This is a genomic window from Pseudomonas kielensis, from assembly GCF_014236655.1.
GTDB classification, from domain to species: Bacteria; Pseudomonadota; Gammaproteobacteria; order Pseudomonadales; family Pseudomonadaceae; genus Aquipseudomonas; species Aquipseudomonas kielensis.
The window spans coordinates 1-57,466 of the sequence record NZ_JACMYG010000012.1 but is presented as its reverse complement, the minus strand read 5'-3'; the positions used below and the strand labels follow the sequence as shown (position 1 = coordinate 57,466).

General features: G+C 61.3%; 54 protein-coding genes and 1 pseudogene (1 of these 55 cut by a window edge). 26 read left to right on the top strand and 29 right to left on the bottom strand.

What is annotated here, in order from left to right; all coding sequences use genetic code 11:
* From H7995_RS13910 to H7995_RS13900, 3 genes are all read left to right on the top strand, one after another.
* On the top strand, positions 1-241 hold the 3' portion of the coding sequence (locus H7995_RS13910; protein ID WP_185818499.1) for a TetR/AcrR family transcriptional regulator. Its footprint begins 341 nt before the window's first position; 241 of the gene's 582 nt are visible here — the last part of the coding sequence; its start codon lies beyond the left edge, outside the window; the stop codon is at positions 239-241.
* Positions 242-390: 149 nt separating this feature from the next.
* Positions 391-1,614 (top strand): MFS transporter, encoded by a 1,224-nt coding sequence (locus tag H7995_RS13905; protein ID WP_166590641.1) that lies wholly within the window; start codon positions 391-393, stop codon positions 1,612-1,614.
* 45 nt (positions 1,615-1,659) lie between these two features.
* Complete coding sequence (locus tag H7995_RS13900; RefSeq protein ID WP_182340776.1) at positions 1,660-2,106, top strand: NUDIX hydrolase; 447 nt, start codon at positions 1,660-1,662, stop codon at positions 2,104-2,106.
* A gap of 104 nt (positions 2,107-2,210) precedes the next feature.
* Here the strand turns inward: H7995_RS13900 and H7995_RS13895 are convergent, their stop codons facing one another.
* A complete protein-coding gene (locus H7995_RS13895; RefSeq protein WP_206684601.1) occupies positions 2,211-4,367 on the bottom strand; it encodes an LTA synthase family protein in 2,157 nt (718 codons plus the stop codon).
* A 397-nt stretch (positions 4,368-4,764) separates the two neighbouring features.
* Between H7995_RS13895 and H7995_RS13890 the strand changes: the two genes are divergently transcribed.
* The 7 genes from H7995_RS13890 (at position 4,765) to H7995_RS13860 (ending at position 11,145) form a co-directional block, all read left to right on the top strand.
* Complete coding sequence (locus H7995_RS13890) at positions 4,765-5,307, top strand: DUF3455 domain-containing protein (protein ID WP_166590644.1); 543 nt, start codon at positions 4,765-4,767, stop codon at positions 5,305-5,307.
* Positions 5,308-5,419: 112 nt separating this feature from the next.
* Positions 5,420-5,950, top strand: coding sequence for a sigma-70 family RNA polymerase sigma factor (locus tag H7995_RS13885; protein ID WP_166590645.1), 531 nt, complete (start codon positions 5,420-5,422; stop codon positions 5,948-5,950).
* Positions 5,947-6,663, top strand: a complete 717-nt coding sequence (locus H7995_RS13880) for an anti-sigma factor (RefSeq protein ID WP_166590646.1) — start codon at positions 5,947-5,949, stop codon at positions 6,661-6,663. The genes H7995_RS13885 and H7995_RS13880 overlap by 4 nt, the downstream gene beginning before the upstream one ends.
* A 115-nt stretch (positions 6,664-6,778) precedes the next feature.
* Positions 6,779-7,174, top strand: coding sequence for a YajG family lipoprotein (locus H7995_RS13875; RefSeq protein WP_166590647.1), 396 nt, complete (start codon positions 6,779-6,781; stop codon positions 7,172-7,174).
* A 333-nt stretch (positions 7,175-7,507) separates the two neighbouring features.
* Positions 7,508-9,082, top strand: a complete 1,575-nt coding sequence (locus H7995_RS13870) for an arylsulfatase (protein WP_232534639.1) — start codon at positions 7,508-7,510, stop codon at positions 9,080-9,082.
* A gap of 70 nt (positions 9,083-9,152) precedes the next feature.
* A complete protein-coding gene (locus H7995_RS13865) occupies positions 9,153-10,430 on the top strand; it encodes an OmpP1/FadL family transporter (protein ID WP_185818498.1) in 1,278 nt (425 codons plus the stop codon).
* 40 nt (positions 10,431-10,470) lie between these two features.
* Positions 10,471-11,145, top strand: coding sequence for a DUF3313 domain-containing protein (locus H7995_RS13860; RefSeq protein WP_166590650.1), 675 nt, complete (start codon positions 10,471-10,473; stop codon positions 11,143-11,145).
* 47 nt (positions 11,146-11,192) lie between these two features.
* Here H7995_RS13860 and H7995_RS13855 read toward each other — a convergent pair whose 3' ends face one another.
* Both H7995_RS13855 and H7995_RS13850 read right to left on the bottom strand, forming a co-directional pair.
* Positions 11,193-12,098 (bottom strand): alpha/beta fold hydrolase, encoded by a 906-nt coding sequence (locus H7995_RS13855; RefSeq protein WP_166590688.1) that lies wholly within the window; start codon positions 12,096-12,098, stop codon positions 11,193-11,195.
* Positions 12,099-12,100: 2 nt separating this feature from the next.
* The gene (locus tag H7995_RS13850; protein WP_166590651.1) at positions 12,101-13,180 is read right to left on the bottom strand and encodes a sugar phosphate isomerase/epimerase family protein; all 1,080 of its coding nucleotides are present in this window, start codon (positions 13,178-13,180) and stop codon (positions 12,101-12,103) included.
* 139 nt (positions 13,181-13,319) lie between these two features.
* On the opposite strand from H7995_RS13850, the gene H7995_RS13845 reads away from it, so the two are divergent.
* The 3 genes from H7995_RS13845 to H7995_RS13835 all read left to right on the top strand — a co-directional run bounded on the left by H7995_RS13845 (position 13,320) and on the right by H7995_RS13835 (position 15,144).
* Positions 13,320-13,928: a TetR/AcrR family transcriptional regulator gene (locus H7995_RS13845; RefSeq protein ID WP_182340794.1), complete on the top strand. Its 609-nt coding sequence runs from the start codon at positions 13,320-13,322 to the stop codon at positions 13,926-13,928.
* A 220-nt stretch (positions 13,929-14,148) separates the two neighbouring features.
* Positions 14,149-14,673, top strand: coding sequence for a cysteine hydrolase family protein (locus H7995_RS13840; protein ID WP_185818497.1), 525 nt, complete (start codon positions 14,149-14,151; stop codon positions 14,671-14,673).
* Between the two features lie 18 nt (positions 14,674-14,691).
* Positions 14,692-15,144, top strand: a complete 453-nt coding sequence (locus H7995_RS13835) for a GNAT family N-acetyltransferase (RefSeq protein ID WP_166590654.1) — start codon at positions 14,692-14,694, stop codon at positions 15,142-15,144.
* A gap of 265 nt (positions 15,145-15,409) precedes the next feature.
* Here the strand turns inward: H7995_RS13835 and H7995_RS13830 are convergent, their stop codons facing one another.
* Complete coding sequence (locus H7995_RS13830) at positions 15,410-16,006, bottom strand: DJ-1/PfpI family protein (protein ID WP_166590655.1); 597 nt, start codon at positions 16,004-16,006, stop codon at positions 15,410-15,412.
* 111 nt (positions 16,007-16,117) lie between these two features.
* Between H7995_RS13830 and H7995_RS13825 the strand changes: the two genes are divergently transcribed.
* On the top strand, positions 16,118-17,452 hold the full coding sequence (locus H7995_RS13825) for an aminotransferase-like domain-containing protein (protein WP_185818496.1): 1,335 nt from the start codon (positions 16,118-16,120) through the stop codon (positions 17,450-17,452).
* Here H7995_RS13825 and ptrR read toward each other — a convergent pair.
* Positions 17,449-18,345, bottom strand: a complete 897-nt coding sequence (gene ptrR, locus H7995_RS13820) for a putrescine utilization regulator PtrR (RefSeq protein ID WP_166590657.1) — start codon at positions 18,343-18,345, stop codon at positions 17,449-17,451. The genes H7995_RS13825 and ptrR overlap by 4 nt on opposite strands.
* Positions 18,346-18,445: 100 nt before the next feature.
* Between ptrR and H7995_RS13815 the strand changes: the two genes are divergently transcribed.
* On the top strand, positions 18,446-19,837 hold the full coding sequence (locus H7995_RS13815; protein ID WP_166590658.1) for an aldehyde dehydrogenase family protein: 1,392 nt from the start codon (positions 18,446-18,448) through the stop codon (positions 19,835-19,837).
* Positions 19,838-19,898: 61 nt separating this feature from the next.
* On the opposite strand, the gene H7995_RS13810 is transcribed toward H7995_RS13815, so the two are convergent.
* The 15 genes from H7995_RS13810 to H7995_RS13740 all read right to left on the bottom strand — a co-directional run bounded on the left by H7995_RS13810 (position 19,899) and on the right by H7995_RS13740 (position 38,264).
* Positions 19,899-22,250 carry a trypsin-like serine peptidase gene (locus tag H7995_RS13810; protein WP_185818495.1) on the bottom strand — a complete coding sequence of 784 codons (2,352 nt, stop codon included), beginning with the start codon at positions 22,248-22,250 and terminating at the stop codon, positions 19,899-19,901.
* Positions 22,251-22,400: 150 nt separating this feature from the next.
* Positions 22,401-22,724 (bottom strand): helix-turn-helix domain-containing protein, encoded by a 324-nt coding sequence (locus tag H7995_RS13805; protein ID WP_166590660.1) that lies wholly within the window; start codon positions 22,722-22,724, stop codon positions 22,401-22,403.
* A gap of 308 nt (positions 22,725-23,032) precedes the next feature.
* On the bottom strand, positions 23,033-23,761 hold the full coding sequence (locus H7995_RS13800) for an amino acid ABC transporter ATP-binding protein (RefSeq protein WP_185818494.1): 729 nt from the start codon (positions 23,759-23,761) through the stop codon (positions 23,033-23,035).
* Positions 23,758-24,444, bottom strand: a complete 687-nt coding sequence (locus H7995_RS13795) for an amino acid ABC transporter permease (RefSeq protein ID WP_182340809.1) — start codon at positions 24,442-24,444, stop codon at positions 23,758-23,760. The genes H7995_RS13800 and H7995_RS13795 overlap by 4 nt, the downstream gene beginning before the upstream one ends.
* A gap of 2 nt (positions 24,445-24,446) precedes the next feature.
* Positions 24,447-25,175, bottom strand: coding sequence for an amino acid ABC transporter permease (locus tag H7995_RS13790; protein WP_185818493.1), 729 nt, complete (start codon positions 25,173-25,175; stop codon positions 24,447-24,449).
* Positions 25,176-25,297: 122 nt separating this feature from the next.
* On the bottom strand, positions 25,298-26,197 hold the full coding sequence (locus H7995_RS13785; protein WP_166590663.1) for a transporter substrate-binding domain-containing protein: 900 nt from the start codon (positions 26,195-26,197) through the stop codon (positions 25,298-25,300).
* Between the two features lie 55 nt (positions 26,198-26,252).
* Positions 26,253-27,455 (bottom strand): pyridoxal phosphate-dependent aminotransferase, encoded by a 1,203-nt coding sequence (locus H7995_RS13780; protein ID WP_185818492.1) that lies wholly within the window; start codon positions 27,453-27,455, stop codon positions 26,253-26,255.
* A gap of 317 nt (positions 27,456-27,772) precedes the next feature.
* Positions 27,773-29,185 (bottom strand): aldehyde dehydrogenase family protein, encoded by a 1,413-nt coding sequence (locus H7995_RS13775; RefSeq protein WP_185818491.1) that lies wholly within the window; start codon positions 29,183-29,185, stop codon positions 27,773-27,775.
* A gap of 10 nt (positions 29,186-29,195) precedes the next feature.
* Entirely contained in the window at positions 29,196-30,239 is a 1,044-nt protein-coding gene (locus H7995_RS13770; protein ID WP_166590666.1) for a homoserine dehydrogenase, read from the bottom strand.
* A 344-nt stretch (positions 30,240-30,583) separates the two neighbouring features.
* Entirely contained in the window at positions 30,584-31,021 is a 438-nt protein-coding gene (locus tag H7995_RS13765) for an Lrp/AsnC family transcriptional regulator (protein ID WP_166590667.1), read from the bottom strand.
* A complete protein-coding gene (gene thrC / locus H7995_RS13760) occupies positions 31,018-32,412 on the bottom strand; it encodes a threonine synthase (RefSeq protein ID WP_185818490.1) in 1,395 nt (464 codons plus the stop codon). Before thrC ends, H7995_RS13765 begins: the two co-directional genes overlap by 4 nt.
* Before the next feature lie 16 nt (positions 32,413-32,428).
* Positions 32,429-33,319 (bottom strand): LysR substrate-binding domain-containing protein, encoded by an 891-nt coding sequence (locus H7995_RS13755; RefSeq protein WP_166590669.1) that lies wholly within the window; start codon positions 33,317-33,319, stop codon positions 32,429-32,431.
* A gap of 59 nt (positions 33,320-33,378) precedes the next feature.
* The gene (locus H7995_RS13750) at positions 33,379-34,809 is read right to left on the bottom strand and encodes an amino acid permease (RefSeq protein ID WP_166590670.1); all 1,431 of its coding nucleotides are present in this window, start codon (positions 34,807-34,809) and stop codon (positions 33,379-33,381) included.
* A gap of 143 nt (positions 34,810-34,952) precedes the next feature.
* Entirely contained in the window at positions 34,953-36,230 is a 1,278-nt protein-coding gene (locus H7995_RS13745) for a cystathionine gamma-synthase family protein (protein WP_185818489.1), read from the bottom strand.
* Positions 36,231-36,404: 174 nt separating this feature from the next.
* Complete coding sequence (locus H7995_RS13740) at positions 36,405-38,264, bottom strand: ABC transporter ATP-binding protein (protein WP_182340829.1); 1,860 nt, start codon at positions 38,262-38,264, stop codon at positions 36,405-36,407.
* A 298-nt stretch (positions 38,265-38,562) separates the two neighbouring features.
* Between H7995_RS13740 and H7995_RS13735 the strand changes: the two genes are divergently transcribed.
* On the top strand, positions 38,563-38,940 hold the full coding sequence (locus H7995_RS13735) for a c-type cytochrome (protein WP_185818488.1): 378 nt from the start codon (positions 38,563-38,565) through the stop codon (positions 38,938-38,940).
* 521 nt (positions 38,941-39,461) lie between these two features.
* On the opposite strand, the gene H7995_RS13730 is transcribed toward H7995_RS13735, so the two are convergent.
* Positions 39,462-40,601 (bottom strand): GNAT family N-acetyltransferase/peptidase C39 family protein, encoded by a 1,140-nt coding sequence (locus H7995_RS13730; protein WP_185818487.1) that lies wholly within the window; start codon positions 40,599-40,601, stop codon positions 39,462-39,464.
* Between the two features lie 92 nt (positions 40,602-40,693).
* Here H7995_RS13730 and H7995_RS13725 point away from each other — a divergent pair, with 92 nt between their 5' ends.
* Positions 40,694-42,280: a RimK family protein gene (locus H7995_RS13725; protein WP_244647711.1), complete on the top strand. Its 1,587-nt coding sequence runs from the start codon at positions 40,694-40,696 to the stop codon at positions 42,278-42,280.
* A 64-nt stretch (positions 42,281-42,344) separates the two neighbouring features.
* Positions 42,345-43,295, top strand: coding sequence for a CorA family divalent cation transporter (locus tag H7995_RS13720; protein WP_182340835.1), 951 nt, complete (start codon positions 42,345-42,347; stop codon positions 43,293-43,295).
* Positions 43,296-43,332: 37 nt separating this feature from the next.
* Here the strand turns inward: H7995_RS13720 and H7995_RS13715 are convergent, their stop codons facing one another.
* The 3 genes from H7995_RS13715 to H7995_RS28840 form a co-directional block, all read right to left on the bottom strand.
* Complete coding sequence (locus tag H7995_RS13715; RefSeq protein ID WP_185818486.1) at positions 43,333-45,234, bottom strand: potassium transporter Kup; 1,902 nt, start codon at positions 45,232-45,234, stop codon at positions 43,333-43,335.
* A 487-nt stretch (positions 45,235-45,721) separates the two neighbouring features.
* Positions 45,722-45,940 carry an NAD(P)-dependent oxidoreductase gene (locus tag H7995_RS28310; protein ID WP_342345331.1) on the bottom strand — a complete coding sequence of 73 codons (219 nt, stop codon included), beginning with the start codon at positions 45,938-45,940 and terminating at the stop codon, positions 45,722-45,724.
* Positions 45,885-46,196, bottom strand: coding sequence for a Rossmann-fold NAD(P)-binding domain-containing protein (locus tag H7995_RS28840; protein WP_206684590.1), 312 nt, complete (start codon positions 46,194-46,196; stop codon positions 45,885-45,887). Before H7995_RS28840 ends, H7995_RS28310 begins: the two co-directional genes overlap by 56 nt.
* A gap of 68 nt (positions 46,197-46,264) precedes the next feature.
* Between H7995_RS28840 and H7995_RS13705 the strand changes: the two genes are divergently transcribed.
* Entirely contained in the window at positions 46,265-46,543 is a 279-nt protein-coding gene (locus H7995_RS13705) for a hypothetical protein (RefSeq protein WP_244647710.1), read from the top strand.
* A gap of 155 nt (positions 46,544-46,698) precedes the next feature.
* Here H7995_RS13705 and H7995_RS13700 read toward each other — a convergent pair whose 3' ends face one another.
* Positions 46,699-48,150: an L-lactate permease gene (locus tag H7995_RS13700; RefSeq protein WP_185818485.1), complete on the bottom strand. Its 1,452-nt coding sequence runs from the start codon at positions 48,148-48,150 to the stop codon at positions 46,699-46,701.
* 132 nt (positions 48,151-48,282) lie between these two features.
* On the opposite strand from H7995_RS13700, the gene H7995_RS13695 reads away from it, so the two are divergent.
* Positions 48,283-48,771, top strand: coding sequence for an Lrp/AsnC family transcriptional regulator (locus tag H7995_RS13695; protein ID WP_166590679.1), 489 nt, complete (start codon positions 48,283-48,285; stop codon positions 48,769-48,771).
* A gap of 303 nt (positions 48,772-49,074) precedes the next feature.
* Entirely contained in the window at positions 49,075-49,707 is a 633-nt protein-coding gene (locus H7995_RS13690; RefSeq protein WP_185818484.1) for a hypothetical protein, read from the top strand.
* A 301-nt stretch (positions 49,708-50,008) separates the two neighbouring features.
* On the opposite strand, the gene H7995_RS13685 is transcribed toward H7995_RS13690, so the two are convergent.
* Positions 50,009-51,082 carry an NAD(P)/FAD-dependent oxidoreductase gene (locus H7995_RS13685; RefSeq protein ID WP_182340843.1) on the bottom strand — a complete coding sequence of 358 codons (1,074 nt, stop codon included), beginning with the start codon at positions 51,080-51,082 and terminating at the stop codon, positions 50,009-50,011.
* Between the two features lie 124 nt (positions 51,083-51,206).
* Here H7995_RS13685 and H7995_RS13680 point away from each other — a divergent pair, with 124 nt between their 5' ends.
* A complete protein-coding gene (locus H7995_RS13680) occupies positions 51,207-51,749 on the top strand; it encodes a DinB family protein (protein WP_166590689.1) in 543 nt (180 codons plus the stop codon).
* Positions 51,750-51,791: 42 nt separating this feature from the next.
* Entirely contained in the window at positions 51,792-52,616 is an 825-nt protein-coding gene (locus tag H7995_RS13675) for an alpha/beta hydrolase family protein (RefSeq protein WP_182340846.1), read from the top strand.
* 48 nt (positions 52,617-52,664) lie between these two features.
* Here H7995_RS13675 and H7995_RS28710 read toward each other — a convergent pair.
* The 3 genes and pseudogenes from H7995_RS28710 to H7995_RS13665 all read right to left on the bottom strand — a co-directional run.
* A pseudogene (locus H7995_RS28710) lies at positions 52,665-52,745 on the bottom strand (dihydrofolate reductase family protein); the annotation flags it as partial.
* Between the two features lie 91 nt (positions 52,746-52,836).
* Entirely contained in the window at positions 52,837-53,274 is a 438-nt protein-coding gene (locus tag H7995_RS13670) for an NUDIX hydrolase (protein ID WP_166590683.1), read from the bottom strand.
* Between the two features lie 87 nt (positions 53,275-53,361).
* Complete coding sequence (locus H7995_RS13665; RefSeq protein ID WP_166590684.1) at positions 53,362-54,579, bottom strand: M24 family metallopeptidase; 1,218 nt, start codon at positions 54,577-54,579, stop codon at positions 53,362-53,364.
* A gap of 160 nt (positions 54,580-54,739) precedes the next feature.
* On the opposite strand from H7995_RS13665, the gene H7995_RS13660 reads away from it, so the two are divergent.
* From H7995_RS13660 to H7995_RS28305, 3 genes are all read left to right on the top strand, one after another.
* Positions 54,740-55,306, top strand: coding sequence for a helix-turn-helix domain-containing protein (locus H7995_RS13660; RefSeq protein WP_182340856.1), 567 nt, complete (start codon positions 54,740-54,742; stop codon positions 55,304-55,306).
* Positions 55,307-55,567: 261 nt separating this feature from the next.
* On the top strand, positions 55,568-57,169 hold the full coding sequence (locus tag H7995_RS13655; RefSeq protein ID WP_166590686.1) for an ABC transporter substrate-binding protein: 1,602 nt from the start codon (positions 55,568-55,570) through the stop codon (positions 57,167-57,169).
* A gap of 204 nt (positions 57,170-57,373) precedes the next feature.
* On the top strand, positions 57,374-57,466 hold a 93-nt coding region (locus tag H7995_RS28305; RefSeq protein ID WP_206684596.1), incomplete at its 3' end, for a peptide ABC transporter permease.

Here is a 57,466-nt window from a genome sequence, read left to right as displayed (position 1 = left end):
GGACGACCGCATCACCGAGCTGCTGGCAGGCAACTTCCTGCGCCTGGAAAAGGCCCTGGAGCAGGCGCTGCTGCGCGGCCAGGCCGAAGGGGAAATCGCCTCGCAGAAAAACCCCCGGGCATTGGCACGGTTTATCGTCAACACCATTCAAGGCCTACGGGTCTTGAGCAAAGGCAGCGCCCGGCACCAACGCCGGCAACGCTTGCTGGATGTGCTCGACATCACGCTGGACGCCTTGTAACCCCAACATAACCCTGTAGAAACCCAACACAGATTGCGTCGCGCCAGCGCTACAAAGACTGGCGCAGGGCTTATGGCTGCTTTTTATTTGCCCGTTTCTGGAATGATCATTCCAGAATAAATCATGGATTTTTCCTCAAGGACTTGCCGATGAACCTACCCAGCCCCCCTCCCTCGCTGTGCGCAAAGGTCGATGCCAGCCATACGTCACGACTGCCCCTGTGGCAATTGCTGGCCTTTACCCTGGCCGGCTTCATCACGATCATGACCGAAACCATGCCCGCCGGCCTGCTACCGCTGATCAGCCAGGGGCTGGGGGTGTCCCAGGCCATGGCTGGACAGTTGGTGACCCTCTACGCCCTGGGTTCGGTGCTGGCCGCCATTCCGCTGGTGGCGGCGACCCGGACATGGCGCCGACGCCCCTTGTTCCTCCTGGCGATCGGCGGTTTGCTGCTGTTCAACAGCGTCACCGCCCTGTCCAGCCACTACGGCCTGACCCTGGTCGCGCGGTTCCTTGCCGGTATGGCGGCGGGCGTGATCTGGGGGCTACTGGCCGGTTATGCCCGGCGCCTGGTGCCCCATGAACTGCAGGGCCGGGCCCTGGCGGTGGTCGGTGTCGGCCAACCCATTGCCCTGTGCCTCGGTGTGCCTCTGGGCACCTGGCTGGGCAGCCTGTTCGACTGGCGTGGGGTGTTCTGGATCATGTCGGCCCTGGCCCTGCTGCTGTTGGCCTGGGTGCGGTTGGCGGTGCCGGACTTTGCCGGGCAAGCCCACCGTCAGCGCCAGCCGATCCGCAGTATTGTGCGGCTGCCGGGCCTGCGTCCGATCCTGCTGGTGATTTTCCTGTGGATCCTGGCGCACAACATTCTCTACACCTACATCGCCCCTTTCCTGGCGTCCGTAGGGCTGGGCCAACGGACCGACCTGGTGCTGCTGCTGTTCGGCGTCGCCTCCATCGTGGGCCTCAGCGTTACCGGTTTGTGGGTGGATCGCAGCCTGCGCGTGCTGGCGTTGCTGAGCCTGGCGCTGTTCGCCCTGGCGGCGCTTGGGTTGGCCATCGTCAACGCCGACGCCGACTGGGTGTTGATCAGTGTGGTGGTCTGGGGCCTGACGTTTGGCGGGGCGCCCACCTTGCTGCAAACGGCGATAGCCGATACCGCCGGTGACGAAGCCGATGTCGCCCAGTCGATGCTGGTCACTCTGTTCAACCTGGCCGTGGCCACAGGCGGAATCGTCGGCGGCCTGTTGCTGGAACAGATCGGCGCCCAGGCGTTTGCTCCGACGGTGCTGGTCCTCGCGCTGCTGGCTCTGGCCGTTGTGTGGCGAGCCAGGGCCCGTGGTTTCACGCCCGGTCGCCGCGTTATCATGCCCTAGGACTTGGTGCTATCTCGGGCATCACCTGCAAAAGGACTTCAGCTCATGACAACACCCCGCATCCGCGCGCTCGCGCTCTGCGTGTTCCATCACCAGGGCAGAATCCTGGTCCATCGCTTCGACGATCCCGTCACCGGACAGACCCTGTTCCGGCCGGTTGGCGGTGGCATCGAATTCGGTGAAACCAGTGCCCAGGCGATCGTGCGCGAAGTCCAGGAAGAGCTCGACCAGACGGTCGACCACCTGCGCCTGGTCGGCACGCTGGAAAGCCTGTTCACATACAACAACACGCCAGGGCATGAAATCGTCCAGGTCTACGATGGGCAATTTCGTGATCAGCGCCTGTACCAGATGGCCTGCCTCACCGGTCACGAAAGCGACGGCATGGCCTTTCAGGTCACCTGGCAAGACAGCTCGGCGTTCACCGACAGCGCCCCCCTGGTGCCCGAAGGCCTCTACCCGCTGCTGAAGAACGCCGGCCTGCTTGACTGAGCGAATTGCAAACCCTGCGGTTCCCCGCCCCGGCGCAGGCGAGTTCGGCATCTACTTCATTGGCTATGCGCAACTGGCAACAAAACCTGGGCGAGCTGAGGGCTTCAGCTCGAATGCACAATCGCCTCGTCCGGGATATCGTCCAACGACTCCGGTTGCCCCGGATCTTCGGTGATCACCGTGAAATCGCTGACCTCGATCGCCCCCACCCCGTACCCCAGCAGGTGGAAAGAAAAGGCCTTGCGTGACTCGGGGTTGTCGAAGCTGAAGTTCATTTCCAGCGGTTGATCGCCGGTCACCAGCATTTCTTCCGGCAGGCCCAGCGGCACGTCCTGTTCCAGCTCCTTGGCCTTGAGCAGGATGTAGACCTTCTCTTGCGGGTCCAGCGAGCGCACTGTCAGGCGCACGCGGGTCTGGGAGCCCTTGGGCATTTCCAGGTACTGCGCGCCGATCAGGTTGTCGGCCCAGTCGTCCTTGATCTGTGCCTGCAGCGGGATGATCGCCGGGCTGCCGAACTGGTAGCGCTGGTTCAGCGGGGTGCGCAGCAGTGTGCGGTCCAGGGCCTCGGCGCGGGCGCTGATCTGACGGGCCCGCAGGCCGCCGTACTGGCCGGCGAAGGTCGCACGGTCGGCAATGAACCCCGCGCTGCTGTAGTAGCGGCAGCGTTGCTGGAAATCGCACTCGGTGAGGGTGCCCTGGCCATCGTGGTAACGCAGCTTGCCGTTGGTGTACGACATGATTTCCCGGCCGCTGGCATAGTCGCGAAACAGCGAGCGACCACTCAGGCTCGGTGGCACCGGCAAGGAGAAATAGTCGAGGATCGAGGTGCTCAGGTCGACGTGCCCATAGACCCCTTGCTTGACCCGTGGCAGTTGATCCTGCTCGGGGGCCAGTGTCAGGTTGAAGCCCCAGGACGAGGCCAGGCGGACACCATCGATGCCGTGGGATTCGTCGGAAGTGATCACCACCAGGGTGTCCTTGAGAATGCCCTGGCGTTCCAGGCCATCGAGGAACTGCCCAAGGGCGTCGTCCAGGTAACCGACGGCGGCCTGCTTGGCCGTGTCGTAGCGCTGCAGGTACTCCTCCGGAGCCGAGTACGGCTGGTGCGTGCCCACGGTCAGCAGGGTCAGCATCCACGGCTGCTTCTGCTTTTTCAGTTGACCGACGTAATCCAGCGCGCCTTCGAAGAAGGCCTTGTCGTCCTTGCCCCAGGGGAATTCCAGGTAATTGCTGTTGCTGAACCACTCCAGGCCATGGGTCGCATCAAAGCCGATGTGCGGCATGATCTTGTCCTTGGCCATGAAGCGCAGGCCGGCACCCTGCAGGTAATGGGTGGCGAAGCCGTGCTGGCGCAGTTGGGCCGGCAGGCAGGCCTGGTTGCGTTCGGTCTGGGTGAGCATCTCCACGCCCTTGGGCGTGCCGTTGTCGAGTTTGTCGTAGTCACCGCAGAGCATGGCGTACAGGCCACGAATGGTCTGGTGGCTGTGCAACACATAGTCCGGGGTGTTCATGCCGCGCTCGGCCCAGCGGCTGAGGTTGGGCATCAGGTTTTCCTGATAACTGCTGTGCAAGGCCTGACGATTGACCCCGACATAGGCCCCGGGAATGCCTTCCAGGGTGATGATCAGCACATTGCGCGCACGACCCGGTGCGCCCAGCAGTTGCTGCCCGTCCAGGTCCAGTTGAGTGAGGCCGGCCATCTGCGGCGGCACATCGACCACATCCCCTTCCAGCCATTCTTCGGCGCGCATCTGCACATCGCCAACACCGGCGGCCAGCAACTGGTGCGGCAGGTTGAACAGTTGCCATTGATCGGCATCCGTCGGGTGCAGGTACTGCGCCCCCCAGTGCGTGACCAGCAGCAACACCGGGGCGGCCCAGGCACTGTGAGGCAGGCGCGGCGCAGGCTGGCCGCGACCTGCCCATTGGCACAGCAACCACACCAGCAGCCCCGACAGCAGGCTGGCGGCCAGCCACGGCTGGGCAAAACTGCCGCTGGTGGATTTGTCGAGAAACTGCGGGTCGATTAGGTAGTTAAGGTCAGCCGCATTGGGCAACCGGCCGACCGCGCTGACCAATTCGGCCGTCGCCACGGTAAACAGGCCCCAGACCAGCAGCACCGGCAGCGCCAGCCACCAGGGACGGCGATGCAGCAGCACCACCAGCAGGCTGCCGATGCCCAGGTCCGACAGGTAGCCCAGCGGGTCCGACCAGCCCATGGCCGCCCGCAGGCACAGGGGCGCCACCAGGACCAGGCCCATCAGGGCAATCAGACGCGCGCGCGGGTGCTGCAACCAGTGACGAATGATGTTCACAAAAATATGCTTCCAGACATTAAATCTTCATATAGATGTGCTCGATGGTACCAAGGGACGCGCAGGATGTGCCGCCATATTCCCAATCGACGCCGCGATTAAACAGTCGTCGGACTGCGACCACCGCGCCCAGACCCCGCGAGATGGGCCATAAACCCTGCACCAGAGCGCTGTGCCAGCTCGGTGAAACGGCGTCCTGGGGCCCCGCAACAAGTTGTTTCAGACTGTTTAATCGGGTCACCGTTTATTTTTTCCGGCGCCTGCATCCAAAACCCTCCCTGGCGGGTAGTACAGGTAGCAGCCCCTGCGCTGCCGAGCTGTTCAACCTGCTGGAGAGACCTCAATGAACACCCGTCAATTGCTCTGCCACCTCGGTACTGCGTTATCCGCGACCTGCCTGATGAGTGCGATGTCGCTCGCCCATGGGCAAACAAACCTGCCGGACCCGATCAAAGTGCCGTCGGGACACAAGCTGGTGCTGGAAAGCGTGGGGGTTGGCGAGATCACCTACGAGTGCCGCGACAAGGCCAACGCCCCCGGCCAAACCGAGTGGTTTTTTGTCGGCCCCAAAGCCACCCTCAATGACCGCGACGGGAAAATGCTGGGCAGCTACTTTGGCCCGCCCGCCACCTGGCAGGCCAAGGACGGTTCGACCATCACCGGCACCCAACTGGCGGTCGCGCCATCGTCCAGCGGCAACCTGCCCTATCAATTGGTCAAGGCCAATCCGGCGCAAGGCAAAGGTGCCATGACCGGTGTCAGCTACATCCAGCGCGTGGCAACTCGCGGCGGCGTCGCACCCGGCCTCGCCTGCACGGCCGCCAACAAGGGGCAGCGCGAGGTCGTGAACTATCAGGCCGATTACCTGTTCTGGGCGGCCAACTGACGGCGCGGGGTAAAAACACGAGCCGTCGCGAAAACTCGTCTACCCTGCTGCAATGGCACCCCAGCCTTAGGGCTGGGGCGGTTTCACCTTGTCGATGGCGGATCCATTGTCCTTGCCCGAACCCTGTTTTGATTATGAAGCGTGCCTGACGGCGTGCGCGCAAGGCGACCACCAGGCCCTGCGCGCCCTGTATACGCAGGAGAGCGCCCGCCTGTTGGGAGTGGCCCGGCGCATCGCCGGGGACAATGCCCTGGCCGAAGACATCGTGCACGACGCGTTTATCCGGATCTGGACCAAGGCCGCCAGTTTCGATCCGGCGCTGGGGACCGCCCGCGGCTGGATCTTCAGCGTCACCCGGCATCTGGCCCTCAACTTCATGCGTAACAACGCCAGGCTGGTGCCGATCAACCAGGACCACGAAGACGCCTCGCACACTCCGTCCGGCTTCGACCTGCACGGCCATTCGGGACGGATTTACGACTGCCTGGAGCAACTGCAGCCGGCCCGCCGCGATTGCCTGCTGCATGCCTATGTCGATGGTTACTCCCATGGGCAGATTGCCGAAAAGCTGGGCACGCCCCTGGGCACCGTCAAAGCCTGGATCAAACGCAGCCTGGCGGCCTTACGCGAGTGCATGGGATGAACACGAGCCCCAACGACAATGACGATCTGGCCAGTGAATACGTGCTGGGCACCCTGGAGACCGAACAACGGCGCGAGGTCGAGCAACGCCTGGCCGTGGACGCGGACCTGCGCCTGGCAGTCGCCAGTTGGGAGCGGCGCCTGCTGGAGTTGACCGACCTGGCCCCTCCCCACGCACCAAGCACACACCTGTGGGGGCGCATCGAACGCAGCCTCGAGGCCCTCGATCGGCCTGTGGCAGCAGCGCCTGCCCCGGCCACAGCTCCGACCTGGTGGGACCGCCTGGCACTGTGGCGTGGCCTCGCCGGTGCAGGACTTGCCGCGACCCTGGTGCTGGGCAGCATGCTGCTGACCCGGACCACGCCCCTGCCCGTGACCTCCTATCTGGTGGTACTGGTGGCCCCGCAGAGCCAGGCCCCAGGCTGGGTCATCCAGGCCAGCAACCCCCGGGAGATTCAACTGATTCCGCTGGGCGTTGCCCAGGTACCTGCCGACAAGGCCCTGCAGTTCTGGACCAAGGCCGAGGGTTGGCAGGCGCCGGTGTCCCTGGGCCTGGTCAAGCCCGGGCAGCGCCTGCAGGTGCCCCTGGACCAACTGCCGCCCCTGACCCCCGATCAGTTGTTCGAGCTGACCCTGGAAAACCCGGGTGGCTCGCCGACCGGCAAACCCACCGGGCCGATCCAGTTCATCGGCCGGGCGGTCAAGGTTCTGTGATCGCGCTCGCCGGTCAGCCTTTCGCCGATCGCCGCGGTGTGCGCAAAACCTTGTGCTAGGCTTTTTCTCAGCTAATGAGCGGCGATCCCCCCTTCCTGGATGTCGGAGTTGCGCAATGAAAAACACGGTTTCCTGGCTGACAATTACCCTGGTCAGCCTGCTACTCAGTGCTTGTGCCAGCATCGATGCCCAGACCACCGCCTACGTCGGCGCACCTCATCCCGGCCCGACCCTGGCGGCCAACGTCCAGGTACTGCGGGTCGAGCCGATGCGCCCCCACGTGCGCCTGGGTGAAATACTGGTCGATGCCAGCGTCGACCCGGCCCCGCCGATCACCGACGTCGAACAGAAGCTCAAGGATGAAGCGGCGAAAATCGGCGGAGACGCCGTGGTGGTGGTCTACGACCGTATCCAGCCGGTGGCCGCCTACGTCAGCGGACCGCTGTGGAGCCGCGATATCGAAACCATCCAGGGCCGCAAACTCAAAGGCATCGTGATCCAGTACCAGTAACTGTCCCGCTCACGCCGCCTGGCGCCTGAATCTGCAAGCCCTTCCTGATCGCCATGACCTTGCTGGTGTGTGCTTGAAGCACGCACCGGCAGCTCGCTCGGGCACTTAGGATGACGCCCGCCATATACAAATCCCAAGTAAATGAACCTGTTAGCGGCATTTGAGCCTGGGGCGAAGAAGTTTTACTGGATATTTCAGGACTGCCCCCTACGCTCCTTCCTGGGGAATACAACTTTCAGGGGCGGTGGGGCTCCTCTTCCGGCACTCAAGCATCCCGACAGGAGCTCCACCATGCACCAGCGATTTGTGTATACGGCACTGTTCGTCGCAGCGATGGCGTCTGCGACGATCGTGCCGCTCAACTCTCAGGCGGCGGACAGCAAACAACCGAACATTATCGTGATCATGGGCGACGATATCGGCTGGTCGAATATCGGCGTGTACAACCAGGGCATGATGGCTGGCCGGACACCGCACCTCGATACCCTGGCCAATGAAGGCATGCGCTTCACCGACTATTACGCCGAGGCCAGTTGCACCGCCGGGCGCGCCAACTTCATTACCGGTGAACTGCCGATCCGCACCGGCATGACCACAGTCGGCCAGGCAGGCTCGCCGATCGGCATTCCAGCCGAAGCGGTCACCATCGCCACCACGCTCAAGTCCATGGGGTATGCCACTGGCCAGTTCGGCAAGAACCACCTGGGCGACCTCAACCAATTCCTGCCGACCGTGCACGGCTTCGACGAGTTCTTCGGTTACCTCTACCACCTCGACGCCATGGAAGACCCGGCGCACCCCAACTATCCGCAGGAGCTTCTGGCAACCGTGGGGCCACGCAACATGGTCCATAGCTGGGCCACCAGCACCGATGACGCCACCGTGATGCCGCGCTGGGGCAAGGTCGGCAAGCAAAAGATCGAAGACGCCGGCACCCTCTATCCGGAACGGATGAAGACGGTCGACGACGAAATCCGCGACAAGGCCTTCACCTTCATCGACAAGGCCAAGCAGGACAACAAACCGTTTTTCCTGTGGCTCAACCCGACCCGCATGCACATCGTCACTCACCTCTCCGACAAGTACGAAGGCATGCGTAATGCGCAGAACGGCTGGTCGGAACAGGAAGCCGGCATGGCTCAGCTCGACGACATCGTCGGCGAAGTCATGGCCAAGCTGAAAAACGACGGCATGGACGACAACACCATCGTGGTCTTCACCACCGATAACGGCGCGGAAAACTTCACCTGGCCTGACGGCGGCACTACCCCGTTCGCGATGGGCAAGGGCACGGTGATGGAGGGTGGCTTTCGGGTCCCGGCAATCGTCCGTTGGCCCGGCAAGGTACCGGCGGGCAAGATCTCTGATGGCCTGATGTCCGGCATGGACTGGTTCCCGACCTTTGTTGCAGCCGCTGGCAATCCCAACATTGCCCAAGAGCTGCTCAAGGGCAAGCAGCTGGGCGATACCACCTACAAAGTGCACCTGGACGGTTATGACCAGACGCCGTTGATCACGGGTAAAGGGCCGTCGAACCGTCATGAGGTTTTCTACTTCGGCGAGAGTGCCTTGGGGGCTGTCCGGGTCGATGACTACAAATATCGCTTCATTGACCAGCCAGGCGGCTGGATGGGCGCCAAGGTAGCGGTTGACGTGCCGATCCTGACCAACCTGCGCCTGGATCCTTTCGAGCGTATGGGTTGGCCCGAAAACCAGGCGGCACAAGGTTCGCAACAGTACTTCGACTGGTTCAAGTACCAGTTCTGGCGCTTCGTGTTTGTCCAGCAGCAGGTCGCCAAACTGGCGGAAACGGCGATTGAATTCCCACCCATGCAAAAAGGCGCGAGCTTCAACCTTGATTCGGTCAAGGCGAAGATCGAGGCCGCTCGCGCCGCCATGGCCAAGTAAGCCAAATGATCACGGGTGGTCACGGGTGACCACCCGTTTGCTGCTGATTCTCGATAGATAAGGACTTTCCATGCAGTCAAACATCCCGGTCCTGTCGGCAATCACCTTGGCCCTGCTTACGTTGAGCGGTACCCAGCAGGCGAGCGCCGGCGGCATCATGCTCTATGAAATCGGCACCGATAACGTCGGCCTGGCCAACGCCGGCGCCGCCGCTCGCGCCCAGGGCCCCTCCACCATCGCCAGCAATCCGGCCGGCATGAGCTACTTGCAGGGTACCCAGATCACCGGTGGCCTGCAGGTGCTGTATGGCGACCTGAGCTTCAATCGCGACAGCGCCACCAATGTGTCGGGCACCGGCAGTGGCAATGCCCTGGACCCGATCCCCGGTGGCAGCTTTTTTATCAGCCAGCAACTCGATGACCACTGGAGCATCGGGTTTGGCGCCTACGGCGACTTCGGCCTGGCGGCCAACTACGACAATGACTGGGCCGGACGTTATTTCGCGCAGAACGCCAGCATTGCCGGTCTGTCGCTAGTGCCCAGTGTGGCCTATCGGTTTGATGAGCAGTGGTCGCTCGGGGTCGGCTTCAAGGCCATGTACGGCATGCTGCAATCCCAGACGGCCATTGATCGTTCGCCCCTGGGGTTGCTCGATCGCGGTGACGGCCAGTTCAAGTACCAGGACAACACCTGGGGTTATGGCGCCAACCTGGGGCTGATCTACGCACCCCAAGCCGGTACCCGGATCGGCCTGGCGTACACCAGCAAAGTCGACCTCGACTTTGAGGATCGGCTCAACGTCAAAGGCAACGGTCCGGCGCTGGAGCGCCTCAACGGCCTGAGCACCGACCTGTCGATGCAGGTGCCGCAAACCGTGACCCTCAGCCTGTTCCAGCAACTCGATCCGCGCTGGGCGCTGCTGGCCTCGGTCAACTGGCAGGACTGGTCGGAGTTTGGCGAGATCGCCGTGCAGGTCGACACCTCCGCTGCCGGCGCCCGGTCAAGCACTATCGATGCCCATTACCAGGACACCTGGCAACTGGCACTGGGCGCGCAATACCAGGCCACGCCGCAGCTGTTGTGGAACGTCGGGCTGGCCTACGACAGCAGCGCGGTCTCCGACAACCACCGCACAGTGAGCGTACCGATGGCAGAATCCTGGCGCATTGCCACAGGAGCCACCTATGCTGTAAACGACAGCACCGATGTCAACCTCAGCTGGGCCCTGGTCTGGCTAGGGGACATGCCGGTGGATCAGAGCAAATCACTCTCAGGCGAGCGAATTTCGGGGCAATTCGATAACGCCTGGATACAAGCCGTGACTGGCAACATGACCTGGCGGTTTTGAGGCCCTGCAACCCGAACTTAAATACATGGAGTCACACCTTATGAGCTTGACGCGAAACATGATCTTCGGCGCCGCATTGGCCAGCCTGTTATTGGGTGGTTGCACCTCGAAAGTCACGGAGCGGGAGCAGTACTCCGGCTTCCTGTCCAACTACAACAACATGGAAGAAGTCACCACCACCAGCGGCGAGAAAGCCATGCGCTGGGTCAGCCCGTCCTGGAACGCCAACGCCTACGACACCGTGGCGTTCAACAAGCTGGAACTGTATCCGGCGCCCAAGCCTGATGAGCGAGTCAACCGCCAGACCCTGGATGAGTTGCAGCGCTACATGACCAGCGGGGCCAAAGCCAGCCTGGGCATGAAGTACCGCATTGTGCCGACCCCGCAAGCGGCGCCTGCCGGTTCCCGCGTGTTGATTCTGCGTGCGGCGATCACCGGCGTCAGCGCCTCCAACGAAGGCATGAAATGGTATGAAGTGGTGCCCATCGCCGCTGTCGTCGGCGGGGTCAGCGCGGCCACCGGCCACCGCGACCAGGACACCGAACTGTTCATCGAGGCCGAACTGGTAGACGCCCGCACCAACCAGACCGTGGCCAGGGTCGTGCGCAAACTCTTCGGCAAGACCCTGGAGAACTCCAGCCAGAAGATCACCACCAACGACTTCAAGGCGGCGATCGCCAAACTCAACAGCGACTTGCAAGCCTTCATCCGTTAATCCGCCAAGCCTGCCAGCGCCTGTCACAGGGCGCTGGCAGCAGCCCATCAGTGCCGCGCAGTAACCCGCGATGCTGGCGATGCCAGCAGAAACGGCAACAGAAGCGCGACAAACGCCTCGGGCGCCTCCTCCGTAATGAAGTGACCACAACCTGGCACCATCGCGCCTTGCAGATTCAAGGCGTTGCCTTGCATCGTCAGCAGCGGCGCATCGTTGGTTGCATGTTCGGCACCGATAGCCAACACCGGCATTTCCAGCGGCCTGGCGGCTCGCCGCTGGTTCTGTGCGAGGGTCTCAGGGATCGCCCGGTAGTAGCCGAACCCACCCCGTAGCCCTCCCGGTGCCGAATAGGCGTTGATGTAGCTCTGCACCGCGACTCGATCCTGGCGCACCGACCATTGTGCAAACATGTAGGCCAGGTACTGGGCTTCCCGCCCCGCGATCAACACCTCGGGCAAGTCGAGCAACTGGTTGAACATGAAATGCCAGAGAAAGATGTTCTGCCCCGCTGGCGCAAAAATCGACGGCGCCGGCGCCAATCCGGGTATCACGGCCTCTGTCAGTACCAGGCATTCAACCGCTTGCGGATAATCGCTCGCCAGGGCGTACGCCACCCACATGCCGACATCATGGCCCACCACCGCGTAATGCTCGTAGCCCAGGACCTGCATCAAGCCGTGCAAGCGGCTGGCCGTGGTCCCGGTGTCATAACCGTCTTGCGGTTTATCGGAGAGCCCGGTGCCCGGCAGATCCACCGCGATCGCCTGGAATCCATTCGCCGCCAGTGCCTGCATCACATGCCGCCAGGTCAACCAGGTTTGCGGCCAACCGGGAATCAACAGTACCGGCACCCCCTGCCCCTCGGTCACATAATGAATGCGGCTACCGTCGACCTCGGCGTAGCCATGCTCGTGCGTGCGCCCGGCGAACGCCTGCTGTTCGAAGAGATCCATGCTCATGCCCGCCCTTGAAGTGAAGGTCGGGCCAGGCCGAGCATGGCGTCCAGTTGAGCCTGGTCGACAGCGGCGCCGGCAAAGTCGTCGAACACCTTGTCCGTGACCCGGATGATGTGTTCATTGATGAACGCCACGCCTTGCCTGGCGCCGTCATCCTGGTCCTTCAGGCAGCACTCCCACTCCAGCGTCGCCCAGCCGGCATAGTCATGGAGCGCCAGCTTGGAAAAGATCCCCTTGAAATCGACCTGGCCATCGCCCACGGAACGAAACCGCCCCGCGCGATCGGCCCATCCCTGATACCCACCGTAGAGACCCTGGCGCCCGGTCGGATTGAACTCGGCGTCCTTGACGTGAAACATGCGAATGAAATCGCGGTAGATGTCCAGATAGTCCAGGTAGTCGAGTTGCTGCAGCACGAAGTGGCTGGGGTCGAAGAGGATCCTGCAGCGCGGATGATTGTCCACCCGCTGCAAGAACATCTCGAATGTCACACCGTCGTGCAGGTCTTCGCCGGGGTGGATTTCATAGCACAGGTTCACGCCCTCCTCGTCACAGGCATTGAGGATCGGCAGCCAGCGCTTGGCCAACTCGTCGAACGCCGAGTCGATCAGGCCCGCAGGGCGCTGCGGGAACGGGAACAGATAGGGCCAGGCAAACGAGCCGGAGAACGTGCCCATGTCCGTCAGCCCCAAGCGCCGGGAAGCCTTGGCCGACAACCGCAAGCGCTCGAGCGCCCACTCGGTCTTGGCGGCTGCATTACCCTGCAGCGCAGGCGGGGCGAACCCGTCGCACAAGCGGTCATAGGCCGGATGCACCGCCACCAGTTGCCCGAACAGGTGGGTGGTCAACTCGCTGATCACCAGGCCATGCTCTGCCAAGGTTCCGCTGACCTCCTCACAATAATCCTGGCTGTGCGCCGCCAGGCTCACATCGAACAGGCGCTCATCCCAGGCTGGAATCTGCAGCGCCTTGAATCCACGGTCCGCAGCCCAGGCCGCGATGGCCGGCAGACTGTTGAACGGCGGTGCAACGTCACTGAATTGCGCCAGGTGCAGGCTCGGTCCCTTGAGGGTTTTCATCGTTCACTCCATTTGTTTGTCGATCGACAAAGAATAGAGACACTGAGCAAAGTCCGTCAATACGCCGACTTGCTTTTTTTGTCGATCGACCAATAATAGCGACAGGCCACACGCCCCTTCCCCCAAGAGACCCCAACCCATGGCTGGCAGACCCCGAGAGTTCGACCGCGATCAAGCCTTGCGCAACGCCCGCGATGTATTTTGGCGGCGCGGCTTCGAAGCCACGTCCATGTCCGACCTGGTCGAGGCGATGGGCATCGCATCGGCGCGGATCTACGCCGCGTTCGGCTCCAAGGAAGCACTGTTTCGCGAAGCCGTCGCCCTCTACGAAGCCGCCGATGGGGCCTTTGCCGACGTCGCCCTGGCCGGGGAAAGCAGTGCGCGCGATGCCATCGAGCGCATGCTCAGGGACGCCGTCGAGCTGTACACCCTGCCCGGCCGGCCACAAGGCTGCATGGTGGTGTCATCCGCCACCAACTGCTCGCCCGACAACGACGGCATCCGCGAGTGGCTGGCCGGGCACCGACGCAACAGGACCCAGTCGATCATCGAACGCCTGGAGCAGGCAGTCCGCTGCGGCGAGTTGCCGGCCCGCACCGACGTCACGTCCCTGGGCGACTGCTACGCAACCCTGCTGCACGGGTTGTCGGTCCAGGCGCGAGACGGGATCGCCAAGGCCCGCCTGCTGGCGATGATTCCCATGGCGTTGGCGGCCCTGGATGCGGCGGTCGATAAAGCGCAGCGCTGATGTCGGCACAACTCACTTGCCAACCCGCCACGGTGACGCTAGTGTCTGGACCATGAATCAGCCCCGCACGACCTCAACCACCTTTACCACGACCGCCCAGGGCGGGTCGTCTGAGGTGCCGTGAGCGGCTAAGCACACGTTATCCCAAAGGCCCCGCCAGCAATGGACGGGGCCTTTTTATTGCGCCGCTGTCGCTGGTTTTACGACAAGGAAATGCAGCATGCACGCACTGTTGATTCTCGATATGCAAGTGGGCCTGTTCCACGGCCCGGACCCGCTTTGGCGCAGCGCCGCGCTGCTGGACGCGGTCAATCTGTTGCTGGACAAGGCGCACCAGGCCGGCGCGCCGGTGTTCCTGGCCCGGCATGTCGGCCCGCCGGGGTCGCCGATCGAACCGGGCAGCCCATTGACACGCTTGATCGATGAACTGCGGCTACACGGCGATGAAGTGGTCTTCGAAAAAAGCCGCCCCAGCGCCTTTGCCGCCACGCCTCTGGTCGCCTGGCTCCGGGAGCGTGGCGCGGAGGGCGTGGTGATCGCCGGACTGAAGAGCCAGTACTGCGTCGACAGCACCTGCCGTGCCGCCCGCGACCTGGGCCTGGACGCCGTGCTGGTCGAGGACGCCCACAGTTGCAGCGACACCGAGGTCTTGAGCGCCGAGCAGATAGTCGCCCACCACAATGCAACGCTGGCGGGGCCCTTCTGCCGCCTGGTAAGCGCCGCGGACTGGAACTTCCAGCCATAAGAAAAGGACAGCTGCCCGATGAACAGCCAGGTACGCCGCGCCCGCGCCGAGGACGCAACCGCTATCAGCCAAGTGGTGATCGCGGCGCTGCGCCACTCCAATGCCCAGGACTATCCGCCCACGGTCATTGCCCAGGTGGTGCAGCACTTTTCCCCGGCGGCGATCCTGCAATTTCTGGCGCAGCGCCAGGTTTACGTGGCGACCCTGCAACAGCGGGTCGTCGCCACGGCCAGCCTTGACCAGGACGTGGTGCGCAGCGTGTTCGTCGACCCGGATCACCAGGGCCGTGGCATTGGCCAGCAATTGATGGAAGTGATTCACACAGCGGCCGCCGATGCCGGCGTCGAGCAGTTGCGCGTGCCCTCCTCGCTCACCGCCGAGGGTTTTTATCGCCGACTCGGCTATGAAAAGGTTCGCGACCAGCAGCATGGCGCCGAACGCACCATCATCATGGGCAAGCGGCTGATGTGAACCCGAGGCCCCTCTGAATCTCTACAGCCGCTAAAACTTCCAGGGCTACCTCGACAAGCTGACGCTCGGCGGTGGTGCGCGCGGGCAAGGAAAAGGCTGGCAGGTCCTGACCCACCGGGCCAAAGCCATCGGCTTCTATAACGCCTCGGACTACGGCGACCCGCGCAATGTGCTGGTGACCCGCCCCACGACTTTCAAGCCATGGCCCACACGCCGAGCGGACACGGGGTGTCAGCTCGGCTCAAGCACCGGGCACCGGGCACCGCTACAAATACGGCTGGATATTGGCCATGGCGCGCTCGACATACCACTGTTTTTCTCCCACCGGGGCCACGTAGTGCACCGCATGGCTGGCCGCCTCCAGACCTTGCAGGCGGGCGATGATCCAGGCCGCCAGGTAGGTTGACGCCAGGCAGCCGCCGGCGGTCGCCACGTTGCCCCTGGCGAAGAACGCCTGGTTCAACACCTCCACCCCTGCGGCCTGGACCCAGGGTTTGGTGGTCAGGTCGGTGCAGGCCGGCACCCCTTCCAGCAACCCCAGCTTGGCCAGCACCAGGGTCCCGGAGCACTGCGCCGCCAGCAGTTGCCGCGTCGGGTCCAGGTGCAATTGGCCCATCAGTTGACTGTCCTCGACCACTTCCCGGGTCAGCGCACCGCTGCCGACAATCACCGCATCCGCCTCGTTCGCCTCCTGCAGCGTGGCCTGGGACTCGATCACCAGCCCGTTCATCGAGCGTACGCGCGGCGTCGGACTGGCAATCGACACACGCCAGCCCGGGGTCTTGATCCGGTTGAGCAGCCCGAGGGCAATCAGGGAGTCGAGTTCGTTGAAACCTTCAAACGTCAGAATCGCGATATGCATGGCCGGGTCGTCCGCTGAGTGGGCTGGGGTGCGCCTGTTGGGGGCGGTTGTGGGGTCTCAGGCTATGGCCAATAATCAGTACAATCAAATTATTGTACTGGATACAAGTCCATGGCCCGTTCCCGCTACAAGTCCCTGGTGGACGCCTTCGCCGCTGACATCCGCGCCGGCCGCCTGACGCCCGGCACCCGCCTGCCCACCCATCGCCAACTGGCCACCCGCGAAGGCCTGGCCCTGGCCACCGCGACCCGGGTGTATGGCGAACTCGAAGCCATGGGCCTGGTCAGCGGCGAGGCCGGCCGCGGTACTTTTGTGCGCGAGACCGCGCTGCCCGCCGGGCTGGGAGTCGACCAGCACGCCGTCGCCGCGGGCCTGCTCGACCTCAACTTCAACTATCCCGCGCTTCCCGGCCAGGCCGAACTGCTGCGCGGCGCCTTGCGGCAACTGGCGAACTGCGGTGACCTGGAAGCCCTGCTGCGGTATCAGCCCCACGGTGGTCGCCCCCATGAGCGGGCCAGTGTCGCCCGGCACCTGCGTTGTCGCGGCCTTGCGGTCAGTGAGGAGCAGGTGCTGATCGTCAGCGGCGCCCAGCACGGCCTGGCCGTCACCCTGATGGGGCTATTGCGGGCCGGCGATGTGGTTGCCACCGACGCCCTCACCTACCCCGGGTTCAAGGTCCTCGCCGAAAACCAGCGCCTGGAACTGGCGCCGATTGCCGCCGCCCATCAGCACCCGGACCTCGACGCCCTGGCGCGCCTGTGCCAGCAACGTAAGGTGCGCGCCGTGTATTGCATGCCGACCCTGCACAATCCGCTGGGCTGGGTCGCCAGTGCCGACTGGCGCCAGCGCCTGGTGCAGATCGCCCGACAGCACGACCTGCTGATCATCGAAGACGCCGCCTACGCCTTTCTTGCCGAAGACCCGCCACCGCCCCTGGCCGCGCTGGCACCGGAGCGCACTGTCTACGTCTCGGGGCTGTCAAAAAATGTCGCCACCGGCCTGCGGGTTGGTTTTGTCGCGGCGCCCCTGCCGTGGATCCCGGCCCTGGAACGCAGCATCCGGGCCACCGTCTGGAACACTCCAGGCGTGATGACCTCGATCGCCTGCAACTGGCTCGACGACGGCACCGTGCTGCGCCTGGAACAGCAAAAACGCGAGGATGCCCGCCACCGCCAAGCCCTGGCCCGCGCCACCTTGCGCGGCCTGCCGTTCACCAGCCACCCCAACGCCTACTTCCTGTGGTTGCCCCTGGGTGAAGAAGTGCGCGCCGACCAGATCGCCATGGCCCTGCTGCGCGAGAACGTCTCGGTGTCGACCGCCGAACCCTTTGCCACCTCCAGCCACGTGCCCCACGCCATCCGCCTGGCACTGGGCTCTCTGGCGCTTGATAGCCTGCAGACTGCCCTGGAAACGGTGAAGCGGGTGGTGGACGAGCATTCGTATTAAGCCGGCTTGAGCCCGCAAGCCTGCGGCTCCACCACCCCGCGCGCCTCCAGCATCCGCACAAACATACTCAGGCTTTGCGACACCGTGCCCCGGCGCCACACCAGCCAGGTGCGCAAGTAGCGGAACGACTCCGACAGCGGCCAGATGCTCACCGTGCTGCAACCGGGCATGCTCTCGAGCATGCTGCGGGGCATCAGGGCCAGGCCGGCGCCGGCGCTGACGCAGGCGAGCATGCCGTGGTAGGACTCCATCTCATGGATCCGCCCGGGCACAGCCGCGTCCTTGGCGAACCAGCTTTCGAAGTGGTGCCGGTAGGAACAGTTGGCGCGAAACGCGTAAATGCTCTCGCCATTGACCTCCCGCGCACGGTGGATCGGCGGGTGATTGAGGGGCGCGATCAGCACCATCTCCTCCTCGAACGCCGGCACCCCCTCCAGTGCCGGATGCAGCACCGGCCCGTCGACGAAGGCCGCCGCCAGGCGCCCGGACAGTACGCCGTCGATCATGGTCCCGGAAGGGCCGGTAGACAGGTCCAGCGCTACCTTGGCGTACTGTTGGTTGTAAGCCGCCAGCAATCCGGGAATGCGCACCGCCGCCGTGCTTTCCAGCGAGCCCAGGGAGAACGAGCCCTGGGGCTCTTCCCCGGCAACCGTGGCCCGTGCTTCCCCGACCAGGTCGAGAATCCGCCGCGCGTAGTCGAGAAAACTCCAGCCGGCCGGCGACAGGCGCAAGCGACTTTTCTCGCGGATAAACAGATCCACCCCCAGGTCCTGCTCCAGTTGCTTGATCCGCGTCGTCAGGTTCGAGGGCACCCGATGGATGTGCTGCGCAGCGGCACTGATGCTGCCGTGCTCGGCCACGGCCTTGAAAATCTCCAGCTGAACCAGATCCAAGTCATTCTCCATTCGTGAACGATAGACTCAGCATTATTCAGTTTTCAGCAGCCAAGTGCCAGCGTAGCCTGCATCCATTCCCACCCAGCAGGACGGTGCCATGACCCAGATTTCCAGCCTCACCCATGCCCTCTCGATCAACCCCGCCACCGCCGAACAGATCGGCCACTACCCTTATCAGTCCCCGGCCGAGCTGGATGCCGCGTTGGCCCGGGCCAGTGCCGGGTTCGCCACCTGGCGCCGTACCCCGTTGGCCCAGCGTGCCCAGGCCTTGATCGCCCTGGCCCAGGCCCTGCGCGACAACGCCACGAACATGGCCCGGATGATCACCCTGGAAATGGGCAAGCCGCTGACCCAGGCCCGTGGTGAAATCGAAAAATGCGCCCAGCTCTGCCTGTGGTACGCCGAACACGGCCCGGCCATGCTCGCTGCCGAGCCGACCCAGGTGGAAGGCGGCAAGGCGCGCATCGAGTACCGTCCACTGGGGCCGATTCTCGCCGTGATGCCGTGGAACTTCCCGATCTGGCAGGTGCTGCGCGGCGCGGTGCCGGCCTTGATCGCCGGCAACACCTACGTGCTCAAGCATGCACCGAACGTGATGGGCAGCGCCTACCTGCTGCGTGATGCCGTGCGCCAGGCCGGGTTTGCCGAGGGCGTGTTCGACGTTATCAACGTCACGCCCGACGGCGTCTCCAGTGCGATTGCCGACCCACGGATCGCCGCCGTGACCCTGACCGGCAGCGTGCGTGCCGGCATGGCCATCGGCGCCCAGGCCGGTGCGGCCTTGAAGAAATGCGTGCTGGAACTGGGGGGCAGTGATCCGTTCATCGTGCTCAACGACGCCGACCTCGATGAAGCGGTCAAGGCGGCGGTGATCGGTCGCTACCAGAACACCGGGCAAGTCTGCGCCGCAGCCAAGCGCCTGATCATCGAACAGGGCGTGGTCGAGGCGTTCACCCGCAAGTTTGTCGAGCTGACCCGCCAACTGGTGGTCGGCGACCCCTTGGCCGCCGAAACCTACATCGGCCCGATGGCGCGTTTCGACCTGCGCGACGAGCTGCACGAGCAGGTGCGCGAGACCCTGGAACAAGGCGCGACCCTGCTGTTGGGGGGCACCAAGGCCGAAGGCCCGGGCAACTACTACCCGCCGACGATTCTGGCCGACGTCACCGACCAGATGACCGCCTTCCGCCAGGAACTGTTTGGCCCGGTGGCGTCGATCATCACCGCCCGCGATCCCGCCCATGCGCTGGCGCTGGCCAACGACAGCGAGTTCGGGCTGACGGCGACGGTCTTCAGCCGCGACCTCGAACGGGCCCGGCAACTGGCGGACGAGCTGGAGACCGGTGGCGTGTTCATCAACGGCTACAGCGCCTCCGACCCCCGCGTGAGCTTCGGCGGGGTGAAGAAAAGCGGTTTTGGCCGGGAACTGTCGCACTTCGGCGTCCGCGAGTTCTGCAACGCCCAGACCGTGTGGCTGGATCGCCGCTGAGGGCAACAAAAACCCGGGAGCACCAGGCTCCCGGGTTTTTAGCGGTGCAAGGGGCTAACGATCAGTCCTTATCCTGGTTCAAGGCTGAGCCAAACACCCCGTGGTAAAACTCCCCGACCCAGGGACCAAACTCCGGTCCGTGGTTCTGCTGCAGGTCGATGTTGTACTGGCTGAACACACCGTTGACCAACTGCGGTTCATTGATCATGAACCAGGGTCCGCCGCTGCCGCCCGCCGTCAACTCATCGTGTTTGACCACGATGGACGGCGCGGCACTGGGCACCTGACTGCCAATGCTCTGCCATGGCACCTGGCCGTCGAACGGGAACAGCACCGTGGCTTGCGCCGGATAACCGGTGTTCCTCCAGCAACCGGCAACCATGCCCCACTGCACGCCCACCCAGCCGACCACATCCCCTACTCCGCGGCCATCTGGGCCGGGTTTGACCTTGCACAAACCCAGGTCCCAGGCCGGGCTCTGGGTGTGCTCCCAGGCTGTCGGCCAATTCCAGTTCTCCACTTGCCAGCCACCATAGGGGGCGTTGCCGTTGTCATAGGCAGGGACGAAATAGAGATTGCTGGCGTGATGCCCATCGAGCAGCAGGCAGTGGGCCGCCGTCAAGATCCCGGATCGATGCACCACCACCGCCGACGCGGTGCACGGCCTGCCATTCATGTCGAAGAACAGCTTGCCGACGGTACGCTGCGGGAACTCATGCAGATGCTGGACCCGCGAAGTGTCTGGTCCCAGGTGCACACTCAAGCTGCCCGTGGACGGCGTTGTCCCCCCGGCCAACAGACTGTTGGCGTCGCCGCCAACGATCGACCGGCCCGCCTCCGGCAGCGGGTATTCATCCAGCGCGTGAGTGGAGCGATCCAGTGGCTGTGCGCTGGCCATGCGTTCGGTGGTCCAGAGCGCGGCAAGGTCTTCGAGCGAGGCGGCAACGCTCGCGGTAAAGTCCTGGGCATGCACGGCGGTAGCCAGCCATGGGCCCACCGGGTAGAGATTGGCGTCCACCAGGTACCAGACGATGTTCCAACTGTAGCCTCGGTCGTAGTCGCTCTTGACGAACACATCGCCAGTGCTGCGACCAATGACCTGCTCACTGACTTTATGCCAGTCGCCGCCCGTGCCATCGTCCCAGTTGCAGATGATGTCCCAGCCGACAATCACCTTGGTCGAGTCACGAAAGGAGAACACATGTTTGTTCCAGCCGATCCGCCACTTCGCCTCGACATGGTCCGAGACGCTCTGGATATTGACCCCCGGCATGTCGCACTTCTGGAACCCGAAGCTCCAGCGCACCGTGCCCTTGTCGGCGTCGAAGTTCTGGTCCTTCTGTGGCTCGCTTTTACCCGCCGCGACCACCTGGGTGTAGAACACCTGGCGGTTGTTGATCTCGCGCAGGCCGTTGAGCAGGCGATTGGTTTCCTCGGTCAACAGCTCGATCATTTTCGAGTCTTTGGGCAAGGAGGCTTGCTGCGCCTGGATTTTTGATTCCAGCCGGTGGTACGGCTCCTCGACCAGCCGCCGACCGAAGTCCGGACAGCTACTGAACAAGGCGCGCGCCAGCCAGAAACGGTTGTAGAGAAAGCTCAGCTCGGAAAACACCGCCGGGCTGACCGGCACTTCGCCGGAAATCGACGGGTCGATCACTCGATAGTGCTGCAGGTAGGTTTCCAGCTGGTTGGCTTGCAGCGACTGGTTGAACCACGGCAGCAACTCAGTGACGATGGTCTCGGCGGTCCAGCCCGTTTTCGGTGGCGAGGGGATCGCGCTGTTCACCCCGGTGGCCTTGATCCGCACGGAGACGCTGGCGTTGTGTTCCTTGGAGATTCGCTCGAAGCTGGAACTGCCCTCGACGCTGAACACCTGGGGCACATCGGCGGCCATCGCGGCGGTGAACTTGCTGCGTTGCTCGGCGCTGGAGAAACGGCACTGGTAGATCGCATACAAGGATGAACCGGCCCGGTAGCCAGCGACAAAGTAGTCGCCGTACTTGCTGCGAAAATCCTCGCCCGGGGTGACGTTCAGTTCGTTCTTCTGCGCCAGCGCGTACTGGCTCTCCTCGATCGATACCTGGGCCACCAGTGTCACGCTCAGCTCGGAAACCGCCATCTCGTTGAGGAACGAGGTACTGGCCGAGACATTCACCCCTTCCAGGTTGTAGGCGGCCTTCACCGAGCCGGAAATTATGCTCTGCAAGTCGCTCTCGGACTGCACCAGCGAATAGATGAATTCCGTCGACTTCTGCCCCGCCGGGGTCACCGTGAACGGCTTGACCGCCGAGGCACGCAATTGACCGGTGATGGCATCGACACCCAAGCCGAGCTGGTAGCTCTTTTGCCACGGCTGGCCCACCACCGTGGTGTTGAGCAGGGAGGTCACTGGGTTGCTTGAGATCTGTTTCATGGGTCGTTCTCCTTAACAGTTTGAACCACAGAATCGTCACTGGCGCCCCGACACCCTTGCGGTGCACGTAGCGCGTCACCACCCTGGCAAGCTTGCGCCAGGCCTACAAGCAATGGCGCATGAGCACTGCGCACTTCGCGTGCGTGGCGCTCAGTAGCCGCTGGCAGGGTCCTGCAGAACACGCATCAGGTGCGCGCGCGCCCGATCGCACAGGTCGGGAAACGGCAGCTCGGCCGGCCATGGCGTCGGTTGTCGGTGCTGCTCCATGCCACCACGCCCCAGCAGCAGCCAGTCCGCTGATACGTCCAGGTACTCGCACAGGGTGATGACATTGGCCAGGGTCATGGGCCCGCCCTGGCACCAGCGCGATACCGCGCTCTCGCTGACCCCCATGGCGGCAGCCAGCGCGTAATGCTTGTTGATGTGGCGCTGCCCCATCGCTTTACGGATACGTCGTCCTCGATTCAGTGACATGTCAGCCTCGCAGCAGTGAATATCCTGTAGCCGCCCACAGCCTTTGGGCAGGAGCGGTCCGGGCTCCTGGCACGACGGCGAAGACCCTGTCGGGAAATCTGGCACGAAATCCGATCGCCAGTGAGCGATCACGAGGAGAAATGTGCGGCAGCTGGCAAAGCGCGGGGGGAGAGACAGCAAAAACAGAGGGGCAACGACTCATGCTGATCCGTTGGGCGATCAGCATCTGCTACAAGAGCGGCGCAAATCGCTTGAGTGATCGGTATGGCGGCCAGGCCGGGAATGGCTCCCGGCCCGCGCGCAACGCCTTAGTGCTGGAGGATTTTCGACAGGAAGCTGCGGGCCCGGTCCGAGCGTGGGGCGCCGAAGAACTCTTCGGACTTCACGTCCTCGATGATCTGGCCACCATCCATGAACACAATGCGGTCGGCCACTTTGCGGGCAAAGCCCATTTCATGGGTGACGCACATCATGGTCATGCCCTCGCGGGCCAACTGGACCATGACGTCCAGCACTTCGTTGACCATTTCCGGGTCGAGCGCCGAGGTTGGTTCATCGAACAGCATGGCGATCGGGTCCATGGCCAGGGCCCGGGCAATGGCGACCCGCTGTTGCTGGCCGCCGGACAACTGGATCGGGTACTTGTGCGCATGGCTCTTGAGCCCGACGCGTTCCAGCAAGGCCATGCCCTTTTTGGTCGCGGTGTCGCGGTCGCGGCCCAGCACCTTGATCTGCGCCAGGTTGAGGTTGTCGATGATACTCAAGTGCGGGAACAGTTCGAAATGCTGGAACACCATGCCAACCCGCGCACGCAGTTTCGGCAGGTCCACCCCCTGGCCCGTGACAGGCTGGTTCTCGATAAAGATCTCGCCTTCCTGCACCGGCTCCAGGCCGTTGACGCATTTGATCAGGGTGCTCTTGCCGGAACCGGACGGCCCGCACACCACCATCACTTCACCTCGCGAGAGCTCGGTGGTGCAGTTCTTCAGGACCTGGAAGTTGCCGTACCATTTGCTCAGGTTTTTCATCTGGATCATGCGGTTCTCCCTACATTTCTTTTCAGGCGTTTGGTCAGGCTGGAGAGCAGGTAGCAGATCACCAGGTAGACCAGGGCCACGAACAGGTACAGCTCCACCAGGCGCCCGTCTCGCTGGGCGAACTTGCTGGCCGCGCCGGTGAAGTCGGCGATGGACAGCACGTACACCAGTGAGGTGTCCTGGAACAGGATGATGGTCTGGGTCAACAACAACGGGGTCATGCGGCGCAGCGCCTGGGGCAGGATCACGTAGATCATCGATTGCGCCGGACGCAGGCCCAGGGCCGCCGCGGCCTGTCGCTGGCCGCCACTGACGCTTTGGATACCCCCCCGAATGATCTCGCTGTAATAGGCCGCCTCGAACATGCAGAAGGTCACGAAGGCGGTGACCACCGGGCCGATCTGCACCGGGCGTTCGGTGCCGAAGGCCATCTGCAGAAGCAGGGGCATCAGGAAGTAGAACCAGAAAATCACCAGCACCAGCGGGATGCTGCGCATCACCGTCACATAGCCCAGGGCAAAGCCGCGCAGCACGCGGTTGTGCGACAGGCGCATGAGCGCCAGGAAGGTGCCGGCGACGATGCCGACCGACATGGCCACCAGGGTCAGCAGCAGGGTGAATTTCAGGCCATTCCACAGGGCCGGCATGGCCCGGACAATGACGCTTGGGTCTAGATCAAACATGACTACCTCGTCGCGCCGCGAATGGCCAGGGAACGTTCGATATGACCCATGACAAAGGTCACCAGCAGCGAAATCACCACGTAGATCACGGTGGCGGCGGTGAACGCCTCAAAGGTGTTGAACGAGTATTCACTGACGTTGCGCGCCTGCGCGGTCAACTCCATCAAGCCGATGGTCAGGGCCACCGATGAGTTCTTCAGGGTGTTCAGGGCCTCGGAGGTCAGCGGCGGGAATACCACGCGGATCGCCTGGGGCAACAACACCTGCAGGTACATCTGGGTCGGGCGCAGGCCCAGCGCCAGGGCCGCGCCCCGCTGCCCACCGGCAACCGACTCGATACCGGCCTTGAACAGCTCCGACAACTTGGCCGAGGTGAACAGGGTCAGCGCCACCACGGCACTGAAGAACGAGGGATAGGACAAGTCCTGCTTGAGATAGTCCCCCATCGACACCGGCAGCAACTCGGGCACCACGAAGAAGCAGATGAACATTTGCACCAGCAGCGGGATGTTGCGAAACACCTCGGTGTACAGGTTGCACAGCCACACCAGTGGCCGCAGCGTACTGGTGCGCAGGGTGCCGACCAGGCCACCGATCAACAGCGCGAGAATGAACGCGACCAAGGTGGTCGCCAGGGTCCAGCTGGTGCCGGTGACCAGCCAGTGCAGATACGACGAAGTTTCTCCGGGAGCGAAATCCCAGAACACGCTCCAGTTCCAGTTGTAATCCATCAACCACCAACCTTTCAGAAAAAGCACAACGCTTGCACGCTGAACACGCTCTCCCCTGCGCAGGAGCTGGCAAGCCAGCACCCACGCCTTAAAAAGCGCATCAGTTCATTGGCAAACCGGCATCAGACCCCGGTGTCGTTCGGGTGCGCGATAGCTTGTTTCAGCGCTTCGCTCATCGGCAGGTTGATCACGGCATTTTTCGGCGGGATCGGCTGCTCGAACCATTTCGGGTACTGGGCATCGATCACCCCGGTGCTGTAGAGATTGCGCAGCACGTCATCGGCAAAGGACTTGAACTGCGGGTCGTTCTTGCGGATGCCGATGGCATAGGGTTCGGCGGACATCGGCTCGGGCAGCAAGGTGTAGGCGTCCGGGCTGCGGCTTTGGGCGATGGTTGCCATCAACTGCACGTCGTCGTTGATGTAGGCCACGGCGCGCCCGGTTTCCAGCATCAGGAAGGCTTCGCCACCGTCCTTGGCATTGAGGATTTTCAGGCCCAGCTGTTTTTCCCGATTCAGGTTCTTGGTGATCCACTCGCCGCTGCCCCCGGTAATCACCACCACCGCCTTGCCCTTGAGGTCGGCCACGCTGTTGATGCCGGCGGTCTTCTTGACCGCGTACTTGGCGCTGGCCACATAGCTGGTGAGCAGGAAGCCAATCTGTTTCTGGCGCTCGACGGTGTTGGTGGTCACCCCACATTCCAGGTCGATGGTGCCGTTGATCAACAGGGGGGTGCGGGTCGCCGCGACGACCGAGACGTACTCGGTCTTGAGGCCCGGCTCGCCGACCTTGACCTTGATCTGGTCAACGATTTTCTGACACAGCTCGATGCTGTAGCCGATCGGTTGCTGGGCATCGTTGAGGTAGGAAAACGGCAACGAGGCGTCGCGGTAACCGAGGGTGACGGTGCCCGATTCCTTGATTTTCTTCAGGGTTCCGGTGAGGTCATCAGCCTGTGCAACGCTGGTGCCCAGACAAGCAGCGACGACGAGGGCAAGCAGCTGTTTCTTTTTATCGAGCATGGGGATCTCCGACTTTTGTTATGGCAGCTTTGGCACAGCGAAAGGGCGAAGCGTTTCAGCGCAAGGCATCCAGCGCTTCGCGGATACGAACGACCGCTTTTTGTAGGTTTTCCCGGGAGGTGGCGAACGACAGCCGGAAGTACCCCGGCAGCCCGAACGCCAACCCCGGCACGACGGCGACACCGGCATGGTCGAGCAGGTAGGCCGACAACTCGACGTCATCGATGATCACCCGTCCGTCCGGGCTGACCCGACCGAGCAACTGACTGCACTCGGGGAAGGCGTAAAAGGCCCCGGCCGGTGCGCTCAGACGCAAGCCGGCGCACTGGCTCAGGCCCTCGACCAACAGGCGGCCGCGCGCGGCGTACTCGGTGGCGCTGTGCTTGACGAAATCCTGCGGGCCTTGCAGCGCGGCGCGCGACGCCTCCTGGGAAATCGCGCTGGCGCCTGAGGTGCTTTGCGACTGGATCTTGCTGATCGCGGCGATCAGCGCCTTGGGGCCGGCGGCGTAACCGATGCGCCAGCCCGTCATGGCATAGGCCTTGGCCACGCCATTGATCAGCAGGGTGCGCTCACGCAGGTGCGGGCAGGCATTGGCGAAGGACACGAATGGCTGGTCGGCGAGCAGCACGTGCTCGTAGATTTCGTCGGACATCACCAGCACGTTGGGGAAGTCTTCCAGCACCTTGCCCAGCGCTTGCAGGTCGGCGAGGGAATAGATGGCACCGCTAGGGTTGGACGGCGAGTTGAGGACCAGCCAGCGGCTCTTCTCGGTCAGTGCGGCCTGCAGCACCTGGGCAGTCAGCTTGAAGCCGACCTCGATGCCACAGGCAATCACCTGCGGGCTGCCGCCATTCAAGGTGACGATGTCGGAATAGGAGACCCAGTACGGCGCGGGGATGATCACCTCGTCACCGGCCTCCAGGGTGGCCATGAAGGTGTTGAAAATCACCTGTTTGGCGCCGTTGCCCACGGTGATCTCGTCGACGCTGTAGTCCAGGCCGTTCTCGCGCTGGAACTTGCTGACGATCGCCTGGCGCAAGGCCAAGGTGCCCTGGGGCGCGGTGTAGCGGGTATGGCCGTCACGCATGGCCTGGCTGGCGGCGTCGATGATGTGGGCCGGGGTATCGAAATCCGGTTCGCCCAGGCTCATGTCGACAATGTCGCGACCCTGGCTGGCCAGCTCCTTGGCACGCATGGAAATGATCATGCTCGGAGAAGAAGAGATCTGCTTGACGCGTTGACTTTCAAAACTCATGAAATGCCCGCCTTCCTTGGAGGTCCGCTGAAGATCATGGAGGATCGTCAAGCGCCTCGCTGTTGTTGTACGACGTAGTATGACATGCGTTTTTCTGATTTCGCAATCGCCAAGTGCCAGTGTTTTTTTTCCACGCAAAAAGGCCCGTCGCACCTCGATAACCAGTGGTTAGCGAGGTATGACAGGCCTGATGGGGCTAGATGAGGGGGTTGGGAAAGTCAGCCTCAAGCAGAAAAGAATCGCTGCCTGGGCTGATTAACTCCGAAAGAGGTACGATGACCTACCAGCTTCTACCGGTAACAGCGGCCTTCAAACACCTAGGTCGGCGTATTGAGGCACACCACCTTGGGCTGGGTCATTTCTTCATAGGCAAAACGCACCCCTTCGCGCCCCAGGCTGCCGTACTTGGAGCCGCCGAAGGGCATCGCATCGAAACGGTAATCGGAGGAGTCGTTGATCATCACCCCCCCCGCCTCGATCCGCCGGGCGGCGCTCATGGCCGTGGCCAGGTTACCGGTGAAGATCCCTGCGTGCAGGCTGTACTCCGGCTCGTTGGCCAGGGCGATCGCCTCATCGAAGGTGTCGAAGGGTTGCAGGACCACCACCGGGGCGAACACTTCTTCGCGCCACAACCGGCTGGCGTGATCGACATTCTCCAGCACCGTCGCCCCATAGCAGGAGCCCTGGCGGCGATGGCCGCAGAGCAGCCTGGCGCCGTCTCGCAAGGCGTCGTTGACCACCTGTTCGGCATTCTGCGCCGCCTGCGGGGTGATCATCGGCCCGATATCGGTGCTCGCCAAGGCAGGGTCACCGGCGACCAGCGCCTCGGCCCGGCGCACGAACCCTTCGCAAAAGGCTTCATAGACCGACGCCTGGACCAACAGGCGCTGGGTGCCGATGCAGTTCTGCCCGGCAGCCCAGAATGCCCCGGACACACAGCTGTCGATCGCCGCCGGCAAGTCGCAGTCGCCCATCACGATCACCGGCGCATTGCCGCCCAGGTCCATGGCCAGCTTCTTCAGGCCGGCGGTGCGGGCAATCTGCTCGCCGGTGACAAAGCCGCCCGTGAAGGAAATCATCCGCACCTCGCGGGCGGCCACCAGCGCCCTGCCCAGCTCTGCCCCGCCCGTGGCGACCGTGACGACCGCCTCCGGCAGCCCGGCCTGCACCAGGTAATCCACCAGGCGCAGGGCCGACAAGGGCGCCAGCTCCGACGGCTTGAGGATCACCGCATTGCCGCCGGCAATGGCCGGACCAAGCTTGTGCGCCACCAGGTTCAGCGGGTCGTTGTACGGAGTGATCGCGACGATCAGGCCCAACGGCTCGCGGGTGAACCAGCCCTGGCGTGACTCGGAGCCTTCGTAGGCATCGAACGGCACCACTTCGCCGGCGTTGCGCTTGGCCTCCTCGGCCGACAACTTGAGGGTGTTGACGCAGCGCTTGACCTCCTTTTGCGCCTGCACCAGGGTCTTGCCGGCTTCGTCGACAATCAGCCGGGCAAAGCCATGGGCATCGCGCTCGATGGCCAGTGCGGCCTGTTCAAGAATCCGCGCGCGACGATGGCGCGGCAGCGCGGCGCAGAGGCGCGCACCCTGCCGGCCCTGTTCCAGCAGTTGCGGGACCTGGGCCGCACCCACCTTGGCAACCGTGCCGACGAGGCTGCCGTCAAACGGGTTCAACACATCGATAGGCGGCTCGACAACCGCCAGGGCCAGACGCGATAGGTTCACAGGCTTTCTCCTAGTGGGTGGCAACGGTTGAGTGCAGGCTGATGATGTCCGACAACAAGGCGTACGCGGTTTCCATACGCCCGGCGCCGGGCCCCGAGACCGTCACGGCGCCGAGCAATGGGCTGGTGAACGACACCGCGTTGGTGGCGCCGCTGATCGCGGCCAAGGGGTGGTCGTTGCGCAGCAGGCGCGGTTCGACCCGGGCACTGACCGAGCCGTCGGCCTGACGCGTGGCGGCGCCAATCAGCTTCCAGCGCGCACCCTCCTGGCGGGCCTTGGCGATGTCATCCAGGGTCAGGGCGCTGATGCCCTGGCAGCTGACATCACTGACCTGCAGTTTGGCGTCCAGTAATTCATTGGCCAGGATCACCACCTTGAGGCGCACGTCGTAACCTTCGACATCGGCGCTCGGGTCGGCTTCGGCGTAGCCCAGTTCCTGCGCCTGGCGCACCGCCTCGGCAAACCCCAGGCCGCCTTCCATGCAGGTCAGGACGAAGTTGGAGGTGCCGTTGAGAATGCCCTCGAATCCGTTGATCGCACTGCCGGCCAGGGTCTGTTTGGCCAGGCGGATCACCGGTGTGCCGCTCATCACCGAACCTTCGTATTCAAAGGCCACCTTGTTGCGCAGGGCCAGGGCCTTGAGCTCGGCACCGTGCAGGGCAATCGGTCCCTTGTTGGTGGTCACCACGTGCTTGCCCGCCTCCAGGGCCCAACGGCAGAACGAGGTGGCAGGCTCGCCGTCCACCGGATTGGTGAAGGTCGCCTCGGCAATGATGTCAGCCCCCGAGTCCTTGATCACCGCTTCGTTCAAGGCTTCGACCGTGCCGCCAGGAAGCTGGGCCAACGCCCCCTTGACCGACGGCAGCCGAGCCAGCACTCCAGCGTCCAGGCCTTCACGGCCCACCAGCGAGCCCAGGAACAAGTCGGTCACCCCGACGATCTTGAGGCTGAAACCCAGCTCGGTTTTCCAGCCTTCATTACGCTCGGCAATCAGTTGGGCCAACGCCCGGTTGACACCACCGAAGCCGACCAGCGCCAGTTTGTATTCAGTCATTTTGTTATTGCCCTTGATCCGGGGGATGGGTTGTTGGGCACTAGATTAGGCGGCGGGCCTGGGCAGTGAAATAGGCCAATTTGCTCTATTTCCTGGGCGTTTTGCCCAGGGTTTGCGCAATTGCACGGACCGGTGTGGGGGGCTCCCAGAGTGTGGTTTTGGGTGTTCGCAGATTTTGTGTACAGCCACAAAATTTGTGTGGGAGCGGGCTTGCCCGCGATGGCGGTGGGTCAGGCAACATAGATGTTGGCTGTGCTGGCCTCATCGCGAGCAGGCCGCAAGCGGGCGCTCGCTCCCACAATGAATTTGGTTGCTCACAGATTTTGTGTACAGCCCGACTCGCCCTAAACCACCGACGACAACACAAACGAAGTCACGGTATTTTCCACCCCAGGCAGTGCCGAGATCTGGTTCCAGACTTTGTGCACCCGCTCGGGGCTGGCGGCGCCGACGCGCAGCATCAGGTCGAACTCGCCGCTCATCACATCGCACTGGATGACTTCCGGGATGGCCCGCAGCGCCTGCAGCACCTCGGCGCCGCGCATGCGGTCGTAGCGGTAGACAAAAATCACCGCATTGATGTTCGAGGCGCCGGAATGGCCCTCTCCCGTGCGTACCGTATACCCCTGGATCGCACCGTCGCGCTCGAGTCGCTCTATGCGCTGGCGCACGGCATTGCGCGACAGGTTGACCTTGGCCGCCAGCTCCGCATGGGCTGCCCGGGCATTGAGCCGCAGCTCGGCGATGATGCGCTCATCGAGGGGATCGAGAATACGTTTCACCGGGCCTCCCGTTGCAGCGCGCCCACGCGTTGCTCAAGTGTGTGCAAATCATCCGCCTCGATCCGACATTCCCCATCGCCGCCCTGCTCCACTCTCGGGGCAGGCACCACGGGCAGGACGATCCCCAGCTCGCCGAGCAACTGCGCCGACTTGCCGGGAGCGATCTCGCCCAGGGTTACCATCGGCGCCACCAGGCTGCGGCGATAGAGCCGGGCCGCGAGCACGCCCGTCGCCGTGTGGGGATCGATGACGTAGCCGGTGTCGCGGTACAGCGCGCTGATTTCCTGCACGGTCTCGGCATCGCTGACCGCGTAGGAGTCAATGATCATCCGCGCCTGCAACCAGCACTCGTTGGCCATGCGCATGTCGCCACTGGCCTCGAACCCGGCCATCAGCGCACTCACCGCCTGACCATCGCGCCCGTACAACGCCCAGAGCAATCGTTCGAGGTTGGAGAAAATCGACAGGTCCATGGCCGGCGACAGGGTCTTGTTGGCCTGCGAACGACCATAGTGGTTCTTCAGGAACAGCTGGTGCAGCGCATCATTCTGATTGGTCGCGACAATGATCTGGGTGATCGGCAGTCCCATCTTCTGCGCAATGTACCCGGCATACACCTGGGCAAAGCTCGCCGCCGGCACACTGAAACCGATGGGCCGCTGACCACCCCCCAGTTGCAGCACCGCGTGGAAATAGAACACCAGTTGCGCCAGCACACTGACCCAGTTGCTGGAGTTGAAGCTGACCGCCAACGCGTCGGCGCACGGCCACTGCTGGAACAGCTGGCTGACCAGGGTCTGGCACTGATCGAAGCTGCCGTTGACCGCGAACCGCTGGACTGCGGGTCGGTTCACCGCCTGCAACTGCTGCCACTGCTGCGGTGCCACGCCGGTCTGCGGATAGAGCAGCACCACGTCGACTTCTGCGCAGTGTTTGAACGCCTCGATGGCCGCCAGCCCGGTGTCGCCATTGGTGGCCCCCAGCACTACCGCCCGGCGCTGACGCTTGCGCAGGAAGTGTTGCACCAGTTGGGCCTGCAGTTGCGCGGCAAAGTCCTTCGAGGAACCGGTGGGCCCGTGGAACAGCTCCAGCACCCACTCGTTGCGGTCGACCTGGTGCAGGGGCGCAATCGCCCGATGGCTGAAGCCGCGGCAAGCGGCCTTGAGCAGCGGCCGCAAATCCGCTTCGGCAATTGCCTCGCCGATAAACGGCTGCAACACCCGCCAGGCCAGTTCGTCATAGGCCAGGGTCGACCAGTTGGCAATGTCCTGCGGGCTGAAGTGGGGAAGTTCGACGGGCACATACAATCCCCCATCGTCGGCCAGTCCGGATAACACGACCTTTTCGAAGTCAGCCTCTACGGCCCAATTGCGGGTACTTACATAACGCATGGTTGGCTCCGGCCATTCATTTGTGACGATGCGCCTGCTCCACCAGCCAGGTGGCAAACATGATCGCGTCGGGGTGTTCCTCGGTGCCGGCACCGCGCACCAGGTAAAACGACTCGCTGGCTTCGATGCGCTGGGCGAAGGGTTCCACCAGGCGTCCGTCCTCGAGCATCTCGAGCACCATCGACGAACGGGCCAGGGCAATGCCCTGCCCCAACTCGGCCATGCGCAAGGTGGAGATCAGGGTGTCGAACTGCATGCCGGTGGAGGAGTCGACGCTGTCGGCGCCGACCATCTTCAACCAGTAGCCCCACCCTTCTTCGTAACCCAGTACGTGCAGCAACGGGTGCTGGGCCACATCGGCCGGGACCTTGAGGGGCGAGCGCGCCATCAGCGCCGGCGAGCAGACCGGGAACAGGCTGTCCCAGGTCAGGCGCTGCGCCACCAGGCCGGGCCAATGCCCATGGCCCCAGCGGATCTCCATGTCGTCCTCGCCGTCCAGTTCCTTGACCCAGATGTTGCTGATGTAGCGGATGTCGACCTGCGGATGCGCCTGGCGGAACCCCACCAGCCTGGGCGCCAGCCAGTGCACGAAGAACGACAGGCTGCCGCGCACCTTGATCGGCCGGCGCTTGTGCTGGCCGAAAATTTCGTTGGTACCCACGGCCAGCCGAGTGATCGCGTCCTGCACCACGGGCAGGTAGGCCTGCCCTTCCTCGGTCAATCCCAGGCCACGGGGCAAGCGCTTGAACAGCGCCACCCCCAGATGGCTTTCGAGCTGGCGGATCTGTTGGCTGACCGCGCCCTGGGTCAGGAACAACTCGTCGGCGGCGTGGGTGAAGTTCAGGCAGCGGGCAGACACCTCGAAGGCCCGCAACCAGTTCAACGGGGGTAAGGTTTTTTGCTTCATGACCTGGACCTCTGTAACACCCCCGCACCGAGCGAATCTGCCCAGCCCGTCGACGGTTGCTAGAACGCATCGGACGGTTGTGCCAAGGGGGCAAGCGCCAAGCGACGCTCACGGCTTTTGCGGGTAATGTAATACACGAAGTAGCACCAGGCGATGAAGGGCAGGCCGAAGTACAGGGCCACGCGCTGCTCGGGATCAAAGGCGATGCCGACGCAGGCCAGGCTGCAGCAGACCAACGCCCCCAACGGCACCCACGGGTAACCCCGGACCCTGAACTTGAGGTCACGGATGTCGCCGCCGTTGGCCACATAGTGCCGGCGAAAGCCGATCTGGCTGGCGGCGATGCTCATCCAGACCACCACCACGGCCAGCCCGGAAATCGACACCAATGCCAGGTAGATGGTGTCAGCGGCAAACACGCTGCTGAGCAGGGAGGCGGCGCCCCCGGCCATGCTCACGATGATTGCGTTGAGCGGCGTGCCCATGCGGGTCAGAGCCGAGAACTGCTTGGGCAGGTGCCCCTGGTCGCTGAGGGTCCAGAGCATCCGCGAGGCGGCGTACAACCCGGAGTTGGCTGCCGACAGCAAGGCCGTGATGATCACGAAGTTCATGATGTCGGCGGAGTACGGAATGCCGATGTAGGTGAACACCGTGACAAACGGACTCTCCACCAACCCGGCCTGCTCACGGGGCAGCAAGGTCGCGAGGACAAAGATGGTGCCGACAAAGAAGATCGCCAGGCGCAGCACGGTGGTGCGGATGGCCCGCGGCACATTGCGTTGCGGGTCCTTGGTTTCACCGGCGGCGATGCCGATCAACTCGGTGCCGGAAAAGGCAAAGGCCACCGCCAGCAAGGTCATGGCAATCGGCATGAAACCGGTGGGGAACAAGCCTTCACGGGTGAAGTTGCCCAGGCCGATGCTGTGTACCTGGTCGATGTTCAACAGGCCGAGAATCGCGCCGCCGCCAATCGCCAGGAACACCACCACGGTTATCACCTTGATCAGCGACAACCAGAATTCGGTCTCGGCAAACAGACGCACCGAAACCACGTTGGTCAGGAACACCACTCCGGCAAACAGGGCGCTCCAGATCCACACCGGGGTGTCCGGGAACCAGCGCGTCATGAGGATCCCGGCGGCGGTGAATTCCGAGCCGATGGCCACCGTCCAGGTCAGCCAGTAGAGCCAGGCCACCGTGTAGCCGGTGCCCGGGCCGAGAAAACGCGTGGCGTAGGTACTGAAGGAGCCGGTTTCCGGCATCTGCACCGCCAGCTCGCCGAGGCACATCATGACCATGTAGACCATCAGCGCGCCAATGATGTACGCGATCACCGCGCCCAGTGGGCCGGCCTGGTTGACGGTGTAGCCGGAGGTGAGGAACAGGCCGGTGCCGATCACGCCGCCCAATGCCAGCATGACGATGTGGCGGGTCTGCATTTCCTGTTTGAAACCGGAACGGGGGTCGAGTTTTTGCTCTTTTATGGACATGGTTATTCTCATGAAAGGGTTTAGGGCACGCACTGGCGCCTGCGCACGGTTGCCCGGCAGAGGCGCACCCAGGTTTTATTGTTATGGCTCTTCATGAAGTCCCCACGGACGGACTCGCCGTGGGGCGGGTGATCCCTCAAGCGTCAGCTTGCGACCTCGGCGCCAGACGGATGACTGGCGAGGTGTGCCAGGGATACGGGCGGCTCTTCCCGAACGCGCCGGACATAGGCGAACGCCTGCTGCAGGTCCGCGAGCAGGTCATCGGTGTCTTCGATGCCGACCGAGACCCGCACCAACCCTTCGGAGATCCCCAGGGCGAGACGCTCCTCCAGGGTGTTCTCGACGTGGCTGGTGGTGCGGGCCGGGCCGTAGATGGTTTCCACCGCCCCCAGGTTGCCCGCGCAATGGGCAAACCGCAGGCGTGGCAGCAGCACCTTGACCGTGTCCATGCCCCCCACCAGCACGAAGCTGACGATGGCGCCAAAGCCGCGCATCTGCGCAGCAGCGACACTGTGGTTCGGATGGCTGGGCAACCCTGGGTAGTTGACCGACTCCACCAGGGCTTCGGTGCACAGGTAATCCGCCAGGGCACGGGCGCTGTGCTGCTGTTGGCGCATGCGCAGCACCAGGGTCTTGATGCCACGGATGATCAGGTAGGCCGAGAACGGGTCGAGGGACGCGCCGTTGATTTCCCGGTAATGCCGGACCTGGGCCATCAGGGTTTCGCTGCCGCACACCAGGCCGCCGAGCACGTCGCCATGGCCGCTGAGAAACTTGGTCGCGCTGTGGATCACCACATCCACACCCAGCGCCAGTGGGTTCTGGTTCAGGGGGGTGGCAAAGGTGTTGTCGGCCACCACCAGCGCACCGACACGCTTGGCCGCGGCAACCAGACGCTGGATGTCGAGAATTTTCAGGGTCGGGTTGGTCGGCGTTTCCAGGTACAGCACGCGGCAGCCCTTGGCGATTTGCGCTTCGATCTCAACGTGATCGAAGGTCTCGCACAAGGTCACCTGCACCCCCATGCGCGGCAGGAATTCTTCGAAGATCTTGTTGGTGCCGCCGTAGCTGTCCTTGGTCGACACCACCCGGTCACCGTTGGCCAGGAAGGTGTAGAGCACGCTGCTGATGGCCGCCATGCCGCTGCTGAACGCCACCGCAGACTCGGCCTGTTCCAGTTGGCGGATCTTCGCTTCCAGGGTCTCCACCGTCGGGTTGCTCATGCGGCTGTAGATGAAGCCGGGCGCCTTGCCCAGCGCCACGTCGTACCAGACGTCGATGTCGTCGTAGGCGTAGGCGGCACTGGCAACGATCGGCGTTTGCGTGGCGTTGTAGGGATGTCCACCCTGCTCCCCGCCCCAGACCGCACGGGTCCCCGCGCCGGCATGGGTGAGTCCTGCGCTGTCAGGTTTTTTATTCATAGAGACTACTCGCACTAAGGATGGCGAGCGTTCAGCCACTCACCGGGTATGGCGGCCAATATAGGGAAATAAGCCGCCCCCGAGAAACGATGGAATCGGTGGCAAAGGGGCGGTTTTTTTAATGGCTGGGCAGGTGCGAACTGCATCGGCTCGCTCTGCTGCGCCCCTGCGCACTCACGCCTGATCCATAGCCTCGACCACGCCGTTGTCCTCCCCCAGAAACCCGCCGCTCTGATGCTGCCACAGGCGCGCATAGACGCCGTTCTTGCCGAGCAATTCGCTGTGGGTGCCCTGTTCGATGATGCGTCCGTCATCCATGACGATGAGCCGGTCCATGGCGGCAATCGTCGACAGCCGATGGGCAATGGCGATCACCGTCTTGCCCTGCATCATTTCGTCGAGGCTTTCCTGGATGGCAACTTCGACTTCCGAGTCCAGCGCGCTGGTGGCCTCGTCCAGCAGCAGGATCGGGGCGTTCTTGAGCATTACCCGGGCAATGGCCACGCGTTGGCGCTGGCCGCCGGACAGCTTGATGCCCCGTTCCCCCACCAGGGTGTCGTAGCCGCTGTGGCCTTGCCGGTCGCTCAGTTGACTGATGAACTCATCGGCCTGGGCATTGGCCGCGGCGCGGCGGATTTGCGCGTCGGTCGCATCGGGACGGCCGTAGGCGATGTTGTCGCGGATGGAGCGGTGCAGCAGGGAAGTATCCTGCGTGACCATGCCGATGGCGCCACGCAGGCTGTCTTGCGTCACGTGTGCGATGTTCTGGCCATCGATGCGAATCTCCCCGCTGTCGACGTCATAGAAGCGCAGCAGCAAGTTGATCAGCGTGGACTTGCCCGCGCCAGAGCGGCCGACCAGGCCGATTTTTTCGCCCGGGCGGATGCTCAGGCTCAGGTCGTTGAGTACCTGGCGTTCGCCGTTGTAGTTGAAGCTCACCTTATCGAAGGTGACCGCCCCACCGCAGGTCACGAGCGCGCCGGCACCTGGCGCGTCCTGCACCTTGGTGCCCAGGGTCAGCGTTGCCATGCCGTCCTGTACGGTGCCGATGCTCTCGAACAGCGAGGTCATTTGCCACATGACCCAGTTCGACATGCCATTGATACGCAAGGCCATGGCAATGATTGCGGCCACGGCACCGGCGCCTACCTCACCGTGGTGCCATAGCCACAGGGCATAACCACCGGCCGACATGATCAACGCCACCACCAGTGCCTGGTTGACGATCTCGAACTGGCTGACCAGGCGCATCTGGCGAAAACCGGTTTGCTTGAAATCCTCCATCGCTGCACGCGCGAAGTGCGCTTCACGATTGGAGTGGGAGAACAGCTTCACCGTCGTGATGTTCGTATAGGCGTCTGAAATGCGCCCGGTCATCATCGACCGCGCATTGGCCTGCTCCTGCCCGACTTTTCCCAGACGAGGCACGAAGTACCACATGGCCAGGCCGAACAACACGACCCAGGCCACGAACGGCAGCATCAGTTTCAGGGCGAAGCCGCCGGCCAGTGCAATGATCGCAATCAAATACACGCCGATCCCGGGGGCGATCTCGATCAGGGTGAACAGCACGTCACGCACCGCCAGCGCCGTTTGCATCACCTTGGTGGTGACCCGGCCGGAAAACTCATCGGAAAAAAACGACAGGCTTTGCCGCAGCATCAGGCGATGGAAATCCCAACGCAGGCGCAACGGCAAGTTAATCGCCAGGATCTGGTGCTGCACCATGGTGCGCAACGCCACCAATCCAACGCTGGTCACCATGACGATGCCCATGCCCCACAACACACGACTTTCCTGCGCCGCCGCTGCACCGCCTGCCTGCCAGGTCGAGAGCAGGTCCACGACCTGCCCAAGGAAGTAAAACAGCCAGGCTTCGTAAATCGACACACCGGCACTCAGTACCGCAAGCGCAAGGATGTAACCACGGGCGCCCCGGGTACAGGCCCACAGGAAGCGGGCCAGACCGTTAGGGGGTGGTGGCACCTCATCGGGCGGAAAGGGGTCGAGCCTTCGTTCAAACGCACGAAGCATGGTGTTCTCCAGAACCATCAAGTTGAGGAGATTCTGCCACTGAACGGTTGCCTTGAGGGTTTTGCGACGGCTCGACTCGTCTTCACCATGACTCCTCGACGCCAGAAGGCCCCTGAGGCGATGGCGGAGGCTTGCCCACCTGTGAGCTGGCGAAGATGCGATGCAACGCGATGAGGTCAAGGCATTCGTGGAGTGGATGATGGAGGAAGCTACAGCTTGCGCACGCGTTGCCTGATATCTTTTGCGCGCACCGAATCGCGTCCACTCGACGCCCACCCCATCAAGGAAGATGAAAAACATGAAAAAAGTGTTCATCGTTTCGCTAGGACTGTTCTCGCTGGCTCAGGCATCACTGTCGTTCGCGGACAATGCCAATGGGAAAAACCTCTATACCCAGCGATGCTCCATGTGCCACGGCACAGACATCAAGGGAACCGGACCGCTGGCCCATAAAAGCACCCCTCCTACACCCGACCTGACCACCGCCACGTTCAAACAACGCTTGCATGATTATCCGGGCGTCATTGTCTCCTCGATAATCCTGCGCCCCAATGGCGACTTGATTCCCAGGACCTTGCGTGAGAATGGTGTCAAGGTGGCGCCGCACGCTTGGAGCGTTAAGGATTTTCGCGATTTGAATCAATACATGATTGGTGTCATTTCAAACAACCGATGAGGGGAACACAAGAGCCGGGCGTCGATGCAACTGCAGTTCGCTGCATACAGCGTCGCGCCCCGACAAAAACATCGACCCCGTATAATTAACCGAGAGCGCCGTAAAGAAGTTGTATAGCCCCTTGAGTTCCACCGCAGGTATTTTATCCTGCGGGGCACATTCATCGGGAGAACACTATGAACAGCTCGGACTTGGGCATTATGGTCATTTCTATCATCGGATTGTTCGGGCTCGCATCTTTTATGTTTGAGCACTTGAGCAAACGTCATTCGAAAAACAGAACAACAGAGGCACACCCTAAAACATCGACAAAAAGGGATCTCTCCAATAATAAACACCAAGCATAGACCGACGCCCGCCCCTAGAACTTTTATAAGCGCGTTATTCTTTCGCCCCCCTTCTTTTAGTCATTGACCGGACATAAAACTTAGCGGCATTCGTCACCTGAGCGAATGCCGCGCGGTGCGTCCGGATTTGTCACTCAATACCCTGCCCGCCCGTCACCCGTCACCCGTCACCCGTCACCGGAGCGCGGGCTGGGTAGCGGACACTCCATCGCTGGACTGCTCACGCGTATAAAGCGTCACTGAGGCGCGCAACTTGTTACCGCCGAACGCACACATGGTGTCGAACGCTTTGTGCGTCACGGGAATATGCTGGCAGTCGAGTGCCTGACGGTGCTGACTGTGATCGATGTCCGGGTCATGCAGGTACACGAAGTCTTCGTCGTAGTCAGTGACAATGACCCAGTGCGGGGCTTTGGAGCGAGTCAGACGGTAGCTGCTGATCAACACCAGAGGCTGACCGCCGGTCTTCAGGGTGTGCGCCAGGTCCAACTGGTGGCTGCTCACCTGCTCCACATCACTGTGTTGAAGTTCCGTGCAGAACTCTTCGTGTACCAGGCGAATGACCTCCTTTTTATGTTCGTCGCGCACCCCGTCGAGAAACAGCGGACCGGCGATACTCACTTGCAGGCGTACTCGAAACCCTCGACGCCAGGCCGCCAACGCCAACCCCTGGGGACTGCACCCGCCGTGCCCCGACGTCATGAACACCGTCGTGGCTTCACGCCAGATTTGCAGTTCGTCCCGGCGCTCGATAGAACGCTCAGGTTGCAATGCCCTCATGGCCATCAACAGGCACGCCGGGCCGCAGGTAAATTCAGTGGTCTGTTGGTAGTAAGGCACCTGGAACTCGCGGCTTTCCCGATGTTGCACAATGCGCTTCTCCAAACGCAACGCATGGGCATGGTCTTCGTAGTAGTCGTGAACCACAGCAAAGCGTCGGTAACCGTTGCGCTCATAAAGACTGAGCGCCACGGGATTGTCCGGCCGCACTTCCAGTCGCAGGTAGGCGCAGTCGTGAGCGCGAGCGCAATGCTCGGCCTGATCCAACAGCTGTTTGCCAAGACCCAGGCCGCGGCTGTGGGTGGCGATTGCGATTGAATACAGACGTGCCAGGGAGGTGCCACGGTGGAACAGGACCAGGCAGTAGCCCATCAGTTGACTGCCGTCTTGCGCCACGATCAGGCTGCCATGGGCTCGGCTAATCATCCACTGGAAACTGCGCGGCGTCAGTCGATCAGAGGTAAAGCATTGGTTCTCCAGGTCCAGCAGCGACTTCAGATCATCCTGTGTCGCGTTGCGAAAAAACAGACTCATAAGCCCACCGTAAAAGTTGCGTAACGAAACGAGACTTTTTAAAAGTATCGTGCTTAATAGATAAGGACTTGTTCTCCAACGGACCTTTTCATATGTCAGCGGTACAGGGCGGCTTGCGTGAAGTATCAGAGCAAAATCGGTTAACAGCAATATCAAACCTGACTTATTTACCGGACTCACCGGGAAGATCCAGCCAGGTGATTATTATTGTCGAACGAAAGGAAGACTGGGCCTCTTACTTCCCCTCGGAGGATGTGATGAGTGCGCAGGAATACCTGGAACAGCCGCTTGAGCGCGAAGCCGGCAAGCGCGTGCAGGTTATCAACCTGTGCCGAAGTTATAAGTACCTGGGGCACGGGTATTACTGTTCACTGCTGGCAGAAGCACGCGGCCATAAAGTTATTCCGTCCGTGCGCACTATCAGCGAACTGACCAAGAAGTCACTGTATGGCCTGGCGCTGGATGACCTGGGCAAAACCCTGGACAAAGCACTGAGCAACCATATCTACAGCAATACCGAAGGGTTCACGCTCACCCTGTACTTCGGTAAAACCAACCTTGAGCCCTTGCAGGAACTGGCTCGACAAATTTTCGAAATATTCCCGTGCCCGATCCTCCTGGTGGAGTTCCGTAAAAGTAATAGTTGGCGCATCGACGGAATAAAATCCGGGGTCCTGCAAAAATTACGCGAAGACCAGGAAGATCAGTTCGCCAACTCGCTGGACAGCTTTAGCCGCAAGGTATGGCGAATGCCACGCTCCCCCCGCGTGGCCCGCTACGACCTGGCCATTTTGCATGACTCGCAAGAAGCGCTGCCGCCCTCCAACGCCAAGGCGCTGGAGAATTTCATCCGGGTCGGCAAAGGCTTGGGGATCGATGTCGATCTGATCGAGAAGAAAGACTATTCACGAATCGCCGAGTATGACGCCCTGCTGATTCGCGAAACCACCAGCGTGGATAACCACACCTATCGCTTCGCCAAGAAGGCGGAAAGCGAAGGCCTGGTGGTGATGGACGATCCGACGTCGATCCTGCGCTGTACCAACAAGGTGTACCTGACGGATCTACTCAAAAGCCATCAATTGGGTATGCCGGCAACCGAGATTCTCTACAAGGAACGACCGGAAGACTTTGAACGCGTGGGTGAACGCCTGGGCTTCCCATTGGTGCTGAAGATTCCCGATGGCTGCTTTTCCCGTGGGGTGATCAAGGTCGAGAGCCAGCAGGCCCTGCTGGAAGCCACCGCCGAGCTGTTCGAACACTCGGTGTTGTTGCTGGCTCAGGAGTTCTTTTACACCGAGTACGACTGGCGCATTGGCGTGCTCAATCGCAAACCGATTTTTGCCTGCCAGTACTTCATGTCCAAAGGGCATTGGCAGATCTACAACCACAAAGCCAAGGGCCAGGACATCAATGGCGAATGCCGCACGCTTGCGGTTCACGAAGCCCCAAGGGCGGTGGTCGAACTGGCGGTGAAGACCGCGAATCTGATTGGTGATGGTTTGTACGGGGTCGACCTGAAGCAGTCAGGGAGCAAGGTGGTGGTCATCGAGGTGAACGACAACCCGAACATGGACGCGGGCATCGAAGACGCTTACTTGCAGGACGACCTGTATGCCCTGGTTCTGGAAGAGTTCATTCGCCGTCTCGAACTGAAACGTCGTGGCCAGGCGTGGTGAATGCGGCTTGGGCAGCGGTTTGCGAGACGCTGAATTCCTCAATCGATAACGCCATAGGCCAGACGTGATCAAGAGTTTCAAACTCGCCAATGGGGCGCTGGTATCGGTTGAACACCTGGATGCCGATGTGATGTTGTTCAGCAATCCCGATGCGGCAGAACGGGATCTGCTGCGCAGCGATTTCAAACTGGATGATCACGCGCTGGCGTCGGCACTGGATCCGGACGAAGTTTCACGCATTGAATTCCACCCGGACAATTTGTTTTTGATCTGGAAGCGTCCGGAAAGCTACTCGGGCGGCGATAGCCTGAACTTTGAAGTGTCGTCGTTTGGCTTGCTGTTCTCTAAAACGCGCCTGGTGATCATCGCGACCGATGATTCCCAGTTGACGGGCCTGGGGGACCGGCACCCGTTGCACACGCCGCAGGATGTGTTGCTGGACATACTGTTCACCAACCTCCACCACTACCTGGGTCACCTCAAAGTCATCAAGATGGTGGCTCGGGAGTTGCAGCAGAAATTCAACGCCTCGATGGAGAATCGGCATCTGATCCAGATGTTCAATCTCAGCGAGAGCCTGATCTATTACATCAACGCCATTCACAGCAATGGCGCGGTCCTGACCCGGCTGCGCAACCATGCAGAAAAAGAGCACTTCAGCGCAGAGGCGATCGCGCTGATCGACGATCTGATCATCGAGAACACCCAGTGCAACAAACAGGCGGAGATCTACTCCAGGGTATTTGCCGGTTTGATCGATGCACGGGGCAATTTGATGAACAACACCATGAACAACCTGCTGCGCAAACTGACGCTGATCAATGTGGTCTTCCTGCCTCTGAACCTGATCGCCAGCATCGGAGGCATGTCCGAGTTCAGCATGATGACCTCCGCCGTCCCCTGGTGGATTGCCTATCCGCTGTTTCTCACAGGAATGCTGGTTGCAGGGGGCCTGATGGTCATCGCGCTCAAGCGTCTGACGCGTGGTTCATCCAGCATCAATGGCCCACATTGAGCGCCGCCCCCTGCCCCCTCGGCTACAAGGTGAGGCTTCACATCTCAACCTGTGTACCCAGCTCTATCACTCGATTCAGGGGCAACTTGAAGTACTTCAGATTGCTATTGGCATTCTTCAGCAAAAACGCGAACAGGCTTTCTCGCCAGCGGGCCATGCCGATGCGCTTGGTCGGGATCACCGTTTCCCGGCTGAGGAAATAGGTCGTGCGCATCGGGCTGAAATCCAGTTCTGGCAGGTGACAGAGACTCAGCGCCAAGGGGACATCGGGCTCCTCGATAAAACCAAAGTGCAGGCTGACCCGGAAGAAGCCGTCACCATACGCTTGAACCTCGAACCGCTGTTGCGCACTCACACGAGGGCAGTCCCCAGACACCACCGTGAGCAATACCACCTGCTCATGCAACACCTGGTTATGCAGCAGGTTGTGCAGCAACGCATGCGGCACGGCGTCGGACCTGGCGGTCAGAAACACCGCCGTACCCTGGACCCGATGAGGCGGCTGCGTACGGATGCTGGCGATGAACAGGGGGAGCGGCAGCGCGGATTCGTCCAGCCGTTCAACAATGATCTTGCGACCCCGCTTCCAGGTGGTCATCAAAATGAACAGGCCAATGCCAGCAATCACCGGGAACGCGCCGCCCTGGAAAATCTTTGGCGCATTGGCCGCGAAATACAGACTGTCCACCAGCAGAAAACCGAGCAGCATCGGGATGGCCAACCAGCGCGGGGTTTTCCATAGCAGCAGGACAACCGCCGAGGACAAGATGGTTGTGATCAACATGGTTCCCGTCACGGCGACACCATAGGCGGCCGCCAACGCACTGGACGACTCGAAACCGATGACCAGCAGCACAACACCGACCATCAATGCCCAGTTAACCGTGCCGATGTAAATCTGCCCTTGCTCCTGGCTGGAGGTGTGCTGGATAAACATGCGCGGGATGTAACCCAACTGGATGGCCTGGCGAGTCAGGGAGAAAGCGCCGGAAATCACCGCTTGAGACGCGATGATGGTCGCCAGTGTGGAGAGCGCGACCATCGGCAGCAGGGCCCAATCAGGCGCCAGCAAATAGAACGGGTTGCGCACCGCTTCCGGGTCTCCCAGGATCAACGCGCCCTGGCCAAAGTAATTGAGCACCAAACCAGGCAGTACGAGCATGAACCACGCGCGCGAAATCGGTTTACGGCCAAAATGCCCCATGTCGGCATACAGTGCTTCGGCACCGGTCAATGCCAAGACGACAGCCCCCAGAATCGCCACCCCCATTCCCGGATGAACCACAAAGAACTGCACTGCCCAGGCCGGATTGAGCGCTAGCAACACCTCCGGGCGCTGCAATATCCCGAAGACCCCAAGCGCCCCCAACACGACAAACCACAGGACCATGATTGGACCAAACAGGATGCCGATGCGAGCCGTGCCGTGTTTTTGTATCAAGAACAGCGCCACCAGCACGATCACCGACAAGGGCACGACCCAGTGCTCGATCCCGTCAAATGCCAGTTGCAGCCCTTCAACCGCGGAGAGCACCGAAATTGCCGGGGTGATCATGCTGTCCCCGTAAAAAAGTGCCGCACCAAACAGACCGAGCAGCACCAGTACCCTGCTCATGTGCGGATAAGGCGCTGCCGCACGGCGGGCTAGCGCCGTCAACGCCATGATGCCGCCTTCGCCCTGATTGTTGGCACGTAGAATGAACAACACGTACTTGATCGACACCACCCAGATCAGCGACCAAAAGATCAACGACAGAATGCCTAGCACCCCGTCGTGATTGACCTGCACGCCGTAGTGGCCGGAAAAGACTTCTTTGAGTGTGTAGAGAGGGCTGGTACCAATATCACCGTAAACCACCCCGACGGCGGCGACGAGCAAGCCCACCCCTGACGTTTTGGATTGGGTATCTGCCTGCGCGCTGGTCACTGTTTTACTCAAGGGTTGCTTCTCACATAGGTCGGGGGAGAACGTTCACGCCATCCTTGAGCATTGCATCGCCAGCGTCTTCAGACATGCGGACGCATGGACGGCAAAAAATCGCGGCCAGTATCGTTGCCGACACATGCGCCTACCGTAAAGAAAGCGTAAAAATTAAAGGATAGCCCCGAAAAGCCTGATGAGTTGACCAGCAGGTAATGGGTCATTGATGACCGGTTGAATTCACAGTCGGCGGCGGCGGTTTGTGACAGGTCGTAATCGGCTGATTCTGTTGAAAAAGTCGACCATGGTTTGCGCAGCAGAAAAGTATGCGTCCGTGATGGAAATCTTTATTTTCAGCAGAGGCTTCCGGACTCAGATTTCACATAGCAGTGTGCAAAAAAGGCCTTTGGGCGAGCCGACTTTTTCAACAGAGTCGGTTGTTAGCAGTCAGTCAGCGTGGCCGTGAAAAAATTTAACTTCACCGCAAGGTCTGACGGTAGCAGCGCTAGTTCACTTGAGTTAATACAGGCTCCCCCGCGAAGTGAGCCGCGACGTTATCGAAAGTCAGATCCAGCATTACCTGAACTGTCGCATGAGTCGAACTGGCCATATGCGGTGTCAGCACCACGTTGGGTAGCGCTAGCAATGCCTGCGAAACGTACGGCTCATCACCAAACACATCGAGCCCCGCCGCGAGAATCTTGCGGTCGCGCAAGGCCTCCACAAGTGCATCTTCGTCGACGATGGAGCCGCGCAGTCATCGGATAGCAGCCGCTGGTCCATTCACCTCGTCGCACAAACCGGTCAGCGCTGAGCACTTGGCGTGAAGTACACAGCAACAGTGCCATGGCAAAATCCGCGATGTCTTCGGTGGAAAGACCTGGGGTATGGGTAACACAAACATTGTGATCGCGCGCAGCCTCAAGGTCGATGCCATCGTAGCCGACACCCAGCACCGAGATGTTCTCGAGCGCAGGCATTACGGGATATTTTTGCCAATATCATTCTCGTCGAAACACGCCTGTTCAAATTGAACAAGGCCTTTCACTTGCGTTACCACTCCGCCCTGCACCTGGGAATGTGGCGTGGCCCTTACCACACGACAGGGGAATTCATCGAAGCGACGTGGCTGCCGCTCCTGCATCTGTACGAGCATGAGATCACCACGGAGCACCCTGCCTTGGCGGCTTATTTGCTCGGACAGGGGTTGCGCAGTGTAATTCGCTCGGTGTTGGAGGATATGCCGGCGCAGTTGGAACAGCCGGCCTTGCTCGACAGTCTGGTCGCCATGGCTATCGGTTGCCTGCGTCCATCTGCACTCGACTGAAGGACAGCCGATCTACCCTATGCTCCATGATCAGCAGCCTCGCTCGCTTATCTGACTCGGCTTTGCCGTCAGACAGCATCGGTTGCGGGATCGAATCAATGGGTAGTAAATCCCTTTAGGATTCGCTGGGTAAATGCCTGCTGGTTAATACCCTGCTATCCACTCAGCAACGCTGCGCCCAACGCGACTAACGCGGTATTGAGACAGACCAGCATGAAGCCAAACCTCACCAGTTCGCCTTCCTCCTTGGCCTGGGTTTTAGCAAGTCCCAGGATCAGCATGACAACCGACAGCGAGCCCAGCGCTGCATGCCCTGCCGAGCTGTTCTGGACGGCAGCCAACAATAGGCGTGAGGATTCGGGCAACATCGCGATGGCCGGCATGAAGATCGCATTACCGCCAACATTCGACCCGGTCATGTAGCCTGACAGCGCGCCAAACATGGCAACCAGCGACGTCGCGGCCGTGGGCGACAGGCCCGCCAGCAGTTGCATCAAACCCGCGAGGAAGCCGGCCTTCACCATCATCTGCGACATCGCGAGAAAAAAGAAAATGGTCAACAATGGCCGCTTCGCCCGCGCCACCAGCGCAGCAGGCATGTTGACGTCGAGTGCTGTCTGGCGTTGTGTGTTGCGCGTGTAAAACCCTAGCCCGATCAGCACCAGAACCAGTGCCAGGCCTGGTGAGGCGAGTGGCTTCCAGGTGACCTGGGCGCCCTGTACAACCCAGTGATCCTGCCAAGAGGTGATCGTCCACACCATCTTCAACGCGACAATGCAGACAATCAGCACCAGATACGGCCATGCCTGACGCGGCCATTGCACCGCACCGCGCTCGCTATCGTTGCGGCGCAGGCGCCACAGCCCAACAGAGAGTACCGCTGCTGCCGTCACCAGGCCCGCGGCAACGCCGGCCACTTCCGGCCCCAGCCATCGACTAGCACTGTAAAGCACGCCCACAAACAGCAGCCAGAAAGCGCCCAACGCCCTCCACTCCCGCGAGTCACGAACGCCTGCAAGATAGAGCGCGATTGCACTGAGGGCCAAAAAAACCGGTGCGCTGGTCAGTGCCGAGGTCGATGCCAGCGCGGGTGCGTCCAGGTGAGCCAACGAAGCACCAATGACAGATGCCAAGCCCAGCGTTCCCCAGGGCATGATTGCCATGCCGGTCAGTGCTATTCGTAGCGCGACCCGACGTTCGAAGAGACTGAGCAGCAGAGGCACCGTAGCGATCAACGACACGCCGAAGCCGGTCATCGCTTCGAGCAACGGTGCCAGTCCAAGGACGATAAACACGACTTGATCGCCGCGTCCAAGCCCCAGTGACCGCACCCATTGGCTAAGCGCCAGGTTGACGCCCATGCGCTCGATAAAAATCACGAAGACCAGACCTGGAACGATCACGAAAGCCGTACTTGCAAACAGCACGGCCGTATCTTGAGCGGCGGCCACCATACTGCCTAGGCGCCACGCGTCGGCAGCGCCGGCGAGCCAGAGCACCATGACTAATAGAGTGCCTGCAATGGCGGCGTGAACGGGTGGCCGGCGCAGCACCACGAGCATGGCTGTAACCAACAGGACTGGGGAAAGATGGAACAGTGCGAGCATGCCAATAATATCCTGTGTGTGTTCCCGACCAAGGCTGCGTACGCAGACTGCTGGCAAGATAATATTTCTCTAGGCTAGATAAAGGGGCGCAGTTTTCTGATAGTTTTCGAGAAAATTTCTCACGGGTTTACCATGGCAAAAAACGACGCTGCACCTGAATCGTTGGACAAATTCGACCGTGCCATCCTGGACCTCGTTCAGCGCGACAACACTATGCCGCTGCGCCTTATGGCCGAGCAGGTCAATCTTTCCACGGCCGCCGTTCAGCGCCGCATCAAGCGGATGGAAGAGCGGGGAGTCATCACGGGCAACGTAGCCATCGTGGATCCCACCGCCGTAGGACGGCCGATCACGATCATTGTCGAAGTGATGGCAGAGCGCACTAGCATCGAGGCGCTGGAGGCGATGAAGGCACACTTCGCGGTCCCCGAAGTTCAGCAGTGCTACTACGTCACCGGCGAAGTGGATTTCGTCCTGGTGTTAACCGTTGCCAGCATGAAGGAATACCAGGCGTTGGCGCGGCGATTGTTTGCCGAAAATTCCAACGTTACCTGGTTCAAGACAATCGTGGCGCTGGACCGTGTGAAAGTCGGGCTCAATGTGCCGAGCGTGCCTGGGTAACCGCTCATTCAAGAGCGTCTTGCGGATCGAACCTCTTGAAATTCGCCAAGACAGTCAGCCTGATACTGGAAGGGAAAGGTATTGTTTAGTGGTTAACTTTGGACCCGCTCTTGGCGCAAGCAGACGCTGGCGGCAGGCCGCTACCGGCTTAGTCGACCTTCATTGAAGCTTGCAGGTATCTATGGAATTGGGGGGCGATTACGCTCATGGAAAAGGCAGATTGTGCTATGAGATAAATGCATAACTCTATCGCGCACTGATTAAAAAAAAAGCAAAATTAAAAACCATGCCTTAGGTGAATCCATGAAAAATCTTTTGATTGCATCTGCATTGTTTGGGCCTGCGCTTTCCTTACAGGTTTTTGCGAGCGAATTAGAAGTCGAGCACAAACTAATTGAGCAGCGCTGGTATTCTTTCAATGAGGTGATAGAAAAGAGAAATAGATACAGCATGGTAGATATTTCGAAAGGATACATCGAATATTACTTCGAAGGCGATGAATACACCTCCAAATACCCAGAAGAAAACTTGTCGCCGCGTGCAAAATTCTATTCCGACCATGGGCGCGTTGGAACATATGCGGCTGCGGATTATGAGACTGCGCTAGACAAGGCGTGCATAGATGTTGTCTCTGGCTCTCTAGGATCATTTAGAGGCAGCTATGAAAACTCCAGAAGACCTGACAGACAACAATATAAGCGCATGGTTGTTGGTATAAAATCTTTAACATACAAAGGCCCTGGGTATAATTTCAAGAGCCCTTCATCTTGGTCGCCTGTAGAGTTACCCAAGAACAAAAGAAGTCTTCTTTGCGAGATCTATGAAGTCAAGAGTGACGTGAGTGATGTGAAATACATCGTTTATGCTGCCTCCGTGGCGACCGCTATGTTTGACGAGATTCATACCGCGCCACTGCCAAACAATAAAGTCGAGTAATCAAGGTTCTTCGCGCTAATGCTGCGGTATTAGCTGGATCAACCTTGAGGCTGTGACTGAATAATGGGTTTTGGGTAACTAGCTGAGCTACGTGACCGACTTCGGGCTGGGAAAGTGAATCGCCTCTGATTTCTTAGGCACATCCGAATGCCTGCTTTTGGCGATTTCTGCCAGCCGCCACGGGCAGCTTTTGGGGCGGGATTTAGCCCGCCCCAGTGAGCGAAGCGAATGGTTTGAACCCGCCGTCATGCATGTTTTACTAGCCGCTTCTTTGACTGCGACAGCTATCAACCAGCCCCCACTAAGGTTTGAAAAACCTGTCGGGGCGGCAAGGGCTGAGGGCGGGTGCCACCTTTGCGTCCAGTATCTCTTCGCTGGCAAGACGGCCAACGATCGGGGCGAGGATTACGCCAGGGTGCATCGTGCAGACATAGACACCGCTGACATTTGGCAAGTAGCCGACAATGGGAATGCCATCGGCGGGAAATGGTCTCAGCCCGACACAGGCCAATTGCAGCTCGAGGGAATCGGCGCCATGAAGCTGCTCCTGAATGGCCTTGGTTGTTCGCAGCGCTACCGCTTCTGGCTGGTGTTCCAAGGCATCCCCCAGATAATCCTCTGCGGCGAGCAACGCACCATCGGCGTCTTGCCTGACTTCCATTGCGGGGCTGGAGATAATGGAATGCACGAGGTTGGCGGGCGCCTTGTAACGAATGAAAATGGCGGGCGACTCTTCTATAGGAAGAGAGACGTCAAGCATGTCGGTGAGCTGTTTGGTACCCGTCCCCGCTGCGATGACCACCAGATCGGCGTCAATGTTTCCGGCTGCAGTGTTGAGTCCCGTCACCCGTGCGTTCAGCGTTGTAAAACCGAGCACCTGAGTGTGCGTTAAGACATTGGCGCCTTGAGCTTTGGCGGCAGCAATCAAGGCGTGGGTTGTTTGTACCGCATCCACAGCCCCCACTTGCGCGTCATACAAGGCAAATTCAGGGGGATGTTTGAGATTGGGTTCAATAGCGAGAACCTGGGTACGAGTCAGCACATTTTCCGTCGTGTTATTACCTGATGCTTGTAGCGTTTCCTCAGGGCTCGTGCCGTAAGTCAGGGCACCTGTCCATCGAATGTTCAGGTCAGGCACCTCCACTTCGAGTCGACGGAATTCATTGACGGCTAGACTGCGCAATTGCGCGATAGGGTCGACCCCCGCGTGAGAAACGTTGATCCAGGCGAATGAAGTACCCGTCACGCCGCACGCTATATCTCCAGCGTCTAGCAACGTAACCTGTGCGCCTTTGCGTGACAGGTTATAAGCCAGGGACGCGCCCACTATGCCGGCGCCTATGACGACCACCCGATTGTGCTTATGATCTTGCACATCAACCTCCAGTTTGTTGATCCGCCGATTGTAAGAGCATTGGGGATGACATGCATGAGATACCTGTGGCCTTTCAGGGATGGGCCCCGCCGTATGACAAGCGCCAGGAAAAAGGATGAACACGATGACCCGCACTAGCCATATCCACCTGATGGCGACCTATAACGAGTGGATGAACAACAAGCTCTATGAGGCGGCCAGAAGCCTGTCAGATGAAGAGCTCTGCGCGGACAGGAAAGCCTTCTTTGGTTCAATTCTCGGGACGTTGAACCACCTGGTGGCCGGCGACACTGTCTGGCTGCAGCGATTCGCCACCCACCCCGCGAACTACGTGACACTGGGGCCGATTCGCCAGCTTCCAGTCAAAAGTCTCGACCAGTTGCTGTTCCCGAATATCCGAGAACTGTCGGCGCATCGCGTGTGGCTCGATCAGCAAATGGTCGAGTGGTCTCGCTCCATTACAGAGTCAGACCTGGATCACACCCTTCATTACACCAGCATGAAGGGTGTCCCCGCTGACAGGAACTTCTACGGGTTGCTCATGCATTTCTTCAACCACCAGACCCATCACCGCGGACAAGTCACGACCTTGCTTTCACAAGCGGGTGTCGACATAGGGGATACGGACCTGGTTATTCTCATTCCATCCGAGCCTGGCGTACTGTAACGCTCGTTCCTGCAGAACGACGGAATCAAGGAAGACACGACATTGAAAATAGCTTTTGGCGCCCTGCTGTTGACCTGCCTGACGACTGTCGCACTCGCTGAGGAAAGCGCCGTCGGCTTCCAATCCTCGACACTGGCGGACGCGCAGAATGAGCGCGCACTGGAAATGGTTGTCTGGTACCCCAGTACAACGACCGCCGCCGCGCAGTTATGGCAGCGACCGGTTGATCTGAGCCGAGTCATTGATCGGGTTACGGCTCAACCTGGAAAATTCGGCGCGGTCGCCCATGAGCGAATCGCCGTGGTCGGCCATTCACTTGGCGGCTGGACTGCCCTGGAGATCGGCGGTGCGCGATTCGACCCCGACCGCTTCGCCCAAGACTGCAAGGCACACCCGCAGTTGGCGAGCTGCAGCGTCTATGCCCAGATGAACCCGGCAAGCACCGCACCAGCCAAGGCCGCGTTGGCCGCCGATTGGCGCGATAAACGCGTCACGGCGGTGGTCACCCTAGACCTGGGGCTGTCACGGGGCATGACCGACGCAAGCCTGGCCGCGCTGCCGGTGCCCGCGCTGGTGATCGCCGCCGGCGCGCCTTCGCGCGAGCTTCCTGCCGAGCTGGAGTCTGCCAACCTGGCCAGCCGCCTGCCTGCGGCGTCAAGCCGTTACGTCGAAATCAGCGACGCCAGCCACTTCACTTTCTTGTCGGTGTGCAAACCGGGTGCGCAGGCAATGCTCGAAGAGGAAGTACCAGGCGATGGCATCATTTGCCAGGATGGCGACAGCGCTCGTGAGCGCGGGGTGATTCAACAGCAGGTTGCTTCGCTGATCGCGCAGTTTCTTGAGTCATCTCACGCCGGGCAACCCTAACGGCGCCCAACATCCCCCCAAGTAACAGGCGGCGCTCAAACAGACCAGAAGCCACTCAATATCGCCATCAACCCTGGCAATGAAACCGTCCACACTGGCCGCGACGAAGACCGAACATTTTGCACCCATGGTCTGTGAGACGCCTGTCTGGATGGCGTCTCTTGCATGAGCTGAAGCCCGAAGTTCGCAGGAAAAATGTCTCTGTTACGAACTGGTTTCATCAGCGATGCTTGCCCGCCCAGTGCCCGCGCGCTTCCAGGACCGCGCACAAAAAGTCCAGCGCTCGACGAAACACAGGATGGCAATCGTCATAGGGCAAGTGGTCGAGCGAAGCCCAGAAAAACTCGAAGACGTGACCATGGTCATCGAGCGTCTGGTGTGACCATTGTTCAGGCATGGGGCCATCCGTCTTGCACAGGTGAAACGACCAGCTCTGGCCGTGATGACCGGAGTCCCAACATCCCAGGTCGTCCACGACTTCGGCAGCGCGTATACCCGACTCTTCCGCCAGTTCACGCAGGGCAGCTCGACCCGGTGTTTCGCCCTTCTCAATGGTTCCCTTCACCAACTGAACCCCGGCTTGAGGATGCCGAAACAGAAGGATCCTGGGTGGCCACGTGGCGGAAAGAACGACTGAACAGGCCTTGTCAGGCTGCATGGCGATTTCCTTATCGGAAATGATGGCCCGCCATCATACGCATTCAGCTGTCACAGGTAGCTGGTCACCTCGGACCAGCGCCTGGCCTCAGGCCTCCAACCCGAACGGGTCGTCGATGGAATGGCTCGGCTGGGTAAACCAGCGAGGGCCAGTGGCGGTCATGTAGAAATGATCCTCCAGGCGGATGCCGAACTCGCCCGGCACACAAATCATCGGCTCATTGGAGAAGCACATGCCTTCGGCCAGCGGCGTCTGGTCACCCCGCACCAGGTAGGGCCCTTCGTGAATGTCCAGGCCGATGCCATGCCCGGTACGGTGCGGCAGGCCCGGTAACTGGTAGTCCGGGCCGAGGCCGGCGGCTTCCAGGCTAAGCCGCGCGGCGGCATCCACCACCTGGCAGGGTTCGCCCAGGCGCGCGGCGTCGAAGGCGGCCAACTGGGCGTCCTTTTCCAGGTTCCACATGGCGCGCTGGCGGTCGCTCGGGGTGCCAAACACATAACTGCGAGTAATATCCGACTGGTAGCCGTGGAGCAGGCAGCCCGTGTCGATCAGCACCATGTCGCCGTCCTTGAGCACCTGCGCGTGCTTCACCCCATGGGGGAAGGCGCTGGCCTCGCCGAACAGCACGATGCAGAAGGTCGAACCCGGCGCGCCGACCTTGCGGTGCGCCTCGCGGATGAACTCGGCAACCTCGGTGGTGCTGATGCCTGCGCGCAGGATGCTGGCGGCAGCCTTGTGCACGTGCAAGGTCATGTCTTTGGCGCGCTGCATCAGCGCCAGTTCTGTCGCGCTCTTGTGATAGCGACACGGGTTTATCACGCAAGAAGCGTCTACGAACGTCAAATCCGATCCGAGGCGGCGGATTGCTTCGAACATGAAGAACGCCAGGGACGGGCACAGGCCCACCACGGCGTCGGCGGCGACGCCCATTTCAGCGAACAGGTCGAGCAGCAGGCGGTAGGGACTCTCGTGTTCCTGCCAGCCATGAATAACCCCATCCACCTCGCGGAAGTCGCGGATGGTGCCCTCTTCGAAGGCCGGGGCGATATAAGCCAGCGGGCCGCTGGCGGGCAGCACGGCGCCGACCATGCGTTCGCTCGGGCTCCACTTCACCCCGGTGAAGTAGTAGAGGTTGCTACCAGCGTTCAGGTAGAGCGCTGCGATGCCCTGCTCGAGCATCAGACGCTGGGCCTTGGCAATGCGTGACTGGTATTCGTCCAGGCCAATGGGCGTCATGCCCGCGGTCATCTTCGCCAGGCCGGCCAGCGCCTGCTCCGGAGTTTTGCCACCTACGCCCACTGTCATCTCGCTCTCCCGAATTGTTTTGCGGTGTTGGAAATTTAAGCACGACTTAAACTTGCGTCAATGGGTTTTTTCAGTCCAGCTTAATTTCGGTGAGGCGAAAAGCCTTTTCTGCACGGCGTCGCCCGCTATACTGGCGCCTTTCAGAATACGAGCCACGCCAATGTCCGTAGAACAGATCGGGGAACGGTTGCGCCGCTACCGCCGCGCCGCCAACAAGACCCTGAACCAAGTCGCGACTGAAACCGGCCTTACCGCCAGCTTCCTGTCCCAAGCGGAACGTAACCTCACTGGCGTGTCCATTTCCTCGCTGGCGAGAATCGCAAATGCCCTGGGCATTCCGCTCAACAGCCTGTTCAACCAGCCCTCCCAGCCCCAGCCCGATTCCCACCAGGGCCAGCGCGTGCGGTACAGCATCGGCAGCCAGCCGCTGGTCTACGAGCGCCTGTCCAGCAACTTCCCTGGCAACCTGGTCAACGCGATGAAGATGACCATGGCGGTGGGCTACCAGTCCGAGCTCATCTCCCACGAAGGCGCAGAGTTTACCTATGTGCTCTCCGGGCAAATCGTCTACACCATCGAAGGCCAGACCTACCCGCTCGGCCCGGGCGGATCGGTGCACTTCGATTCCACCAAGCAGCATTCCATCGCCAACGCTGGCGACGAGGTTGCCGAAGTGCTGGTCGTCACCACCATGGCCGGGCTGCTCGACGACCACCCCACGACCTGAGCGTGCGTCGGCAAAAAGTAAGCCCCACTGAATTTAAGTTGTAATTAATTTTAGAATAACTTAAGTTTTTCCTCGGCCGGTGGCGGTGCGAGCATTCCCCTCTCCCCCCTTCAGCGCTACCGCCCGAGCCGGTACGTCGGCCTTCGGCTACCTGTTCACATGACGGGCTGCCTACAGCCCGTAAAACCGCAGGGTCAGGTGCATCCCCCTGAAAGGGACGACCTGATCTGCCGCCCTCAAAATAATAACAATGAGGTTCGCATGCGTAAAAAAGCCACGTTCAAGACCATCGTTGCCGCCAGCCTGATCCTCGGCTGCGGCGTCACCCACGCCGCCAGCAATCTGGTGTTTTGCTCCGAAGGCAGCCCAGCGGGCTTCGACCCAGGCCAATACACCACAGGGACCGACTTCGACGCCTCAGCCGAAACCGTGTTCAACCGTCTCTCGCAGTTCGAACGTGGCGGCACCCAGGTCATCCCAGGCCTGGCAACCCGCTGGGACGTATCTCCCGATGGCCTGACCTACACCTTCCACCTGCGCGAAGGGGTCAAGTTCCACACCACCGACTACTTCAAGCCGACCCGCGACTTCAACGCCGACGACGTGCTGTTCACCTTCAACCGCATGCTCGACAAGGACATGCCGTTCCGCAAGGCCTACCCCACCGAGTTCCCCTACTTCACCGACATGGGGATGAACGAAAAGATCACCCAGGTCGAAAAGGTCGACGACCATACCGTCAAGTTCACCCTCAAGGGTGTCGACGCAGCCTTCATCCAGAACCTGGCCATGAGCTTCGCCTCTATCCAGTCAGCCGAATACGCCGACCAGTTGCTCAAGGAAGGCAAGGCCAAGGACATCAACCAAAAGCCGATCGGCACCGGCCCGTTCGTGTTCAGCAAGTACCAGAAAGACGCCCAGATTCGCTACAAGGGCAACAAGGATTATTGGAAGCCTGAAGACGTCAAGATCGACAACCTGATCTTCGCCATCACCACCGACGCCTCGGTGCGCATGCAAAAGCTGAAAAAGAACGAATGCCAGATCACCTCCTTCCCGCGCCCGGCCGATATCAAGCCGCTGCAGGAAGACCCGAACATCAAGATGCCGAGTCAACCAGGCTTCAACCTTGGCTATATCGCCTACAACTTCACACGCAAGCCGTTCGACACGCTCGAAGTGCGCCAGGCGCTCGACATGGCAGTCAACAAAAAAGCCATCATCGAGGCCGTTTACCAGGGCGCCGGCCAGTTGGCCGTCAACGGCTTGCCGCCGACCCAGTGGTCCTACGACGAGACAATCAAGGACGCCGACTACAACCCGCAGCAGGCCAAGCAGCTGCTGACGGCTGCAGGTGTGAAGGAAGGCACGCAAATCACCCTGTGGGCCATGCCGGTGCAGCGCCCCTACAACCCCAACGCCAGGCTGATGGCCGAAATGCTCCAGGCCGACTGGGCCAAAATTGGCATCAAGGCCAACATCGTCAGCTACGAATGGGGCGAGTACATCAAGCGCGCCCACGCCAGCGAGCACGACGTCATGCTGATCGGCTTCACTGGCGACAACGGTGACCCGGACAACTGGCTGGGCACCCTCTACACCTGTAACGCGGTCAACGGCAACAACTTCGCCAAGTGGTGCAACGATGACTACGACAAACTGGTGAAGGCCGCCGGGGCCACCGCCGATGTGGAGAAGCGCACCGCGCTGTACAAACAAGCGCAGCATGCCCTCAAAGCCCAGGTGCCGATCACCCCGGTCGCCCACTCCACGGTCTACCAGCCGATGCGCACCAGTGTGGAGGGCTTCCAGATCAGCCCCTTCGGACTCAGCAGCTTCTACGGCGTCAACAACGCCCAGTGAGTGACAGGGGCCGGCCAAACGGCCCCTTCGCCTTCCTCGAGCCGGCGCCAGACCGGCGAGGACTGCCTCACCGGCTCCAACCAGAACAATTAGCGCCACACCGGGAATCGTCGAGCAGCAGCCTTGACCCACGCAGCCTGAACGGCTGAGAACGGCCAGCACGATAACCGCCATTACAAAAAAGATAAGGAGTGAGTCGCCCAAATGCTGAGTTTTATTGCCCGCCGATTGGGGTTGTTGATCCCCACGTTCTTCGGCATCACCCTGCTGACGTTCGCGTTGATTCGCATGATTCCT

Coding starts and splice junctions, on each gene's coding strand:
- H7995_RS13695 (WP_166590679.1), top strand. CDS start 48,283: ATGGCAAAAAACGACGCTGCACCTGAATCGTTGGACAAATTCGACCGT.
- H7995_RS13845 (WP_182340794.1), top strand. CDS start 13,320: ATGGCTGGCAGACCCCGAGAGTTCGACCGCGATCAAGCCTTGCGCAAC.
- H7995_RS13780 (WP_185818492.1), bottom strand. CDS start 27,455: ATGAGTTTTGAAAGTCAACGCGTCAAGCAGATCTCTTCTTCTCCGAGC.
- H7995_RS13655 (WP_166590686.1), top strand. CDS start 55,568: ATGCGTAAAAAAGCCACGTTCAAGACCATCGTTGCCGCCAGCCTGATC.
- H7995_RS13860 (WP_166590650.1), top strand. CDS start 10,471: ATGAGCTTGACGCGAAACATGATCTTCGGCGCCGCATTGGCCAGCCTG.
- H7995_RS13755 (WP_166590669.1), bottom strand. CDS start 33,319: ATGAAGCAAAAAACCTTACCCCCGTTGAACTGGTTGCGGGCCTTCGAG.
- H7995_RS13800 (WP_185818494.1), bottom strand. CDS start 23,761: ATGATCCAGATGAAAAACCTGAGCAAATGGTACGGCAACTTCCAGGTC.
- H7995_RS13870 (WP_232534639.1), top strand. CDS start 7,508: ATGGCGTCTGCGACGATCGTGCCGCTCAACTCTCAGGCGGCGGACAGC.
- H7995_RS13875 (WP_166590647.1), top strand. CDS start 6,779: ATGAAAAACACGGTTTCCTGGCTGACAATTACCCTGGTCAGCCTGCTA.
- H7995_RS13830 (WP_166590655.1), bottom strand. CDS start 16,006: ATGCATATCGCGATTCTGACGTTTGAAGGTTTCAACGAACTCGACTCC.
- H7995_RS13810 (WP_185818495.1), bottom strand. CDS start 22,250: ATGAAACAGATCTCAAGCAACCCAGTGACCTCCCTGCTCAACACCACG.
- H7995_RS13900 (WP_182340776.1), top strand. CDS start 1,660: ATGACAACACCCCGCATCCGCGCGCTCGCGCTCTGCGTGTTCCATCAC.
- H7995_RS13770 (WP_166590666.1), bottom strand. CDS start 30,239: ATGACTGAATACAAACTGGCGCTGGTCGGCTTCGGTGGTGTCAACCGG.
- H7995_RS13835 (WP_166590654.1), top strand. CDS start 14,692: ATGAACAGCCAGGTACGCCGCGCCCGCGCCGAGGACGCAACCGCTATC.
- H7995_RS13690 (WP_185818484.1), top strand. CDS start 49,075: ATGAAAAATCTTTTGATTGCATCTGCATTGTTTGGGCCTGCGCTTTCC.
- H7995_RS13730 (WP_185818487.1), bottom strand. CDS start 40,601: ATGAGTCTGTTTTTTCGCAACGCGACACAGGATGATCTGAAGTCGCTG.
- H7995_RS13680 (WP_166590689.1), top strand. CDS start 51,207: ATGACCCGCACTAGCCATATCCACCTGATGGCGACCTATAACGAGTGG.
- H7995_RS13660 (WP_182340856.1), top strand. CDS start 54,740: ATGTCCGTAGAACAGATCGGGGAACGGTTGCGCCGCTACCGCCGCGCC.
- H7995_RS13815 (WP_166590658.1), top strand. CDS start 18,446: ATGACCCAGATTTCCAGCCTCACCCATGCCCTCTCGATCAACCCCGCC.
- H7995_RS13750 (WP_166590670.1), bottom strand. CDS start 34,809: ATGTCCATAAAAGAGCAAAAACTCGACCCCCGTTCCGGTTTCAAACAG.
- H7995_RS13905 (WP_166590641.1), top strand. CDS start 391: ATGAACCTACCCAGCCCCCCTCCCTCGCTGTGCGCAAAGGTCGATGCC.
- H7995_RS13850 (WP_166590651.1), bottom strand. CDS start 13,180: ATGAAAACCCTCAAGGGACCGAGCCTGCACCTGGCGCAATTCAGTGAC.
- H7995_RS13665 (WP_166590684.1), bottom strand. CDS start 54,579: ATGACAGTGGGCGTAGGTGGCAAAACTCCGGAGCAGGCGCTGGCCGGC.
- H7995_RS13700 (WP_185818485.1), bottom strand. CDS start 48,150: ATGCTCGCACTGTTCCATCTTTCCCCAGTCCTGTTGGTTACAGCCATG.
- H7995_RS13740 (WP_182340829.1), bottom strand. CDS start 38,264: ATGCTTCGTGCGTTTGAACGAAGGCTCGACCCCTTTCCGCCCGATGAG.
- H7995_RS13745 (WP_185818489.1), bottom strand. CDS start 36,230: ATGAATAAAAAACCTGACAGCGCAGGACTCACCCATGCCGGCGCGGGG.
- H7995_RS13825 (WP_185818496.1), top strand. CDS start 16,118: ATGGCCCGTTCCCGCTACAAGTCCCTGGTGGACGCCTTCGCCGCTGAC.
- H7995_RS28840 (WP_206684590.1), bottom strand. CDS start 46,196: ATGCCTGCGCTCGAGAACATCTCGGTGCTGGGTGTCGGCTACGATGGC.
- H7995_RS13805 (WP_166590660.1), bottom strand. CDS start 22,724: ATGTCACTGAATCGAGGACGACGTATCCGTAAAGCGATGGGGCAGCGC.
- H7995_RS13840 (WP_185818497.1), top strand. CDS start 14,149: ATGCACGCACTGTTGATTCTCGATATGCAAGTGGGCCTGTTCCACGGC.
- H7995_RS13855 (WP_166590688.1), bottom strand. CDS start 12,098: ATGGATCTCTTCGAACAGCAGGCGTTCGCCGGGCGCACGCACGAGCAT.
- H7995_RS13785 (WP_166590663.1), bottom strand. CDS start 26,197: ATGCTCGATAAAAAGAAACAGCTGCTTGCCCTCGTCGTCGCTGCTTGT.
- H7995_RS13725 (WP_244647711.1), top strand. CDS start 40,694: ATGTCAGCGGTACAGGGCGGCTTGCGTGAAGTATCAGAGCAAAATCGG.
- thrC (WP_185818490.1), bottom strand. CDS start 32,412: ATGCGTTATGTAAGTACCCGCAATTGGGCCGTAGAGGCTGACTTCGAA.
- H7995_RS13795 (WP_182340809.1), bottom strand. CDS start 24,444: ATGTTTGATCTAGACCCAAGCGTCATTGTCCGGGCCATGCCGGCCCTG.
- H7995_RS13735 (WP_185818488.1), top strand. CDS start 38,563: ATGAAAAAAGTGTTCATCGTTTCGCTAGGACTGTTCTCGCTGGCTCAG.
- H7995_RS13670 (WP_166590683.1), bottom strand. CDS start 53,274: ATGCAGCCTGACAAGGCCTGTTCAGTCGTTCTTTCCGCCACGTGGCCA.
- H7995_RS13880 (WP_166590646.1), top strand. CDS start 5,947: ATGAACACGAGCCCCAACGACAATGACGATCTGGCCAGTGAATACGTG.
- H7995_RS13790 (WP_185818493.1), bottom strand. CDS start 25,175: ATGGATTACAACTGGAACTGGAGCGTGTTCTGGGATTTCGCTCCCGGA.
- H7995_RS13895 (WP_206684601.1), bottom strand. CDS start 4,367: ATGGGCCTGGTCCTGGTGGCGCCCCTGTGCCTGCGGGCGGCCATGGGC.
- H7995_RS13890 (WP_166590644.1), top strand. CDS start 4,765: ATGAACACCCGTCAATTGCTCTGCCACCTCGGTACTGCGTTATCCGCG.
- H7995_RS13865 (WP_185818498.1), top strand. CDS start 9,153: ATGCAGTCAAACATCCCGGTCCTGTCGGCAATCACCTTGGCCCTGCTT.